This window comes from Nocardioides sp. TF02-7 (assembly GCF_022437945.1).
Lineage (GTDB): Bacteria > Actinomycetota > Actinomycetes > Propionibacteriales > Nocardioidaceae > Nocardioides.
This window is the reverse complement of the sequence record NZ_CP092535.1, coordinates 3,531,524-3,587,823: the sequence shown is the minus strand read 5'-3', so window position 1 is coordinate 3,587,823 and position 56,300 is coordinate 3,531,524. Positions and strand designations below refer to the sequence as shown.

Annotated in this window: 49 protein-coding genes, 1 tRNA gene and 12 pseudogenes (2 of these 62 running past the window's edge); 28 read left to right on the top strand and 34 right to left on the bottom strand. The window is 73.6% G+C overall.

Annotation, left to right across the window (positions count from 1 at the left end):
- From prfA to MF408_RS18445, 10 genes and pseudogenes are all read right to left on the bottom strand, one after another.
- Positions 1-205, bottom strand: the start of a protein-coding gene (gene prfA / locus MF408_RS18495) for a peptide chain release factor 1 (protein WP_240248915.1). Its footprint begins 872 nt before the window's first position; only the first 205 of its 1,077 coding nucleotides appear in the window; the start codon lies at positions 203-205; its stop codon lies beyond the left edge, outside the window.
- Between the two features lie 109 nt (positions 206-314).
- Positions 315-530, bottom strand: a complete 216-nt coding sequence (gene rpmE, locus MF408_RS18490) for a 50S ribosomal protein L31 (protein ID WP_240248914.1) — start codon at positions 528-530, stop codon at positions 315-317.
- Between the two features lie 124 nt (positions 531-654).
- Entirely contained in the window at positions 655-1,590 is a 936-nt protein-coding gene (rho, locus tag MF408_RS18485) for a transcription termination factor Rho (RefSeq protein WP_240252029.1), read from the bottom strand.
- A gap of 82 nt (positions 1,591-1,672) precedes the next feature.
- Positions 1,673-1,738 (bottom strand): annotated as a pseudogene (locus MF408_RS18480) (hypothetical protein); the annotation flags it as partial.
- A gap of 1,061 nt (positions 1,739-2,799) precedes the next feature.
- Positions 2,800-3,690 carry a homoserine kinase gene (thrB, locus tag MF408_RS18470; protein WP_240248913.1) on the bottom strand — a complete coding sequence of 297 codons (891 nt, stop codon included), beginning with the start codon at positions 3,688-3,690 and terminating at the stop codon, positions 2,800-2,802.
- Positions 3,691-3,706: 16 nt separating this feature from the next.
- A pseudogene (thrC, locus tag MF408_RS18465) lies at positions 3,707-4,800 on the bottom strand (threonine synthase).
- 5 nt (positions 4,801-4,805) lie between these two features.
- Positions 4,806-6,087, bottom strand: a pseudogene (locus MF408_RS18460) (homoserine dehydrogenase).
- Between the two features lie 162 nt (positions 6,088-6,249).
- Positions 6,250-7,446, bottom strand: coding sequence for a hypothetical protein (locus MF408_RS18455; protein WP_240248912.1), 1,197 nt, complete (start codon positions 7,444-7,446; stop codon positions 6,250-6,252).
- 482 nt (positions 7,447-7,928) lie between these two features.
- On the bottom strand, positions 7,929-8,255 hold the full coding sequence (locus MF408_RS18450) for a hypothetical protein (RefSeq protein ID WP_240248911.1): 327 nt from the start codon (positions 8,253-8,255) through the stop codon (positions 7,929-7,931).
- Positions 8,252-9,946, bottom strand: coding sequence for an Hsp70 family protein (locus MF408_RS18445; RefSeq protein WP_240248910.1), 1,695 nt, complete (start codon positions 9,944-9,946; stop codon positions 8,252-8,254). Before MF408_RS18445 ends, MF408_RS18450 begins: the two co-directional genes overlap by 4 nt.
- Positions 9,947-10,018: 72 nt before the next feature.
- On the opposite strand from MF408_RS18445, the gene grpE reads away from it, so the two are divergent.
- Positions 10,019-10,486: a nucleotide exchange factor GrpE gene (grpE, locus tag MF408_RS18440; RefSeq protein WP_240248908.1), complete on the top strand. Its 468-nt coding sequence runs from the start codon at positions 10,019-10,021 to the stop codon at positions 10,484-10,486.
- A gap of 30 nt (positions 10,487-10,516) precedes the next feature.
- On the opposite strand, the pseudogene lysA reads toward grpE, so the two are convergent.
- Positions 10,517-11,912 (bottom strand): annotated as a pseudogene (gene lysA, locus MF408_RS18435) (diaminopimelate decarboxylase).
- 10 nt (positions 11,913-11,922) lie between these two features.
- Positions 11,923-13,593, bottom strand: a complete 1,671-nt coding sequence (gene argS / locus MF408_RS18430) for an arginine--tRNA ligase (protein WP_240248907.1) — start codon at positions 13,591-13,593, stop codon at positions 11,923-11,925.
- An 82-nt stretch (positions 13,594-13,675) separates the two neighbouring features.
- Here argS and MF408_RS18425 point away from each other — a divergent pair.
- Positions 13,676-13,748 (top strand) — tRNA-Arg (locus tag MF408_RS18425).
- Positions 13,749-14,156: 408 nt separating this feature from the next.
- Here MF408_RS18425 and MF408_RS18420 read toward each other — a convergent pair.
- Positions 14,157-15,095 (bottom strand): LCP family protein, encoded by a 939-nt coding sequence (locus MF408_RS18420; protein ID WP_240248905.1) that lies wholly within the window; start codon positions 15,093-15,095, stop codon positions 14,157-14,159.
- Entirely contained in the window at positions 15,092-15,733 is a 642-nt protein-coding gene (locus MF408_RS18415) for a hypothetical protein (RefSeq protein ID WP_240248904.1), read from the bottom strand. The genes MF408_RS18420 and MF408_RS18415 overlap by 4 nt, the downstream gene beginning before the upstream one ends.
- A gap of 249 nt (positions 15,734-15,982) precedes the next feature.
- Here MF408_RS18415 and MF408_RS18410 point away from each other — a divergent pair.
- Both MF408_RS18410 and MF408_RS18405 read left to right on the top strand, forming a co-directional pair.
- Positions 15,983-19,728, top strand: a pseudogene (locus MF408_RS18410) (multifunctional oxoglutarate decarboxylase/oxoglutarate dehydrogenase thiamine pyrophosphate-binding subunit/dihydrolipoyllysine-residue succinyltransferase subunit).
- Positions 19,729-19,739: 11 nt separating this feature from the next.
- Positions 19,740-19,916 carry a DUF6104 family protein gene (locus tag MF408_RS18405; protein ID WP_240248903.1) on the top strand — a complete coding sequence of 59 codons (177 nt, stop codon included), beginning with the start codon at positions 19,740-19,742 and terminating at the stop codon, positions 19,914-19,916.
- A gap of 6 nt (positions 19,917-19,922) precedes the next feature.
- Here the strand turns inward: MF408_RS18405 and MF408_RS18400 are convergent, their stop codons facing one another.
- Together MF408_RS18400 and MF408_RS18395 are read right to left on the bottom strand one after the other, a co-directional pair.
- Entirely contained in the window at positions 19,923-20,693 is a 771-nt protein-coding gene (locus MF408_RS18400; protein ID WP_240248902.1) for an MMPL family transporter, read from the bottom strand.
- Positions 20,678-22,066, bottom strand: coding sequence for an MMPL family transporter (locus tag MF408_RS18395; RefSeq protein WP_240248901.1), 1,389 nt, complete (start codon positions 22,064-22,066; stop codon positions 20,678-20,680). The genes MF408_RS18400 and MF408_RS18395 overlap by 16 nt, the downstream gene beginning before the upstream one ends.
- Before the next feature lie 86 nt (positions 22,067-22,152).
- Between MF408_RS18395 and MF408_RS18390 the strand changes: the two genes are divergently transcribed.
- Positions 22,153-22,806, top strand: a complete 654-nt coding sequence (locus MF408_RS18390) for a TetR/AcrR family transcriptional regulator (RefSeq protein ID WP_240248900.1) — start codon at positions 22,153-22,155, stop codon at positions 22,804-22,806.
- 192 nt (positions 22,807-22,998) lie between these two features.
- Positions 22,999-23,409: pseudogene (locus MF408_RS18385) on the top strand (hypothetical protein); the annotation flags it as partial.
- Positions 23,410-23,725: 316 nt separating this feature from the next.
- On the opposite strand, the gene MF408_RS18380 reads toward MF408_RS18385, so the two are convergent.
- Positions 23,726-24,331, bottom strand: a complete 606-nt coding sequence (locus MF408_RS18380) for a fatty acid desaturase (protein ID WP_240252027.1) — start codon at positions 24,329-24,331, stop codon at positions 23,726-23,728.
- A 503-nt stretch (positions 24,332-24,834) separates the two neighbouring features.
- On the opposite strand from MF408_RS18380, the gene MF408_RS18375 reads away from it, so the two are divergent.
- On the top strand, positions 24,835-25,095 hold the full coding sequence (locus tag MF408_RS18375; protein ID WP_240248898.1) for a hypothetical protein: 261 nt from the start codon (positions 24,835-24,837) through the stop codon (positions 25,093-25,095).
- Positions 25,096-25,097: 2 nt separating this feature from the next.
- Here the strand turns inward: MF408_RS18375 and MF408_RS18370 are convergent, their stop codons facing one another.
- Entirely contained in the window at positions 25,098-25,700 is a 603-nt protein-coding gene (locus MF408_RS18370) for an iron-sulfur cluster-binding domain-containing protein (RefSeq protein WP_240248897.1), read from the bottom strand.
- On the opposite strand from MF408_RS18370, the gene MF408_RS18365 reads away from it, so the two are divergent.
- Both MF408_RS18365 and MF408_RS18360 read left to right on the top strand, forming a co-directional pair.
- The gene (locus MF408_RS18365) at positions 25,684-26,304 is read left to right on the top strand and encodes a hypothetical protein (protein ID WP_240248896.1); all 621 of its coding nucleotides are present in this window, start codon (positions 25,684-25,686) and stop codon (positions 26,302-26,304) included. The genes MF408_RS18370 and MF408_RS18365 overlap by 17 nt on opposite strands.
- A gap of 36 nt (positions 26,305-26,340) precedes the next feature.
- Positions 26,341-26,976 (top strand): TetR family transcriptional regulator, encoded by a 636-nt coding sequence (locus tag MF408_RS18360; protein WP_240248895.1) that lies wholly within the window; start codon positions 26,341-26,343, stop codon positions 26,974-26,976.
- Here MF408_RS18360 and MF408_RS18355 read toward each other — a convergent pair.
- From MF408_RS18355 to MF408_RS18335, 5 genes and pseudogenes are all read right to left on the bottom strand, one after another.
- A complete protein-coding gene (locus tag MF408_RS18355) occupies positions 26,973-28,460 on the bottom strand; it encodes an MDR family MFS transporter (RefSeq protein ID WP_240248894.1) in 1,488 nt (495 codons plus the stop codon). The genes MF408_RS18360 and MF408_RS18355 overlap by 4 nt on opposite strands.
- Positions 28,461-28,664: 204 nt before the next feature.
- Positions 28,665-29,633, bottom strand: a complete 969-nt coding sequence (locus tag MF408_RS18350) for a zinc-binding dehydrogenase (RefSeq protein ID WP_240248893.1) — start codon at positions 29,631-29,633, stop codon at positions 28,665-28,667.
- A gap of 10 nt (positions 29,634-29,643) precedes the next feature.
- Positions 29,644-30,606: pseudogene (locus MF408_RS18345) on the bottom strand (serine hydrolase domain-containing protein); the annotation flags it as partial.
- A gap of 74 nt (positions 30,607-30,680) precedes the next feature.
- Positions 30,681-31,752: pseudogene (locus MF408_RS18340) on the bottom strand (NADP-dependent malic enzyme); the annotation flags it as partial.
- Between the two features lie 165 nt (positions 31,753-31,917).
- Positions 31,918-32,136: a S26 family signal peptidase gene (locus MF408_RS18335; protein ID WP_240248891.1), complete on the bottom strand. Its 219-nt coding sequence runs from the start codon at positions 32,134-32,136 to the stop codon at positions 31,918-31,920.
- A gap of 231 nt (positions 32,137-32,367) precedes the next feature.
- Here MF408_RS18335 and sodN point away from each other — a divergent pair, with 231 nt between their 5' ends.
- The 3 genes from sodN to MF408_RS18320 all read left to right on the top strand — a co-directional run bounded on the left by sodN (position 32,368) and on the right by MF408_RS18320 (position 34,339).
- Positions 32,368-32,772 carry a superoxide dismutase, Ni gene (sodN, locus tag MF408_RS18330; RefSeq protein WP_240248890.1) on the top strand — a complete coding sequence of 135 codons (405 nt, stop codon included), beginning with the start codon at positions 32,368-32,370 and terminating at the stop codon, positions 32,770-32,772.
- Between the two features lie 291 nt (positions 32,773-33,063).
- Complete coding sequence (locus tag MF408_RS18325; RefSeq protein ID WP_240248889.1) at positions 33,064-33,498, top strand: anti-sigma factor; 435 nt, start codon at positions 33,064-33,066, stop codon at positions 33,496-33,498.
- Position 33,499: 1 nt separating this feature from the next.
- A complete protein-coding gene (locus tag MF408_RS18320) occupies positions 33,500-34,339 on the top strand; it encodes an RNA polymerase sigma factor SigF (protein ID WP_240248888.1) in 840 nt (279 codons plus the stop codon).
- Between the two features lie 44 nt (positions 34,340-34,383).
- Here the strand turns inward: MF408_RS18320 and MF408_RS18315 are convergent, their stop codons facing one another.
- Positions 34,384-34,788: a hypothetical protein gene (locus tag MF408_RS18315; RefSeq protein WP_240248887.1), complete on the bottom strand. Its 405-nt coding sequence runs from the start codon at positions 34,786-34,788 to the stop codon at positions 34,384-34,386.
- Between the two features lie 224 nt (positions 34,789-35,012).
- Here MF408_RS18315 and MF408_RS18310 point away from each other — a divergent pair, with 224 nt between their 5' ends.
- On the top strand, positions 35,013-35,267 hold the full coding sequence (locus MF408_RS18310) for a WhiB family transcriptional regulator (RefSeq protein WP_240248885.1): 255 nt from the start codon (positions 35,013-35,015) through the stop codon (positions 35,265-35,267).
- 65 nt (positions 35,268-35,332) lie between these two features.
- On the opposite strand, the gene MF408_RS18305 is transcribed toward MF408_RS18310, so the two are convergent.
- Positions 35,333-36,805 carry a PAS domain-containing sensor histidine kinase gene (locus tag MF408_RS18305; RefSeq protein WP_240248883.1) on the bottom strand — a complete coding sequence of 491 codons (1,473 nt, stop codon included), beginning with the start codon at positions 36,803-36,805 and terminating at the stop codon, positions 35,333-35,335.
- 44 nt (positions 36,806-36,849) lie between these two features.
- Between MF408_RS18305 and MF408_RS18300 the strand changes: the two genes are divergently transcribed.
- From MF408_RS18300 to MF408_RS18285, 3 genes are all read left to right on the top strand, one after another.
- Positions 36,850-37,731, top strand: coding sequence for a DUF2785 domain-containing protein (locus tag MF408_RS18300; protein ID WP_275693221.1), 882 nt, complete (start codon positions 36,850-36,852; stop codon positions 37,729-37,731).
- A 173-nt stretch (positions 37,732-37,904) separates the two neighbouring features.
- The gene (locus MF408_RS18290) at positions 37,905-39,398 is read left to right on the top strand and encodes an acetolactate synthase (RefSeq protein ID WP_240248882.1); all 1,494 of its coding nucleotides are present in this window, start codon (positions 37,905-37,907) and stop codon (positions 39,396-39,398) included.
- Between the two features lie 59 nt (positions 39,399-39,457).
- Positions 39,458-39,868, top strand: coding sequence for a hotdog domain-containing protein (locus MF408_RS18285; RefSeq protein WP_240248881.1), 411 nt, complete (start codon positions 39,458-39,460; stop codon positions 39,866-39,868).
- A gap of 195 nt (positions 39,869-40,063) precedes the next feature.
- Here MF408_RS18285 and rsrA read toward each other — a convergent pair whose 3' ends face one another.
- From rsrA to MF408_RS18265, 5 genes and pseudogenes are all read right to left on the bottom strand, one after another.
- Positions 40,064-40,345, bottom strand: coding sequence for a mycothiol system anti-sigma-R factor (gene rsrA / locus MF408_RS18280; protein ID WP_240248880.1), 282 nt, complete (start codon positions 40,343-40,345; stop codon positions 40,064-40,066).
- On the bottom strand, positions 40,345-40,992 hold the full coding sequence (locus MF408_RS18275) for a sigma-70 family RNA polymerase sigma factor (protein ID WP_240252025.1): 648 nt from the start codon (positions 40,990-40,992) through the stop codon (positions 40,345-40,347). The genes rsrA and MF408_RS18275 overlap by 1 nt, the downstream gene beginning before the upstream one ends.
- Positions 40,993-41,111: 119 nt before the next feature.
- Positions 41,112-41,423 (bottom strand): alpha/beta family hydrolase, encoded by a 312-nt coding sequence (locus tag MF408_RS18270; protein WP_345893956.1) that lies wholly within the window; start codon positions 41,421-41,423, stop codon positions 41,112-41,114.
- Positions 41,424-41,460: 37 nt separating this feature from the next.
- A pseudogene (locus tag MF408_RS27085) lies at positions 41,461-41,622 on the bottom strand (hydrolase); the annotation flags it as partial.
- Positions 41,623-41,750: 128 nt separating this feature from the next.
- Complete coding sequence (locus MF408_RS18265) at positions 41,751-42,545, bottom strand: SOS response-associated peptidase (RefSeq protein WP_240248878.1); 795 nt, start codon at positions 42,543-42,545, stop codon at positions 41,751-41,753.
- 64 nt (positions 42,546-42,609) lie between these two features.
- Here MF408_RS18265 and MF408_RS18260 point away from each other — a divergent pair, with 64 nt between their 5' ends.
- The 4 genes and pseudogenes from MF408_RS18260 to MF408_RS18245 all read left to right on the top strand — a co-directional run bounded on the left by MF408_RS18260 (position 42,610) and on the right by MF408_RS18245 (position 46,875).
- Positions 42,610-43,152: a DoxX family protein gene (locus MF408_RS18260; RefSeq protein WP_240248877.1), complete on the top strand. Its 543-nt coding sequence runs from the start codon at positions 42,610-42,612 to the stop codon at positions 43,150-43,152.
- Positions 43,153-43,213: 61 nt separating this feature from the next.
- Positions 43,214-44,533: pseudogene (aroA, locus tag MF408_RS18255) on the top strand (3-phosphoshikimate 1-carboxyvinyltransferase).
- 13 nt (positions 44,534-44,546) lie between these two features.
- Complete coding sequence (locus MF408_RS18250; RefSeq protein WP_240248876.1) at positions 44,547-45,614, top strand: ribosome small subunit-dependent GTPase A; 1,068 nt, start codon at positions 44,547-44,549, stop codon at positions 45,612-45,614.
- Between the two features lie 298 nt (positions 45,615-45,912).
- Positions 45,913-46,875, top strand: coding sequence for a type IV toxin-antitoxin system AbiEi family antitoxin domain-containing protein (locus MF408_RS18245; RefSeq protein WP_240248875.1), 963 nt, complete (start codon positions 45,913-45,915; stop codon positions 46,873-46,875).
- Positions 46,876-47,056: 181 nt separating this feature from the next.
- Here MF408_RS18245 and MF408_RS18240 read toward each other — a convergent pair whose 3' ends face one another.
- Positions 47,057-47,506, bottom strand: a complete 450-nt coding sequence (locus tag MF408_RS18240; protein ID WP_240248874.1) for a DUF2231 domain-containing protein — start codon at positions 47,504-47,506, stop codon at positions 47,057-47,059.
- Between the two features lie 78 nt (positions 47,507-47,584).
- Here MF408_RS18240 and MF408_RS18235 point away from each other — a divergent pair, with 78 nt between their 5' ends.
- The 7 genes and pseudogenes from MF408_RS18235 (at position 47,585) to MF408_RS18210 (ending at position 52,735) form a co-directional block, all read left to right on the top strand.
- Positions 47,585-48,505 (top strand): inositol monophosphatase family protein, encoded by a 921-nt coding sequence (locus MF408_RS18235; protein ID WP_240248873.1) that lies wholly within the window; start codon positions 47,585-47,587, stop codon positions 48,503-48,505.
- A 33-nt stretch (positions 48,506-48,538) separates the two neighbouring features.
- Positions 48,539-48,664, top strand: a pseudogene (locus tag MF408_RS27080) (histidine kinase); the annotation flags it as partial.
- A 157-nt stretch (positions 48,665-48,821) separates the two neighbouring features.
- Positions 48,822-48,977, top strand: a complete 156-nt coding sequence (locus tag MF408_RS27075) for a CBS domain-containing protein (protein WP_345893764.1) — start codon at positions 48,822-48,824, stop codon at positions 48,975-48,977.
- Between the two features lie 90 nt (positions 48,978-49,067).
- A complete protein-coding gene (locus tag MF408_RS18225) occupies positions 49,068-50,540 on the top strand; it encodes a response regulator (protein WP_240248872.1) in 1,473 nt (490 codons plus the stop codon).
- Positions 50,425-50,685, top strand: a pseudogene (locus MF408_RS18220) (sensor histidine kinase); the annotation flags it as partial. The gene MF408_RS18225 and the pseudogene MF408_RS18220, both read left to right, overlap by 116 nt.
- Positions 50,686-50,989: 304 nt before the next feature.
- Complete coding sequence (locus tag MF408_RS18215) at positions 50,990-52,342, top strand: DUF4173 domain-containing protein (protein ID WP_240248871.1); 1,353 nt, start codon at positions 50,990-50,992, stop codon at positions 52,340-52,342.
- A gap of 39 nt (positions 52,343-52,381) precedes the next feature.
- Positions 52,382-52,735, top strand: coding sequence for an FKBP-type peptidyl-prolyl cis-trans isomerase (locus tag MF408_RS18210; RefSeq protein WP_240252023.1), 354 nt, complete (start codon positions 52,382-52,384; stop codon positions 52,733-52,735).
- 33 nt (positions 52,736-52,768) lie between these two features.
- On the opposite strand, the gene MF408_RS18205 is transcribed toward MF408_RS18210, so the two are convergent.
- Positions 52,769-53,014: an RNA-binding S4 domain-containing protein gene (locus MF408_RS18205; protein ID WP_240248870.1), complete on the bottom strand. Its 246-nt coding sequence runs from the start codon at positions 53,012-53,014 to the stop codon at positions 52,769-52,771.
- A 303-nt stretch (positions 53,015-53,317) separates the two neighbouring features.
- Entirely contained in the window at positions 53,318-54,586 is a 1,269-nt protein-coding gene (locus MF408_RS18200) for a DUF445 domain-containing protein (RefSeq protein ID WP_240248869.1), read from the bottom strand.
- A gap of 105 nt (positions 54,587-54,691) precedes the next feature.
- Here MF408_RS18200 and MF408_RS18195 point away from each other — a divergent pair, with 105 nt between their 5' ends.
- A complete protein-coding gene (locus MF408_RS18195) occupies positions 54,692-56,218 on the top strand; it encodes an MXAN_6640 family putative metalloprotease (protein ID WP_240248868.1) in 1,527 nt (508 codons plus the stop codon).
- A gap of 24 nt (positions 56,219-56,242) precedes the next feature.
- Here the strand turns inward: MF408_RS18195 and MF408_RS18190 are convergent, their stop codons facing one another.
- Positions 56,243-56,300, bottom strand: the 3' end of a protein-coding gene (locus tag MF408_RS18190) for an FAD-binding protein (protein ID WP_275693220.1). It continues 986 nt past the right edge of the window; only the last 58 of its 1,044 coding nucleotides appear in the window; its start codon lies beyond the right edge, outside the window; its stop codon occupies positions 56,243-56,245.

The window sequence follows — 56,300 nt, the reverse complement described above, 5'->3', positions numbered from 1 at the left end:
GATCGTCGGCGGCCAGCTCCTCGGCGGCGCCGGCGTCGTCGCCGTGCTGCTGCCACTCCCGCCAGGCGCCGATGATCGCGCCGAGCTCGGAGTAGCGCCGGTTGAGGGTGCGCGCGAGCCTCGCGTCGGCGTGGGTCTCGGGCAGGGCCAGCCGCTTCTCGAGCTCGGCGTGCTCCTCGAGCATGCCCTCGACCGCTTCGAACACCACGACCCTCCTCCGACCTCGGCGACCCCGCCAGGTCGCGCCGACCCGCGGTGGGGAAATGACGAACGCCGGTCGACCACACGGGGTGGGCGACCGGCGCGTCGGGTGGCTACTTCTTGGCAGCCTTGGCGTAGCGGGCCTCGAAGCGGGCCACGCGGCCGCCGGTGTCGAGGATCTTCTGCTTGCCGGTGTAGAACGGGTGGCACTGCGAGCAGACATCGGCGTGGATCGTGCCGCTCGTCGCGGTGCTGCGGGTCGTGAAGGTGCTGCCACAGGTGCAGGTGACCTCGGTCACGACGTACTCGGGGTGGATGTCCTTCTTCATGGTGTCCTCTCTCAGGGGCCGCCGGGTCGCCACGCGGTCGCGGGCGTGAACCGGAGCCGATCGAACAGTCTACGGACTCGGGCCGGACCTACTCCAATCCGCGAGCAGGTCCGGTTATTCCCTCTCAGTCGTCGCCCGGTGCGGGGGTCGTCTTCTGCACCTGCATCAGGAACTCGACGTTGCTCTGCGACTTCTTGAGCTTGTCGAGCAGCACCTCGTGCGCCTGCTGGCTGTCGAGCGCCGAGAGCACCCGCCGCAGCTTCCAGACGATCGCCATCTCCTCCTTGGTCATGAGGAGCTCCTCGCGGCGGGTGCCGGACTGGATGGCGTCGATGGCCGGGAACAGGCGCTTGTCGGCGAAGTCGCGCCGCAGCCGCAGCTCCATGTTGCCGGTGCCCTTGAACTCCTCGAAGATCACCTCGTCCATCTTCGAGCCGGACTCGATGAGCGCGGTCGCGAGGATCGTCAGCGAGCCGCCGTTCTCGATGTTGCGGGCGGCGCCGAAGAACCGCTTCGGCGGGTAGAGCGCCGCGGAGTCGACGCCACCGGAGAGGATCCGGCCCGACGCCGGCGCCGCCAGGTTGTAGGCACGGCCGAGCCGGGTGATGCCGTCGAGGAGCACGACGACGTCGTGACCGAGCTCGACCAGCCGCTTCGCCCGCTCGATCGCGAGCTCCGCCACCGTGGTGTGGTCGCCGGCGGGACGGTCGAACGTCGAGGAGATCACCTCGCCCTTGACCGAGCGCTCGAAGTCGGTGACCTCCTCCGGGCGCTCGTCGACCAGCACGACCATCAGGTGGCACTCGGGGTTGTTGGTGGTGATCGAGTTGGCGATCGACTGCAGGATCATCGTCTTGCCGGCCTTCGCCGGCGACACGATGAGACCCCGCTGGCCCTTGCCGATCGGGGCGACGATGTCGACGACCCGGCCGATCAGGTTGTGGGCGTCGGTCTCGAGGCGGAGCCGCTCGCTCGGGTAGAGCGGGGTCAGCTTCGAGAACTCCACCCGGTGCCGCGACTGCTCGGGGTCGACGCCATTGACGCTGTCGATCCGCACCATCGGGTTGAACTTCTCGCGCCGCTCGCCCCTCGCGCGGCTGCCGGACCTGGCCGACGATGGCGTCGCCCCGGCGCAGGCCGTACTTGCGGACCATCGACAGCGAGAGGTAGACGTCGTCCGCGCCGGGCAGGTAGCCGCTCGTGCGCACGAACGCGTAGTTGTCGAGGACGTCGAGGATGCCGGCGGCGGGCACCAGGACGTCGTCCTCGAGGATGGTGGTGTCGGGCTCGTTGCGGCCGCCGGTGGTCGTCCGGGTGCGGTCGCGACCCCGGCGCCGGCGGTTGCGCCGGCTGCCGCCCTCGCCGTCGTCCCCGTCGTCGTTGCGCTGCTGCGCGCCCCTGCTGCTGGGGCTGCTGCTCCTGCTGCTGGGACTGCTGCCTCTGCTGACGGCCCTGCTGGCCCGCCTGCTTGTCGGTCCGGTCCTGCTTCTCGGTCCGGTCCTGCTTCTCGGCCCGCTCCTGCCTCTCGGCCCGCTCCTGCTTCTCGGCGCGCTCCTGCTTCTCGGGCCGCTCCTGCTTCTCGGGCCGGTCGCTGGCGCGACGGTCCTGCCGCTCGCGGGGCTGCTCCGCTGCCTCCTGCTCCCCCGGTCGTCCCCGGGAGGGTCGGCTGGTCGGCACCACCCGCCGCGGCGTTGCGCGACCGGCCCCGCGTCCGGCGGCCGCCGATGTCGCCCGGGTCGCCCGTGGCGGCCGGCTCCGCGGGCTGGTCGCCCGCCGGGCCGCTCGACTGGCCGCTCGACTGGCCACCCGACTGGCCACTCGACTGGGCGGCCTTGATCGCCTCCACGAGCTGCGCCTTCTTCATGCTGCCGGCGCCGGTGATGCCCATGCCGCTCGCCATCGCCTTGAGGTCGGCCAGCAGCATGGAGTTGAGCCCACCGCCGCGCTTCCGCGGTGCGGACGCCTTGGGGGCGTCGGTGCCGGGTCCGGCGGTAGATTCGACGGTCTCTGTCACGTGAGGTCCTTCCCACGTATCACGGCCCTGCGGCTCCGGCGCTGCGGAGGAGGGCGATCGGTCGGGTCTTCCTCGGCCGGGGTGCTCTCGCGGACGATCGCGCCGACCGTGGGCCGGTCCGGCATGGGCGAGGAAGGGGGTGCGCGCTGATCGCGCGGCGCCGAGGATCAGGGCTGAACGGCTGCGACGCGCGGCCAATGTACCACCGCCCCCGCTCGTGGTCCCCCGCACACGCGCGCCCAGCACCGGAACCGGTCACCAGGCGACGGCGCCCCGGGTGTCGATGGGCAGCGGCAGCGCCGTCCAGCCGTCGGGGCAACGGGCGCTGAGGCCGTCGGTGGTGTCGGTGAAGGCCAGCACGGTGGGGCCCGCGCCGGAGACGACGGCCGGCACCCGGTCGGCCCGCAACGCGGCGACCAGGTCGAGGGTGGCCGGCATCGCCGGGCGCCGGTGGTCCTGGTGGAGCCGGTCCTCGGTCGCCCGCCACAGCTCCTCCGGGCGACCGGCGAGCGCGGCCACCAGCAGGGCGGCGCGGCCGGCGTTGCAGGCGGCGTCGGCGTGCGGGACCTCGGCGGGGAGCAGCGCCCGGGCGGCCTCGGTCGAGACCGGCTCCGGCGGGACGAACACGACCGCCCCGATCCGCGGGTCGACCTCGGACGGGACGGCCCAGAACCCGTCGTCGTCGCAGCCCGCGATCACGAACCCGCCGAGCAGCGCCGGGGCGACGTTGTCGGGGTGCCCCTCGATCCGGGCGGCCAGGTCGAGCAGCCCGGCGTCGTCGACCAGGAGGCGTCCGCCCGCCACCAGCTCGCGCGCCAGCCAGACGCCGCCGACGATCGCCGCCGAGGAGGAGCCGAGGCCGCGGGCGTGCGGGATGACGTTGCGACACCGCAGGCGCAGGCCCGGCGGCTGCACCCCCAGCAGGCCGAACGCCTCGCGCATCGCCCGGACGACGAGGTGGCGCTCGTCGAGCGGCACCTCACCGCTGCCGACCCCGTCGACCTCGACCACCAGTCCGGTGCCGACGACCTCGGCCTCCAGGCGGTCACGCAGGTCGAGCGCCAGCCCGAGGGTGTCGAACCCGGGCCCCAGGTTCGCGGAGGTGGCCGGCACGGAGACGCGCACCGGCCCCTCGACGAACGTCATCCCCGGCTTCCTGCCCTCACGCACCGACGGGCGCGCTCAGGCCCGCGGCCTCGGCGACGTCCTGCACCTCGGGCGCCACGACTTCGTCGACCACGACGCCGCCGCTCTCGTAGAAGCCCTCGAGCGCCGTGGCGGTGTCCCTTGAGGCCGTGGCCGGTCACGGTGATGACGACGGTGCTGCCGGCATAGGTCTCCCCCCTGCTCCAGCTCCTGCAGCAGCCCGGCGACCCCGGCGGCGCTGGCCGGCTCGACGAAGACGCCGTCGGTGCGGGCGAGCTCACGCTGGGCGGCGAGGATCCGCTCGTCGCTGACGGCGGCGAACCGGCCGCCGGACTCAGCGGCGGCCGCCTCGGCGAGCTTCCACGACGCCGGGTTGCCGATCCGGATCGCGGTCGCCCGGGTCTCCGGCTCGGGGAACGGCTCGCCGGTCACCAGCGGGCTGGCGCCGGCCGCCTGGAACCCGCGGATCACCGGCTTCCGGGACGCGCGCCCGGCGTCGGCGTACTGCCGGAACCCCAGCCAGTACGCCGAGATGTTGCCGGCGTTGCCGACGGGCAGCAGGTGGAAGTCGGGAGCGTCGCCGAGGAAGTCGACGATCTCGAAGGCCGCGGTCTTCTGGCCCTCGAGCCGCACCGGGTTGACCGAGTTGACGAGCGCGACCGGGTAGGCCTCCGCCAGCTCGCGGGCCAGCCGCAGGCAATCGTCAAGTTCCCCTTGACCATGATCACCTGCGCGCCGTGCAGGATGGCCTGCGCCATCTTGCCGGCGGCGATCTTGCCGTCCGGGACGAGCACGAGCGGGTTGAGCCCGGCCTTCGCGGCGTAGGCCGCCATCGAGGCCGACGTGTTGCCGGTGGAGGCGCAGACGACCGCCTCGGCACCCTCGTGCTTGGCCACCGAGATCGCAGCGGTCATCCCGCGGTCCTTGAAGGAGCCGGTGGGGTTGTCGCCCTCGACCTTCAAGTGCACGTCGGCGCCGGTGAGCGCCGACAGCCACCCGGAGTGGACGAGCGGCGTGCCGCCCTCGCGCAGGGGTGACGGCCGCGGTGCCGGCCGGGATGTCGAGCAGCTCGCGGTACTCCTCGATGACCCCGCGCCACTGGTGCGCCATGCCGCTCACTCCTCGGCCCCCTCGACCCGCATCACGGAGGTGACGTCGCGGACGATCTCCATCCCGCGCAGCTCCTCGACCGTCGCCGACAGCGCGGCGTCGGTCGCCTCGTGGGAGACGACGACCAGCTGGGCGTCGTCGCCCCGGCCCTCCTGGTGGACGGTCTGGATCGACACACCGTGGGCGGCGAACGCCTGCGCCACCGCGGCGAGCACGCCCGCCCGGTCGTCGACGTCGATCGCCACGTGGTAGCGGGTGCGGGTCTCCCCCATCGGCAGCACCGCGCGGTCGGCGTACGCCGACTCGCCGACGCCGCGGGCGCCCTGGCGGTGGTTGCGGGCCACGGTGACCAGGTCGCCGAGCACGGCGCTGGCCGTCGGGGCCCCGCCGGCGCCCGGGCCGTAGAACATCAGCTGGCCGGCGGCCTCGGACTCGACGAACACCGCGTTGTAGGCCTCGCGGACGCTGGCCAGCGGGTGCGACCTCGGGATCATCGCCGGGTGGACCCGGACGCTGACGGCCTCGTCGCCACCGTCACCGGTGCGCAGCTCGGCGATGGCCAGCAGCTTGACCACGCTGCCCATGTCGCGCGCGGAGCGCACGTCGCCGGCGGTCACGTCGCTGATGCCCTCGCGGTGCACGTCGGAGGCGGTCACCCGGGAGTGGAACGCCAGGCTGGCGAGGATCGCGGCCTTCGCCGCGGCGTCGAAGCCCTCGACGTCGGCGGTCGGGTCGGCCTCGGCGTAGCCGAGCGCCTGCGCCTCCTCCAGCGCCTCGTCGAAGCCGGCGCCGGAGCTGTCCATCCGGTCGAGGATGAAGTTCGTGGTGCCGTTGACGATGCCGAGCACCCGGGTCACCTTGTCGCCGGCCAGTGACTCGCGCAGCGGGCGGAGGATCGGGATCGCGCCGGCGACGGCCGCCTCGTAGTAGAGGTCGCGGCCGGCCTTCTCGGCCGCCTCGTAGAGCGTGGGGCCGTCCTCGGCGAGCAGCGCCTTGTTGGCGGTCACGACCGAGGCGCCGTTCTCGAGGGCGGCGAGCACCAGGGTCCGGGCGGGCTCGATGCCGCCGATCACCTCCACCACGACGTCGATGTCGTCGCGGGTCACCAGTCCGAGGGCGTCGGTGGTGAGCAGGCCGTCGGGGCACGTCGACGTCGCGGGGGGCGTCGAGGCGTCGCACGGCGACGCCGGCGAGCTCGACCGGCGCCCCCACCCGGGCGGCGAGGTCGCCGGACTGCTCGTCGAGCAGCCGCACGACCTGCGAGCCGACGACGCCGCAGCCGAGCACCGCGACCTTGAGGGGGACTGTCCACCGGGCAAGGGTATCGGCGCACCGCGGGTGGCCGTGGGGGGACCGTCGAACCCTGGACACCCCGGCCGTCAGCCCGACAGCGTCTCGGTCGACGCGGTGCCGTCGCGGAGCGCGGACACGCCGTAGACCGGCAGCGCCTCACCGGGGGCGCCACCGTCCTCGATCGAGGACTCCCGGGTGCGGCCGACCACCTGCCAGCCGCCGTCGGGTCGCTGCCGGCGGACCTTGAACTCCGCTCCGGCGGGCCCCCGCCAGGTGACCACGACCGAGCCGCGCTCGCCGCGGCGGGCGACGACCTCGGCCGGCGCCTCCGGACCAGCCGCGGGCGCCGCAGCGGTCGGTACGGCGGCCGGTGCCGGTCGGTGCCGCCGGCGTAGCGGCCGATGCAGGCACGGGGGCGGGACCGCTGCTGCGGGCCTCCTCCGACCTCCGCCCGGGCTGGACCGCGACGACGGCGTAGCCGGGCAGGTCCGGGCCCGCGGGCGCGCCGCCGTCCTCGATCCGCGGCTCTCCCGTGCGGCCGACGACCCGGGTGGTGCCGTCCGGCTCGATCCGGCTGACCCGGTAGGTGACGCCGGGCGTCGCCGACGGCTGCCACGCGACCACCACGACGCCTCCGCTCCGCGTGGCGCGGACCTCCGTCGGCGGGTGGAGCGGGTGCTCGGCCAGCGCGCCGACGGCAGTCGGGTGCTGCGGCCAGCGGTCGAGCACCGCCAGCAGCGCCGCCACGGGATCCGGCTCCGCGCGAGCGCCGGCCACCCGGGCGTCGGCCTCGGCGACCTCCCGCCGGGCGCGGTCGAGCTCGGCACCGGCCGGGCCCAGCCCTGCGGGAGGCGGCAGGTCGGTCGCCGTGCGGCTCAGGTGCTCCAGGTGGTCGGCGGCCTCGGCGAACCGTCGCGCCGCGAGCGCGGTCGCCGCCGCCCGCCACCGGAGCTCGGCCTCGCGCACCAGCTGCTCGACCTCGTCGGCGACGGCGCGCACCGGCGTCGCCGCGACCGGGTCGGTCGCGGCGGCAGCCGTCGCCACCAACCGGCGCGCCTCGAGCAGGGCACCGCGTCGCAGGGCACCGCGGGCGGCGCGGAGCGCGTCCTCCCAGGGCCGGCCCGGGGGCTGCGGGGGTGGGTGGTGCTGCGTGCCACCGGCGGTCGGCGCCGGCTCCACCGGCACGTCCAGCTCGGCCGCCATCTCCGCCACCGCCCGGCCGGCACGTCCGCGGTCGAGGCCGAGCGCCCGCGCCTCCTCGACGAGGTGCGCGTGGTCGTCGGCGACCAGCCGGTCCTCGACGAGCACCGCGGCGCGCAACCGGGGCCGGAGCCGGACCTTGACGTCGTCCACGACGACGTCGAGGTAGGCGTCGCGGACGGTCGGGCCCCGCCTCGAGCAGGTCGGCGACGTGGACCATCAGCTCGTCGGCGACCGCCCGGATCCGCAGCGGCGGCAGCTCGCGGCAGCGGGCGCGCCAGGCCTCGGCGCGGAACGAGACCTCCGCGTCGTCGGCCTCCGGCTCCAGCCCGAGCAGCGCCAGCAGCGTCGGCGGCGGCGGCTGCTCCTGCAGCCGGCCGAACTCGTCGAGGAGGTCGCGCACCTGCTGCCGGCGGTGGTCGCTCACGAGCGGCGGCCGCGGCGGCGCGGCGGCAGGTGGGGCGGTGGCCGCGTCGACGAGCCGGTGCCGTCGGAGCCGGGTGTGGACCTCGGCGGCGGTCAGGCCGCCGAGCGCCCCGACCTCGACCAGCCCGTCGACCTTGTCGCGCGGGACGCCGCCGTGCCGCTCGACGAGGCGGCCGATCGCCTGGTCGAGCATCTCGAACCGGGCGGCGTCACGGGCCTGCCGGGCCGCGCGCACCCGGGCGGCCAGCGTGGACCGGCGACTCCGGTCGAGCAGCTGCGCGCAGTTGTCGTCGTGGGCCGCGACGAGCAGACCGACGAGGGTGCCGTACTTCGGGTGGTCGCGCTGGCGCTGCCAGAAGCCCCAGACCTCCGCCATCCGTGCGGCGACCTCGGCGTCGCTCCAGCGGTCGGCCTCCTCGACCGGCAGGTCGTAGAGCTCGAAGGGGGTCGGACGCGTCCGGCCCGCCCCGCTCGAGGACCGCGGCGAGCACCCGCTTGCGGTAGCCGTTGCCGTCGAACGGCGCCGCGCCGCTCACGCCTCCCGCCGCCGGGTGCGCTGGAGCTGGTCCCGCTCCCGTGCGACCTCCGCCTGCGACAGCGTCGCCCCGGTCTGGGCGGTGAGGGTGAGCGGGAGCCCGGCCTGCACATGGTAGGCGAGCACCTTGAGCAAGCCGTCGAAGCCCATCGTGAAGCTCACCCGCACCTCGCTGCCGGCGTCGTAGCCGGGCGGGATGCCGTCGATGGCGCCGGCCACGAGCAGCTTGACGTCCTGGATCCGGCTCGAGGCGACCTGGCTCTGCTGCTCGACGACCTGGAGCTCGATCGCGTCCTGGTCGGGGCGCACGGTGCCGAACGACCGCTGGACGTCGATCGGCAGGTGGTCGTTGCGGTGCACCAGCCAGACCGGCTCCAGCTCGCCGGTCATCGCGTTGCGGGCCAGCACGCCGAACCCGCGGGACACGACGGTGTCGACCCGGATGTCGACCTGGCGGCGAACCTGGGCGAGCGGCAGGGCGAGGGCGTCGGCGGCGCGGCGGCAGGCGGCGTCGAGCTCGTCGGGAGGCGCCTCGTCGAGCGGCTGGTCGGGACGCAGCCGGCCCCGCGTCACGAGGTCGGAGCCCACGATCCGCTCCAGCTCCTTCTTGGCACCATAGAGCGCCGCCCCCTTGGCCACGGCCAGGTCGGGGTCGTGCAGCTCCGGCACCAGGCCGAGCTCGGTGCGCAACGCCCGCTCGACCATCGGCATCCGCGACGACCCGCCGACCATCAGCACGCGGTCGACGCGGGCGACGCCGCGCTGGGCGGCGGCCTCGAGGCAGGAACGCGTCAGGTCGATCGTCCGGCGGAGCAGGGCCGACGTCATGTCCTCGAGCTCGGCGCGGGTGAGGGTGATCGTCGAGCGGTGGCCGTCGTGGGCGACCACCACCTCGGTGGAGTCGCGGTCGCTCAGCTCCCGCTTGGCCCGCTCGGCGGCGATGACCAGCTCCTGCGATCCGGCCGAGTCGTCGAGAGGGTCCTCGGCGTCGGGGTTCTCCGCGCAGAACCGGCGGGAGAGGTGCAGGCAGATCCGCTCGTCCCAGTCGGCACCGCCGAGCTGGTGGTCGCCGTCGACGGCGAGGACGGAGATCCGCCGGTCGGCCAGCTCGATGACCGTGGCGTCGAAGGTCCCGCCGCCGAGGTCGTAGACCAGCACCGTCTCGTAGTCGCCGTCGTCGCGGCCCTTCCGGAGGTCCGGCGCACCGTCGAGCCGGCCGAACCCGTAGGAGAGCGCGGCCGCGATCGGCTCCGACAGGACGTCGACCACGTCGAGCCCGGCGTACGTGCCGGCCAGCCGGGTGGCCCGCCGCTCCTCGTCGCCGAAGTACGCCGGCACGGTGATCACCGCCGAGGTCACCTGCTCCCCCGACCCGAACGCCGCGTCCTCGCACAGCGACCGGAGGATCAACGAGGACACGGCGGCCGCCGACCAGCTGCGGCCGTGGGCGACGAACCGCCACTCCGAGTCGCCCATCCGCCGCTTGACCAGCGCGCAGACGTGGTCGGGGTCGAGCCGGGCCTGCCGCCGCGCCCCCTCGCCCACGACGTGCTCGCGGTCGGTGGCGAAGAGGACGACGGACGGGACCGTCGGCTCACCGGTCAGCCCCACGAGCACCTCGGGGCGGCCGTCCCGGTCACAGCGGGCGACGGCGGAGCAGGTGGTGCCGAGATCGATACCGTGGACGGGCACGGCGCGAGAGTACCCGGCCGTGCCGGCGCCGGGGGCGCGATCGCGCCCGACCACCTAGCTAGCATTCGCGAGGTGCCCGACCCGAACCTGCAGGACCTCCACGACGCCGTCACCGACGTCGGCCGGATCGTCGCCCGCCAGGGCGCGGCGATCGACCGGCTCGTCGACGACTCCCGGGCCGCGGCGGCCCGGGCCCGGGCCGGCGCCGACGTACCGCTCCTCGTCGACCTGCTCGCGCTCCACCGCGACGCCACGGCGTGCGCCGCCACCGCCCGGTCGAGGCGCGAGCGCGACGCGTTCACCGCGGTCGCCCGCGGGCTCGAACGGCTCGTGACCGGCCGGGGCGGCACGCTCGTCGCCCCCGCCCCGGGTGAGCCGTTCGACGCGACCCGGATGGAGGCGGCCGAGGTGGTCGCGACCGACGACCCGGCCGCCGACCGGACGGTCGCGTCCGTGCTCGAGGCGGGCCTGTGGCTCACCGAGGCCGGCAGGTCGGTCCGGCCGGCGCGGGTGGCGGTCCACCGCCACAGCGGCGGCTGACCTCAGCGACCTCGGCGGCAGCAGCCGGCGTCAGCCGACGTCGGTGGCGAGCAGGTCGTCCTCGGTCTCCCGCCGCACCACCACGGTCGCCTTCCCGTCGCGCACGGCGATCACCGGCGGCCGCAGCAGGTGGTTGTAGTTCGAGGCCATCGACCGGCAGTAGGCGCCGGTGCCCGGCACCGCGAGCAGGTCCCCCGGGCGTACGTCGCCCGGCAGGAACTCGTCGCGCACGACGATGTCGCCGGCCTCGCAGTGGCTCCCGACCACCCCGCGCCAGCGCCGGCGGCGCGTCGGAGCGGCGGCCGGCCAGCGTGCAGGAGTAGTCGGCGTCGTAGAGGGCGGTGCGGATGTTGTCGCTCATCCCGCCGTCGACGCTCACGTAGGTGCGCACGGCACCGGCGTCGAGCGTCACCGGCTTGACCGTGCCGACGGTGTAGACCGTGCACATCGCCGGGCCGACGATCGCCCGCCCCGGCTCGATCGAGAGCCGCGGGCGGTCGACGCCGAGCGCCCGGCACTCGTGGTCGACGATCTTGCCCATCTCGGTCGCCAGCTGCGCCGGGTCGGACGGGTCGTCCTGGGTCGTGTAGGCGATGCCGAAGCCGCCGCCGAGGTCCATCTCCGGCATCGTGACGCCCAGCTCCTCCGACACCCGCGCGTGCAGCGCGAGCACCCGGCGGGCGGCCACCTCGAAGCCGGAGGAGTCGAAGATCTGGCTACCGATATGGGAGTGCAGCCCGAGCAGCTCGACGCCCGGGGCGGCCGTGAGCCGGCGTACCGCCTCGAGCGCGTCGCCGGTGCTGATCGAGAAGCCGAACTTCTGGTCCTCGTGGGCGGTCGCGATGTACTCGTGGGTGTGGGCCTCGACCCCGGCGGTCACCCGCACCATCACCCGCGCGGTCAGGCCGGTGTCCGCGGTGACCATGACCAGCCGCTCGACCTCCTGGAAGGAGTCGACGATGATCCGGCCCACGCCGACGGAGACCGCGCGCCGCAGCTCCGCGACGGTCTTGTTGTTGCCGTGGTAGCCGATCCGGGCCGGGTCGAAGCCGGCTCGCAGCGCCACCGTGAGCTCCCCGGAGGAGCACACGTCGAGGAACAGCCCCTCCTCGTGCACCCAGCGGGCGACCGCCGTGCAGAGGAACGCCTTGCCGGCGTAGAAGACGTCGAAGTCGGCGAACGCGTCGCGGAACGCCCGGGCCCGCGCCCGGAAGTCGTCCTCGTCGAGCACGAAGGCCGGCGTGTTGTGGTCGGCCACCAGGTCGGCGACGGGGATCCCGCCGACCACCAGGTCGCCGGCCTCGGTCTTGTGGGCCGTGCTCGACCACAGCTGCGGCACCAGCGCGTTGGGGTCGCGCGGCTCGCGCAGCCACGCCGGCCCGCGCAGCTCTCCCGGGGCGTGCGCCCACCCTGCCTCGTGCGTCATCGGGCGCCGCTCACATCCGCTCGGGCGCCGTGACGCCGAGCAGGCCGAGGCCGTTGGCGAAGACCGTCCGGGTGGCCACCACGAGGACCAGCCGGGCCAGGTTGGTCGCCGTCACCGGCTCGTCACCCTGCGGCAGCATCCGGCACTCCTTGGTGTCGTACCACTTGTTGAAGACCGACGCAGTGTCCTCGAGGTACCGCGCGATCCGGTGCGGCTCCCGCAGCTCCGCCGCGCTCGCGACGACCCGCGGGAACTCCGCGAGCGCCCGGAGCAGCTGGCCGTCGCGCTCGTGGACGAGCAGCGACGGGTCGAAGTCGTCACCCGGCAGCGCCATGCCGAGGTCGGTGGCGTTCTCGACCATCCGGCAGGTGCGGGCGTGGGCGTACTGCACGTAGTAGACGGGGTTGTCGTTGGACGCCTTGGTGATCTCGGCGACGTCGAGCACCAACGGGCTGTCGGCCGGGTAGCGCGCCAGCGAGTAGCGCAGGGCGTCGACGCCGATCTCCTCCGCCAGCTCCTGCAGCGTCACGATCGTGCCCGCCCGCTTGGAGAGCTTGAGCTCCTGGCCGTCGCGCATGATCTTGACCAGCTGGCCGATCATCACGTCGAGCGTCCGGTCGGGGTCGTCGCCCACGCACGCCGCCATCGCCCGCAACCGGCCGACGTACCCGTGGTGGTCGGCGCCGAGCAGGTAGATGCAGTGGTCGAACCCGCGGCCGCGCTTGTCGAGGTAGTAGGCCGTGTCGGACGCGAAGTAGGTCAGCTCGCCGTCGGACTTGATGAGCACCCGGTCCTTGTCGTCGCCGAAGTCGGTCGTGCGCATCCACAGCGCGCCGTCCTGCTCGTAGACGTGGCCGAGGTCCTTCAGCCGCTGCAGCGTCTGCGGCACGCGGCCACCGTCGTGGAGCGACCGCTCGGAGAACCAGACGTCGAAGTGGGTGTGGAAGGACTCCAGCTGGTCCTGCTGGTCCTTCAGCTGCAGCCGGTAGCCGACCTCGCGGACCGCGGCGACCCGCTCCTCGGCCGGCAGGTCGAAGATGCCGGGCTGCGCCTCGCCGACCGCCCGGGCCAGGTCCTCGACGTAGCCGCCGGCGTACCCGTCCTCCGGTGTCGGCTCGCCGAGCGCCGCGGCGACGATCGACTCCGCGAACCGCGTCATCTGCACGCCGCGGTCGTTGATGTAGAACTCGCGGGTCACGTCCGCGCCCGCGGCGCTGAGCACCCGCCCGATCGCGTCGCCGAGCACCGCCCACCGGGTGTGGCCGAGGTGGAGCGGGCCGGTCGGGTTGGCCGAGATGAACTCGACGTTGATCCGCTGCCCGGCGAGCGTGTCGGTGTGGCCGTACGCCGTGCCCGCGGCCACGACCTCCGCCGCCACCCGGCCCTGGGCGCCGGCCTCGACGGTGACGTTGAGGAAGCCCGGCCCGGCGACCTCGACGTCGCCGACGCCGTCGGCCTCCCGCAGCCGCTCCGCGAGCAGCTCCCCGAGCGCCCGGGGGTTGGTGCCGGCCTTCTTCGCCAGCTGCAGCGCCACGTTGGTGGCGTAGTCGCCGTGCCCCTTCTGCCGGGGTCGCTCCACCGTCACCTCGGCCGGGACGCCGTCGGGCAGGGTGAGCGCACCCTGGTCGACGAGCGTCGAGAGGGCGTCGACGATCGTGGCGGAGAGCTGGGCGGGAGTCACCGGTCAAGCCTATCGGCGCCCTCCGGTTTCTCTCGCGCGGATAGGGCCCGGTATGGTTCACCGAGCGTCGGCGACGGCGCAGGCCTTCGTAGCTCAGGGGATAGAGCACTGGTTTCCGGTACCAGGTGTCGCAGGTTCGAATCCTGCCGAAGGCGCCCTCTGATGTCTCAGGACGTCGGTGACAGCCCGAGCCCCCCGTGGGTTCGGGCTCTTTGCTTGGTGGGATCGGGCGCCACTGCGGGCAGAGCACTCGGGGAGCCCGCTACCTCGGAGTTGCGGTGACTCCCTCGGTGCTGGGACCGGTCACAGCACCGAGGGAGTCACCCGAACGCCGAGGGGTGTGGTTCGGCCACTGCGCGTGTGCGCACGGGCCCGCCGGGCGGGTCTGGGCTCAGCAGGCGCAGGTTCATCAAGGGATGTCGACGAACCCGCGCTCCCCACGGCGTGCCCACCAGGGGAGGCGCAGGTTCACCTGCATCCCTTGATGAACCTGCGCCACCCGTGACGCCTGGGACCGGCCCCGCCGCCACCCCGACCAGTCCTGCTAGAACCAATCCGGGCGCTCAGCAGCGCTTGATCGTGGCGTCCTTGCGCGCGTCGTCGCCGTACCTCTGGGCGGTGGCGGTGTCGGGGAGCACCACGCTGGCGCCGCCGACGTTGCCGATGCCGCCGGGGAGGACGCAGGTGGTGATCTTCCGCGGGTCGACCTGCGCGACCGCCTGGGCGAGCCGGAACAGCTCGGCCGGGCCGAGGTCGGTGTGGAGGTGCTGCATCACGCTCAGCACGCCGCGCTCGATGCCGCCGGGGCGGTCGGCCAGCTCGAGGGCGCGGGCGTGGAAGCCTCGCAGCACCCGCTGCTGGTTGGCGGAACGGTCGAAGTCGCCGCCGGGCAGCGACTTGCGGATCCGCGAGAACGACACGGCGTCGTAGCCGCGGAGCTTGATCTTTCCGGACTCGTAGCCGCGGGGCTTGAGGTACTCGTCGGAGAAGGGCCGCGGGTTGCGCACGGTGATCGGCCCGATGTCCTTGTTGACCTCCTCGACGCCGCGGAAGCTCGCGACGAAGACGTAGTCGGGCTCGATCCCGATGAGCCCGGCGACCGCCTCCCCCATCAGCTGGGGACCGCCGAAGAAGAGCGCCGCGTTGACCCGGTTGGAGCCGTGTCCGGGGATCGGCACCCAGGAGTCGCGGGGGATGCCGATCGCGGTGGCCGCGCCGGTGCGGGTGTCCATGCCGATCAGCTGCAGCGTGTCGCCGCGCTGCCGCAGCGGGTCCTGCCCGGGGCGGGCGTCGGAGCCGACGGCGAGCACCCAGACCACCTCGGGGTCGCTGTCCACGCCCTGCGCGTGCTCGAACTTCACCAGCGACAGGTGGGTCGGGGCGACGTCGCCGTCGGGGATCGCCACCGCCACGGCGGCCAGGAGCGCACCGAGGACGGAGGTGCGCACCACCCGGCGCCACCCGCGGGTCCAGCGCGCCCGGTCCTGCTTCCGCTCGCTCATCGACCCCTCACCTCTCCGCGCTCGACGTCGAACCCGAACACCCGCCAGCCGTCGCCCTTCGGCGTGAGCAGCAGCCGGCCGCGCACCTGCTCGGTGCGCTCCACCTCACCCGCCACCTCGAAGACCAGGTCGACGTGGGCGGTGGCCCCGGCCGGCTCGCCCTTCGGAGCCAGCAGGTCGACCCGCACCACCCGCCGCGTCGGGGTGACGCTCTCGACCCGGTCGCCGACCGCGGCGTTGCTCATCAGGCCGCGCTGCTTCCCGGCCAGCCGGGCCGCGCCCTTGGTGAAGCCGGGGAAGGCGTCGGCGAAGTCGTCGCGGGGGTAGTCGCCGGCGACGTAGGCGCCGTCGAGCCAGCCGTCGACGACGTCCGCGACGGCCTCGGCCGTACGCCGCGCGCGGTCCTTGCCGAGCCGGCCGGTCACCTCGCCCACACGCACCGTCGTGGCCAGCGTCTCAATGGCGGTGGCCTCCTGGCTGGGGGCGCTCTCGCCCGCCGGCTGGTCGTCGCCGCTGCAGCCGGAGAGCACCAGCCCCAGCGGCACCAGCACGGCCAGCGCCGCGCCGGCGGGTCGTCGCCATCTGCGCACGTCGCGCCCTCCTCCCGGTCCGTCGACCGCCTCCGCGGCCACGGTCATCGAGGGTCGCACACCCGCCTGCCGGGTGCCGCTTCGGCACGCGGGTACCGGTTCCTGTGACGGGGTGTCGAAGAGCACCCGGGCCTGCACCCCGAATTCTTTCCGGTGGGACTAGCCTTGACCCCGGCGCCCGCCCAGGTCGGACAGGTCCATCAGCTCACGGAAGAGGCGAAGCACGTCGTGTCGCAGTCGACAGGCCAGCAGTCCAGCACTCCCGACTTCGGAGCCAACGAGTGGCTCGTCGAGGAGATGAAGGAGCGGTTCGACGCCGACCCCGACAGCGTCGACCCCGCGTGGGCGGCCTACTTCGGCGGCAAGGGCGGCGCCGCGACGGGCAACGGGCAGGCGACATCCTCCACCGCGACCTCCTCGACGTCCGCGACCTCCTCGTCCTCCTCCCCCACGAAGCCGGCGCCCGCCCGTACGTCGGAGCCCGCGGCCGGGACCAGCAAGCCGGCCGCCAAGTCCGACCAGCCCAGCCAGTCCGCCGGCCAGCCCGGCCAGCCCGCCAGGCCCGCCCCCGGGCGACGCCGGCGCCGCAGGTGAGCCCGGCCTCGAAGACCACCCCCCAACCCGCCGGCCAAGGACGGCTCGGCGCCGAAGCCGACGCCCAAGGACGCGCCCCGCCCGACGCCGACGGCGGCGAAGGACGAGCCGACGTACACCGTGCTCCGTGGCGCGCCGGCGCGCACGGCCCAGAACATGGACGCCTCGCTGACCGTCCCGACCGCGACGTCGGTCCGCTCGGTGCCGGTCAAGCTGCTGTGGGACAACCGGATCGTCATCAACAGCCACCTCGCCCGCGCCCGCGGCGGCAAGGTGTCGTTCACCCACCTGATCGGCTACGCGCTCGTCCAGGCGCTCAAGTCGATGCCCGAGATGAACGTCGGCTACGACGTCGTCGACGGCAAGCCGAACCTGATCCAGCCCGCACACGTCAACCTCGGCCTGGCGATCGACCTGCAGAAGCCCGACGGCACCCGCCAGCTGCTGGTGCCGTCGATCAAGGCCGCGGAGTCGATGGACTTCGCCGCGTTCTGGACCGCCTACGAGGAGGTCGTGCGCAAGGCCCGCGACAACAAGCTGACGATCGAGGACTTCCAGGGCACCACGATCAGCCTCACCAACCCCGGCGGCATCGGCACCGTGCACTCCGTGCCGCGACTGATGAAGGGGCAGGGCGCCATCATCGGCGTCGGCGCGATGGAGTACCCCGCCGAGTGGCAGGGCGCCTCGGAGGAGGCGATCGCCCGCAACGGCATCAGCAAGGTGATGACGCTGACGTCGACCTACGACCACCGCGTCATCCAGGGCGCGCAGTCGGGCGAGTTCCTCAAGCGGATCCACCAGCTGCTCCTGGGCGGCGACGACTTCTACGACGAGATCTTCCGCTCGCTGCGGATCCCCTACGAGCCGATCCGCTGGAACACCGACGTCGCCACCTCGCACGACGACGAGATCGACAAGCAGGCGCGGATCCTCGAGCTGATCCACGCCTACCGCGTGCGCGGCCACCTGATGGCCGACACCGACCCGCTGGAGTACCGCCAGCGCAGCCACCCCGACCTGCGGGTGGAGTCGCACGGCCTCACCCTGTGGGACCTCGACCGCGAGTTCCCCACCGGCGAGTTCGGCGGCTCGGGCCGGCGGTTCATGAAGCTGCGGCAGATCCTCGGCATCCTGCGCGACTCCTACTGCCGCACCACCGGCATCGAGTACATGCACATCATGGACCCCGAGCAGCGCCGGTGGATCCAGGAGCGGGTCGAGCAGCCGCACACCAAGCTGCCCCGCGAGGAGCAGCTGCGGATCCTGCAGAAGCTCAACCAGGCGGAGGCGTTCGAGACCTTCCTCCAGACCAAGTTCGTCGGCCAGAAGCGGTTCAGCCTCGAGGGCGGCGAGACGACGATCCCGGTGATCGACGAGATCTGCGAGGCGGCCGCGGAGGCCGAGCTCGACGAGGTCACGATCGGCATGGCCCACCGCGGCCGGCTCAACGTGCTCGCCAACATCGTCGGCAAGAAGTACTCCCAGATCTTCCGCGAGTTCGAGGGCAACATCGACCCCCGCACCGTCCAGGGGTCCGGCGACGTGAAGTACCACCTCGGCGCCGAGGGCGAGTTCGTGGCCGGGTCCGGCGCCACCGTGAAGGTGTCGGTCGCCGCCAACCCCCTCGCACCTCGAGGCGGTCGACCCGGTGCTCGAGGGCATCGCCCGCGCGAAGCAGGACGTGCTCGACCGCGGCACCGCGTTCCCGGTGATGCCGCTGCTCGTCCACGGCGACGCGGCGTTCGCCGGCCAGGGCGTGGTGGCCGAGACCCTCAACCTCTCCCAGCTGCGCGGCTACCGCACCGGCGGCACCATCCACCTCGTCGTCAACAACCAGGTCGGGTTCACCACCTCCCCCGGCGCGTCCCGGTCCTCGCTCTACGCCACCGACGTCGCCCGGATGGTGCAGGCGCCGATCTTCCACGTCAACGGCGACGACCCCGAGGCGTGCATCCGGGTCGCCCGGCTGGCGTTCGAGTACCGCCAGGCGTTCCACAGCGACGTCGTCATCGACCTGGTCTGCTACCGCCGCCGCGGTCACAACGAGGGTGACGACCCGTCGTACACCCAGCCGCTGATGTACGACCTGATCGAGCAGAAGCGCTCGGTGCGCAAGCTCTACACCGAGTCCCTCATCGGCCGCGGCGACATCACCATCGAGGAGGCCGAGCAGGTCATCCGCGACTACCAGCAGCAGCTGGAGCGGGTGTTCACCGAGGTGCGCGAGGCGACCAGCCAGCCCGACGAGTGGACCACCGTCCCCGACTACCCCCGAGAAGCCGACCGGCGACACCCAGACCTCGGTGGCGCCGGAGGTGCTGAAGACGATCGCCGACGCCTACGTCACGCCGCCGGACGGCTTCACCGTCCACCCCAAGGTGATGCCGCAGCTGCAGCGCCGGGCGACCGCCATCACCGAGGGCCCGATCGACTGGGGCACCGGCGAGATCCTCGCCTTCGGCTCGCTGCTGATGGAGGGCCGCCCCGTCCGGCTCGCCGGCCAGGACTCCCGCCGCGGGACGTTCGTCCAGCGGTTCGCGACGATCATCGACCGGATCAACGCGAGCGAGTGGACGCCGCTGGCCAACCTCAGCGAGGACCAGGCGAAGTTCCACGTCTACGACTCGCTGCTCTCGGAGTACGCCGCGCTCGGGTTCGAGTACGGCTACTCCGTGGCCCGTCCCGAGGCGCTGGTCCTGTGGGAGGCCCAGTTCGGCGACTTCGTCAACGGCGCCCAGATCGTGATCGACGAGTACATCAGCGCCGGCAAGACCAAGTGGGGCCAGGACTCCGGCGTGGTGCTGCTGCTCCCCACGGCTACGAGGGCCAGGGCCCGGACCACTCCTCGGCGCGGATCGAGCGGTTCATGCAGCTGTGCGCCGACGACGCGATGGTCGTGGCGCAGCCGTCGACCCCCGCGTCGCACTTCCACCTCCTGCGGCGACACGCCCTCGGCGACGAGCACAAGCCGCTCATCGTCTTCACCCCGAAGTCGATGCTGAAGCGCAAGGAGGCCGCGTCGCAGCCGGGCGACTTCACCTCGGGCACCTTCCAGCCGCTCGTCGGCGACGCGAACGCCGACCCCGCCGCGGTGCGCACCCTCTTGCTCTGCTCCGGGCGGATCACCTGGGACCTGATGGTCGAGCGCGGCAAGCGCGACGACGGCGACCGGTTCGCGATCGCCCGGGTCGAGCAGCTCTACCCGTCGCCGGACGAGCTGATCTCCGCCGAGATCGCGAAGTACCCCGATCTCGACCGGGTGCGCTGGGTGCAGGACGAGCCGGCCAACATGGGCCCGTGGCCGCACTACGGCCTCGACGTCTTCCCCGCGGCTCGGGCAGTCCGTCGAGCTGGTCTCGCGGCCGGCCTCGTCCTCGCCGTCGGTGGGCGTCGCCAAGCGCCACCTCGAGGAGCAGAAGGCGCTCGTCGCGCAGGCGTTCGCCTAGGACTGCCGCCGATGTACTTCACCGACCGCGGGATCGAGGAGCTCGAGCAACGCCGGGGTGACGAGGAGGTCACCCTGGCGTGGCTCGCGGAGCGGCTCCAGGAGTTCACCGACGTCCACCCGGAGTTCGAGACCGCCGTCGAGCGGTTCGCCACCTGGCTGGCGCGGCTGGACGACCCCGAGGACTGAGCGCGCCTACCCGACCGTGACCGGCGGCACCGGCAGCTCCTCCTCGGTGCCCTCACGCAGCCGGAACCGGTCGGCCACCGCCCGCAGCGGCCGCGGCGCCCACCAGGCGGCCTCGCCGAGCAGCCGGATGCCGGCCGGCAGCAGCACCCCGCGGATCAGGGTGGCGTCGACCAGGATCGCCAGCCCGGTGCCCAGGCCGAAGAACTGGATGAAGCTGACCCGGCTCACCAGGAACGCGAAGAAGCTGATCGCGATCAACGCCGCCGCGGTCGAGACGATGCGGCCGGTGTGCGCCAGGCCCCGGACCACTGCCTCCTCCGACGACCAGCCCTGCTCGCGCATCTCGGTGATCCGTCCCATCACGAACACCTCGTAGTCCATCGACAGGCCGAACGCGACGCAGAACAGCAGCACCATCATGCTGGTGTCGAGCGGCATCGGCGTGAACCCGAGCACGCCGGACAGGTGCCCGTCCTGGAACACCCAGACCATCGCGCCGAGGGTGGCGGCCAGGCCGACCCCGTTGAGCACCAGCGCCCGCAGCGGCTGCACGACGCTCCCCGTGAAGAGGAAGAGGATCACGACGGTCGTCGCCACCAGCCACCCGGCGGCGAGCGGCAGGCTCCCCGTGATCGCAGCCATGCTGTCGACCAGCTCGGCGGTGCGGCCACCGACGAGGGCGTCGACACCGGCCGGGTCGGGCAGGTCGCGGACCTCCGCCACCAGGTCGCGCGCCGCGGCGGAGCGGCGGTCGAGGTCGGTCACCACCTGGAGCACCGCGCCGTCCTCCCCGGCCGCTGCTCGACCCGCACGACGTCGGGCAGCGCCGCGACCCGCTCGGCGTACGCGGCGAGCTCCTCCGGGGACACCGGGCCGCTGGTGACGACGGTGATCGGGCTGGTGCGGTCGCCGGTGAACTCCGCCCGCAGGACGTCGCCGACCTGGCGGCTGCCGGCGCTGGTGGGCAGCACGCGGTCGTCCGGGGTGCCGAACGAGACGCCGAGCAGCGGGAGCGCCATCAGGGCGAGCACGCCGAGCACCGGCACGGCGGTCAGCACCGGCCGCCGTACCACCGCAGCCGCGAGGCGGCCCCAGAACGGTGCGGCACCACCGCGGATCCCGCGCACACCGGGCACCTTCCACGCGTCGACGCGGTCGCCGAGCAGGGTGAGCGCGGCGGGGAGCAGCACGACGGCGCTGAGCGCCGTGATCACCATGACGCCGATCCCCGCGTAGGCGAACGAGCGGAGGAAGTAGAGCGGGAAGACGAGCATCGCCGCGAGCGCGACGGCGACCGTGGTCGCGCTGAACAGGATCGTCCGGCCGGCCGTCTCGACAGCGCGTACGACGGCCGCCCGGTGCTCGCGTCCGGCCGCGCGCTCCTCGCGCACCCGGGCCACCATGAGCAGCCCGTAGTCGACCGCGAGCCCCAGCCCCAGTCCGGTCGTGAGGTTGACGGCGTAGATCGAGACGTCGGTGAGGGAGCCGAGGACCGACAGCTCCGCGAACGTGCCGACGATCGAGAAGGTGCCGACGGCCAGGGTGACCAGTGCGGCCACCCCGTTGCCGAACGCGAGGACGAGCAGCGCGAGGATCAGCGGCATCGCGATCGCCTCGGCGAGCCCGAGGTCGGAGCCGATCTGGCCGCCGATCTCCTCGCCGACGACCTCGCCACCGCCGACGCGCACCGTCACGCCGCCGCTGCTGCCGGGGTCGACCGTGTAGTCGTCGATGACGCCGCCGGGCTCGGGCGCGCCGGTCGCCGCGGCGCCGGCCGTCACCAGCGCGTGCTCGCCGTCGGCGGACCGCAGCGCCGGGTTGCCGGCGTCGAAGTAGGACACCACGTCGGTGAGGCCGGGCTCGGCCTGCAGCCGCCGGGTCAGCTCGCGACCCGCCTCCGCCGCCGCCCCGTCGTCCACCGTGCCCTCCTCGGCGGTGACGACGAAGAGGTAGTCGGCGTCGCCGCCCGCGACCTCCTCGAGGCGTTCGGCGGCGCGGGTGCTCTCCGACGAGGGGTCGTCGAACCCTTCCGACTGCAGCTTTCCGAAGGCCCCGACCGCGAGCCAGCCGGCGACGCCGATCAGCACGACAGCGAGGGCGAGGACGGCGCGGGCGCGGGTGGTCACGAGGGTGCCGAGAAGACGCAACATGAGACTCTCCTATGTGCACGGCGTTAACTTTACGCCTGTCAACTTGGCACACATGTGGGCGCGTGTCAACATTCATTCCGTGACCCGTGAGCAGCCGTCCCGGCCCTACCACCACGGCGACCTCCGCAACGCGCTGGTGCGCGCGGCCGCGGAGCTCGCCGAGCAGGGGCGGCCCGGAGGCCGTCACGATCCGGGCGGCCGCCCGTGCCGTCGGTGTCACCCCGACCGCCACCTACCGCCACTTCGAGAACCAGGCCGACCTCCTCGCCGCGGCCAAGGACGAGGCGATGCAGCGGATGGCCGCGACGACGCTCGCGCTGCTGCCCGCGCCGGCCGCCGGTCCGGTCGATCCCGTGGCGGCCGCCCTCGAGCGGCTGCAGGCCGCCGGGCGCGGCTACGTCCAGTTCGCGCTCGACCAGCCGGGCCTGTTCCGGATGGCGTTCTGCCCCGTGCCCGACACCGACGACCAGCCGCTCCAGTCGCGGCTCGCCGCGTCGCCGCCGTACGCCTTCCTCGCCTCGGTGCTCGACGAGCTGGTGGAGGTCGGGTGGCTGCCTGCCGAGCTGCGCCCGGGTGCCGAGGCCGGCCCGTGGGCCGCGGTGCACGGGTTGAGCCTGCTGCTCCTCGACGGCCCCTACCGCCACCTGGACGCCGCGGGCCGCGACCAGGTCGTCACCAGCACACTGGACCTCGTCGTCCGCGGCCTCGCGGGCACCGAACGGACCAGAGGAGACCGGTGACCGACTACCCACCGCCGCCCTGGCGGATGCACGGCAGCCTCTGGCTGTCGCTGTTCCGGCTCCGCCACGGCGCCGACGACCGGCACCCCGCCGGGGTCTACGGCGTCGCCTTCGTCAGCTACGTCGACCCGAGCCCGCTCCGCTACGGCGAGCTCCTCGTCGCCCGGCCGACGCGCGCTCCCCGACGGCGAGCGGGCGGTGACGATCACCGACATCTGGGTCGACTCGCCGGCCTCGATGGCCGGGGGCCGTGCGCTGTGGGCGATCCCCAAGGACCTCTGCGACTTCGAGCTCGAGAGCACCTTCAAGGGACCGCTCACCTCGACGCACTGGTCCGCGTCCGTCGACCGGCGGGTGGTCGCCGAGGCGGCGTTCACCGACGTCTCGAGGGCCGCGCCGCGCGCGCCGTTCAAGGGACTGGTCGACCAGCCGCCCCTCGCGGAGCACGACGGCCGCGGCCGGGCCGTGATGAGCGGCACGGCGAAGGCGCTCCCCTGCCGCGCCCGGTGGAGCTTCGCCGCCGACGGCCCGCTGGCCTTCCTGCGCCCGGCCCGCCGGCTCGGCTCGTTCCGGATGGCCGACTTCCGGCTCCGGTTCGAGTGACTGCCCCCATGGTCGAGTAGGGACTTTCTCACCGCCGAGAAGTGCCTGCTCGACGTGGAGGAAGTACCTACTCGACAGCGGGCTCGTCGGCGTGCTCGGCGAGGGGCGCGGCGCGAGGCGTCACGGATCTCGAACACCTCGGTGGCGAAGCCGCCGACCGCACCGGCGACCTCCTTCACCGCGCCGGCGAGGATGGTGACGACCTCCCCCACCGTGGTCGCCGCGGCCTCGGCGGTCGCCTGGACCGCGTCCTTGCCGATCTCGGCCCGGCTGATGTGGTCGCGTCCGGTCATGGCACCAGTGTGACGGCTCCCGGTCAGGCCGCCAACGGCGTCTGCGTCACATCGCCGGCCGGGCCACGCCCCTGCTTCGGCCGGTCCGGCAGGGCCAGCCGGCAGATCTTCTTCGCCACGCTGAACAGCTGCTTGCGCAGCGGCCCGGTGTTGTACTGCAGGCCGTAGCGCTCGCAGATCTCGCGGATCTCCGCGGCGACCTCGGGGTAGCGCCGGGCCGGCAGGTCCGGGAACAGGTGGTGCTCGATCTGGTGCGACAGGTTGCCGCTCATCACGTGGAAGAGCGGGCCGCCGGTGATGTTGGCCGAGCCGAGCAGCTGGCGCAGGTACCACTTGCCCCGCGACTCGACGCCGTCCTCGTCGAGGATCTCGTCCTCGGCGAACGACTCGACGCCCGCCGGGAAGTGACCGCAGAAGATGATGTTGAACGCCCAGATGTTGCGCACCAGGTTGGCGGTCGCGTTGCCGACGAAGGTCAACGGGAACAGCGGGCCGGTCAGCGCCGGGAACAGCAGGTAGTCCTTGAGCGCCTGCCGCTTCACCTTGCGCATGATCCCGGCGTGGAGCTTCTTGTTCTCCGAGATCTTCCGCTTCCCCGCCACGATGTTCTCGACCTCGAGGTCGTGCATCGCCACGCCCCCACTCGAAGAAGATCATCAGCAGGAACGCGTAGACCGGGTTGCCCAGGTAGTACGGGTGCCACGGCTGGTCCTCGTCCATCCGGAGGATGCCGTAGCCGATGTCGCGGTCCTTGCCGAGGACGTTGGTGAACGTGTGGTGGATGTAGTTGTGGGAGTACTTCCACTGCTCGCTCGGGCAGACGTTGTCCCACTCGAACATCCGCGAGTTGTACGCCGGGTCGCCCAGCCAGTCGTACTGGCCGTGCATCACGTTGTGCCCGATCTCCATGTTGTCGAGGATCTTGGAGATGCTCAGCGCCGTCACCGCGAGCGGCCAGGCCGGCGGCAGGTAGAACAGCGCCCGGCCCACCACCTCGAAGGTCCGCTGCGCCTTCACCACCTTGCGCAGGTACTCGGCGTCGGCGTCGCCGAGGTCGTTGATGATCCGCTGCCGGATCGCGTCGAGCTCGGCGCCGAACGCCTCGAGCTGCTCGGGGGTGAGGCCGTGGTAGGTGTCGTTCGTGGTCATCGGGATTCCTCTCGCTCTCGGGCGGGTGGTGTTCGCATCAGCCCTGGTGCTCGGCGGCTGTACGCCGACCCGGCGCAAGCTGCGGGGGCGGCTCGCTTCGCTCGCGGAGCGCACCGTGCGCCGGGTCGGCTGGTGCTCGGGCGCCTGCCTCGCTTCGCTCGCGGAGCGCACCGTGCGCCGGGTCGGCTGGTGCTCGGCGGCTGCCTCGCTTCGCTCGCAGCCGGCACATGAGGGCAGGTACTGAAGTCACAGGTCGACGTGGCAGTCGCCGACGGGGGTGCTGACGCAGATGCGGATCTCCTCGTCGGGCAGGGCGGACTCCTCGCCGGTGAGGACGTTGCGGACGGTGCCGCTCCGCTTGGTGCTGGTGCAGGAGAAGCAGATGCCCATCCGGCAGCCGTGCTCCGGCCGCAGGCCGAGCGCCTCCGCCTGCTCCAGGAGGCTGGTGCCGGTGTTGGCCGCGGTGACGCCGGACCGCTCGAACGCGACCTCGCCGGTCACGTCCGCGTCGCCGGAGGCGGCCCGCGCGACCGACGGCTTGAAGAACTCCATCCGCAGCCGCGGCGAGTCGCCGTACGCCTCCGTGACGAGCTCGACCAGGCCGGCCGGCCCGCACAGCCAGGTGTCGGTGTCGCGGTACGACGGCACCAGCCGCCGCAGCTCGAACTCGCTGAAGGTGCGGTCGCCGTGCCGCAGGTGGACGTCGACGCCGTTGTCGGCCTCGGCGATCGCGCGCAGCTCGTCGGCGAAGATCTGGTCCTCCGGGCCGCGGGCGTAGTGGAGGAAGGTGACCCTGCGGCCGGCGTGGCCGTCGTAGCCGTCGCGCAGCAGCGTGCGCAGCATCGACATCGCCGGCGTGATGCCGGACCCGCCGGTGATGAAGAGCAGGTGGTTGTTGGTCGGCGTGGCGGGGCTCTCGGTCAGCGTGAAGTCGCCCTGCGCCTGGCTGAGGTGCAGGACGTCGCCGGGCCGCGCCTCGTGGACGAGGTGCCGTGAGACCTGCCCCTCCTGGTGCGCCCGGACGGTCAGGGTGATCCGCTCCCCCCGCCCCCGACGCCGCCGACGAGATCGAGAACGCGCGCGTCAGGCGACGGGCGGAGCCGGGGAGGTCGACCCCGACGAGGACGTGCTGGCCGGCGCGGTGGCCGCGCCAGGTCGTGGTGGGCTGGAGGGTCAGGGTGGCGACCGGGGCGGTGCCGACCCCGGCGGTCTCCCGCCGGACGTCGACGACGCGCGCCCGCACCTCGTGCGCCGCCCACATCGGGTTGACGTGCTCGAGGTAGCGGTCGACGCCGTGCGGGCTGGCGAGCGCGGCGACGACGCGGGACCGGAGGACGCCGCCGGCGACGTCCGCGAGGATGGTGCCCATCGGTACTCCCGCAATTCGGTGAACATCCGTACACCAAAACTCTCGCGGCTCCCCCCGCCACCGGTCAAGCAGATCGCCGCGTGACAGTGAACACGTGTGCACTCTCGTAGGATGCTGGGTATGCCGCCGACGACCGAGACCCGCGCGGAGCGCAAGAGCCGCACCCGCCGCGCGATCCTCGACGCGACGCTCGACCTCTGCGAGGAGCAGCCGCTCGCCTCGCTGTCGCTGCGCCAGGTGGCCAAGCAGGTCGGCATCGTGCCGACGGCGTTCTACCGGCACTTCGGGTCGATCGAGGAGCTCGGGCTCGCGCTCGTGGAGGAGTCGATGGCGTCGCTGCGGGCGATGCTGCGCGACGTCCGCCGGGGGCGGCCGGAGTACCGCGACATCATCGACGCCTCGGTGGCCGTGCTCGTCGAGCACGTCCGCGCCGAGCGCCGGCAGTTCTCCTTCATCGCCCGCGAACGCTTCGCCGGCCCTGCCTCGGTGCGGGTCGAGATCGCGCGCGAGATCGGGCTCTTCGAACGCGAGCTCGCCGTCGACCTCGGTCACCTGCCCGGCACGGAGACCTGGTCCGACACCGACCTGCGCGTGGTGTCCAACCTGATCGTCAACGCGATGGTCGCGACCATCGAGGCGCTGCTGGCCGGCGGCCCCGCCGACCAGCAGCGCGTCGTCGACACCGTGCGCACCCAGCTCCGGATGCTGATGGTGGGCGTCGTGAACTGGAAGTCGGTGGACCAGGCCGGATCCTAGTGCCCGGCCGGCGCTCCCTCCGGGGCGTCGACCTTCGACGGCAGCAGGAACGCGCAGACCACGACCACCACGCCGATCATCGCGCCGGCGGCGAAGGCCCACTGCAGACCGCCCACGAACGCCTCGTCGGGCGCCGCGCCGCCGCGGGCCAGCGCGTCGGACCGGTTGTCCAGGATCACGATCAGCAGCGCGGTGCCGATCGCGCCGGCCACCTGCTGCAGCGTCCCGAGCAGGGAGCTGCCGTGGGAGTACAGCTGGGGTGGCAGGTCGCCGAGGCCGATCGTGAACGCCGGGGTGAACACGGTCGCGAGCGAGGCCATCAGCGCCACGTGCAGCGCGAGCAGCATCGGGTACGGCGTGTCGGTGCCCACCCGGCTGAGCAGGCCGAGCAGCGCGACCATCGCGAACGCGCCCGGGATGACCAGGGGCCGGGACCCGAACCGGTCGTAGAGCTTGCCGACCTGGGGGCCGAGCACGCCCATCGCGAGGCCGCCGGGCATCACCATCAGGCCCGCCTCGAGCTCGGACAGCCCCCGCAGGTTCTGGAGGTAGAGCGGCAGCAGGATCATCGAGCCGAGGAACGCCATGAAGCCCGCCGACAGCAGCACCAGCGAGATCGCGTAGGAGCGGTGCCGCAGCGTGCGCAGGTCGAGCAGCGGCGAGTCGGAGCGCTGCAGCCGCAGCTGGTAGCCCACGAAGGCGACGACCAGGGCCGCACCGACGCCGATGAGGAACGGCGTCGAGCCGCTGTCGGTGCCGATCTTGCTGAGCCCGTAGACCAGCGTGCCGAACCCGGAGCCGGCGAGCACGACGCTGAGCCAGCTGACGGCGCTCCGTCGCGGCTCGCCGACGTTCTGGAGCAGGCGCAGCCCGCCGACGGTCACGAGCACGGCGATCGGCAGCACGACCGCGAAGATCAGCCGCCACGACCCGAGGTGCAGGATCACGCCGGAGACGGCGGGCCCCAGGGCGGGGGCGCACGACATCGCGAGCGTCACGTTGCCCATCACCCGGCCGCGGTCGTGGGCCGGGACGACGGTCATCAGCGTCGTCATCAGCAACGGCATCATCACCGCGGTGCCCGCGGCCTGGATCGCCCGGGCCACGATCAGCACCTCGAACGCCGGCGCGACGACGGCCAAGGACGTCCCGACGATGAACGTCGACATCGCGGTGGCGTACGCCGCCCGGGTGCTGACCCGCTGCAGGAACCAGCCGGTCACCGGGATGACCGCGGCCATCGTGAGCATGAACACCGTGGACAGCCACTGGGCGGTGCGCTCGGTGACCCCGAAGTCGACCATCATCCGCGGCAGCGCGTTGACGAGGATCGTCTCGTTGAGGATCACGACGAAGGTCGCGGCGACCAGCAGGGTGATCACCAGCGGCGTGCGGCGGGAGCCCGGGGCGAGCTCGTCCTCCAGCTCCGCGATCGTCTCGGTCGCTCGGTCCGGGGTGCTCTCCCCGGTCGTGGGCGCAGTCATCTCGAGTCCTCGGGTCGGGTCGGTCGGGCGTCGCCCTGACGGCGGTGCCGCTCTTCGTGAACACCACGAACGGGCGCTGCCGGATACGACAGTGCGCGGAGGCCGAACTCATCGCGGCCGCCGGACGCAACGTCGGACGGCCCCCGATGCTTCCCGACCGGACGACCTCGCGCGACCGATTTTTCGCGGGGTCTGCCGACCTCGTCAGCGGGTGAGCACGACCTTGCCGAACACCTCGCCGGCCGCCATCGCCGCGAAGCCCTCGCGGGCCTCGGTCATCGGCACCACGCGGTCGATCACCGGCCGCAGCCCGGTCGCGTCCAGCATGGTCACCAACGAGGCCAGCTCGTCGCGGGTGCCCATCGTGGAGCCGATGACGCTCAGCTGGAGGAAGAAGATCCGGGTGAGCTCGGCGTCGTCGAGCCGCGGACCGGACGTCGTGCCGCTGATGACGATCCGCCCGCCGGGGCGCAGCGACCGCACCGAGTGCGACCAGGTGGCACGGCCGACCGTCTCCATCACGGCGTCGACCTTGACCGGGAGCCGGGCGCCGGACTCGTAGACCTCGTGCGCCCCGAGCTCCAGTGCCTTGGCGCGCTTGCCCTCGTCGCGGCTCGTCGCGAGCACCCGCAGCCCGGCGGCGCGGCCGAGGGCGATCAGCGCGGTCGCCACGCCCCCGCCGGCACCCTGCACCAGGATGGTGTCGCCCGCCTTCAGCCCGCCCTGCGTGAACAGCATCCGGTAGGCGGTCAGCCACGCGGTCGGCAGGCAGGCGGCCTCCTCGAACGACAGCGAGGCCGGCTTGGGCACCACGTTGCCGCGGGGCACGACGACCCGGTCGGCGAAGGTGCCCTGGTGGCGCTCGGAGAGCAGCGAGCGGCGGGGGTCGAGGGTCTCGTCGCCCCGCCAGCCGGGATCGGAGACGACCGCGTGGACGACGACCTCGTTGCCGTCCTCGTCGAGGCCGGCCGCGTCGCAACCGAGGATCATCGGCAGCGCGTCCTCCTTCAAGCCCACCCCGCGCAGCGACCACAGGTCGTGGTGGTTGAGCGAGGCCGCCTTGACGGTGACGGTGGTCCACCCGTCCGGGGCCACCGGATCGGGCCGCTCCCCGACCACCAGGCCGGACAGCGGGTCGTCGGTGCTGAAGGACTCGGCGTAGACGGCGAACATGGGAGCCAACCTAGCGAGCCGGCCGCGACGCGCGGGAGAGCCCGGCGAGCAGGCGCATCCCGACCAGGTCGAGGCCGCGGGCGTGGTTGGCCAGCACCGCGACGGCGTCGCCGGTCTCGGGGACGATCGCGACGTACGACCGGAACCCACCGGTGCCGCCGTTGTGCCACTGCAGGCCGCCGTGGAGCATCCAGCCCAGGCCGGTGTCGCGGTGGTGCTCCTGCTGGGTGAGCCGGATCGCGTCGCCGAGGTCGCCGGTGGGCGGGTCGGCCTGGGCGCGCAGCCACAGCAGCTGGTCGTGCACCGTGGACCGGAGCGCACCCGCGCCGGGGAGCCCGACGAGCGGCCACGGCGCGGCCGGCGACCGGCGCCGGTGGTGGCCGGTCGCCAGGCGCGCTCGCTGGTCGGCGGTCAGCTGCTCGTCGGTCGCGGTGTCGGCCATGCCCAGCGGTCCGGCGATCCGGGTCCGCACCAGCTCGCCGTACGACGTCCCCGCGAGGCGCGCGAGCGCGAGGCCGAGCAGGCCCATCCCTGTGTTGGAGTAGCGGCTGCGGCCGGTGCCGGGGGTGCGCTTCAGCCGCGAGCCGCGCACGCCCGCCACGAGCGCCGCCTCGTCGACGCCGGCGTAGGGGTCGCGGCCGCGCAGCATCTCCACGGAGCCGCGCACCACCGGCACGAAGATCCGGGTCAGGCCGGAGGTGTGGGTCGCCAGGTGCTTCAGGGTGACGGGCACGCCGTCCCGCTCCAGCGGGGCGACCTCGGGCACCAGCTCGGCCACCGGCGTGTCCAGGTCCACCTCGCCGGCGACCACCGCGCAGGCCAGCAGCGTCGCCGTGAACGTCTTGGTCACCGACCCGATCTCGAAGAGCGTGCGCTGGTCGGGTGCGGGCCCGTCCGGCAGCCGGGTGTGACCGGCGCCGTGGACGAGGATCCGGCCCTGGCGGTCGACGTACCCGGCGGCGACTCCGGCCCGGCGCCGCGCCGCGCGGGAGACCGCCGCAGCGAGCCGGTCGGCCGTCGGGTCGCCGCCCGGCTCCTCGGTCATGCGCGGGCCACGCCGTCCTGACGGGCGGCCGTGGCGACCGCCGCGGCGACGGCCGGGCCGACGCGCGGGTCGAACGGAGAGGGGATCACCAGGTCCTCCCGCAGGTCCTCGCCGACCAGGCCGGCGAGGGCCTCGGCGGCCGCCACCTTCATCCGCTCGGTGATCGCGGTGGCGTGGACGTCGAAGGCACCGCGGAAGATGCCGGGGAAGGCCAGCACGTTGTTGATCTGGTTGGGGAAGTCGGAGCGGCCGGTGGCCACCACACGGGCGTGCCGGTGGGCGACGTCGGGGTGCACCTCGGGGTGGGGGTTGGCCATCGCGAAGATCACCGCGTCGTCGGCCATCGTCGCGACGACCTCCTCCGCGACGGTGCCGCCGGAGACACCGACGTAGACGTCCGCGCCGGCGAACGCGTCGGCGAGGCTGCCGGTGCGGCCGGTGCGGTCGGCCGTGAGCTCGGCGAGGGCCTTCTTGGCGGGGGGTCAGGTCGTGGCGCGTGGAGCTGACGACACCCTTGCGGTCGGTGACCACGAGGTCCTTCACGCCCGCCTCGAGCAGGATCTTGGCGATGGCGACGCCGGCCGCGCCGGCGCCGGAGACGACCACCCGCGTCGACTCGGCGGACCGGCCTGTGAGCCGGAGCGCGTTGACCAGCGCCGCCAGCGTCACCACGGCGGTGCCGTGCTGGTCGTCGTGGAAGACCGGGATGTCGAGGCGTTCCTTGAGCCGGTCCTCGATCTCGAAGCAGCGGGGCGCGGAGATGTCCTCGAGGTTGATGCCGCCGAAGCTCGGGGCGAGCCGCACCACGGTCTCGACGATCTCGTCGACGTCGGTGGTCGCGAGGCAGATCGGCACGCCGTCGACACCGCCGAACTGCTTGAACAGCACGGCCTTGCCCTCCATCACCGGCATCGCCGCGGCGGGCCCGATGTCGCCCAGCCCGAGCACCGCCGTCCCGTCGGTGACGATCGCGACGGTGTTGGGCACCCAGGTGTAGTGGCGGCTCAGCGTCGGGTCGGCGGCGATCGCCTCGCACACCTCGGCGACGCCTGGGGTGTAGGCGAGCGAGAGGTCGTCCGGGCCGGTCAGTGGCGCGGTCGGCCGGGTCTCCATCTTGCCGGCCAGGTGCAGGTCGAAGACCTGCTCACCAGCGCGGGGGTGCGGTCGGGGCTGGCCTGCCATGCCGGGCGATTCTTCCACAGCGGGCTCGCGTGCCGCCGCCTTCCGGGGTGGCGCTGGTCACACCGTCCGGCGACGCCGGACCGGTCGGATCCGCCGCCGCGGGCGCGGCCACAGCCGGGCGACGACCACCGCGAGGACGTCGCTCTCCGGCACGGCGCCGCGGTGCCGTGAGTCGGTGCTGGCCGCGGGCCGGTCGCCGAGCAGCCACCACCCCTCCGGCCGCCGTTCGTGGGCCCGCTTGACCGCGACGGTGCCGTCGGCGAACCGGGCCACCACGACCTCCCCGGCCGGGGCGGCCGGCCGTAGCGCACGAGCAGGCGGTCGCCGGGGTCCAGCGTCGGGCGCATCGACTCGCCGCGGACGACGGCCATGCCGAGCGGCAGCAACGGGCGGCGGACGGCCGTGACCGACCCGCGACCCTCGTTCCTCGGTGCACCCACGACGAGTAGTGTCGCAGTCAGGAGGAACCAGCTTCCTCGTCCGTCACGCGACTCAGAGAGGACCCGCATGTTCTCGCGTCTCTTCGCCCCCACCATCGAGGTCTCCGCGCACTGCGACCTGCCCTGCGGCGTCTACGACCCCGCGCAGGCCCGGATCGAGGCCGAGTCGGTCAAGGCCATCTGCCAGAAGGTGGCCGACAACGACGACCCCGACTTCCGCATCCGTGCGGCGATCATCAAGGAGCAGCGCTCCGACCTGGTCAAGCACCACCTCTGGGTGCTGTGGACCGACTACTTCAAGCCGCCGCACTTCGAGAAGTACCCGCAGCTCCACCAGCTGGTCAACGAGGCCACCAAGCTCGCCGGCGGCGGTGGCGGCACCAAGGCCGTCTTCGACGTCGAGGTCGCCGACCAGCTCCTGGCGAAGATCGACGAGATCGCGAAGATCTTCTGGGAGACGAAGCAGGGCTGAGCGGAGCGGCTGCGGGCCGACGGCCGTGAAGCAGCCGCGACCGCTGCGCCGCGGAGCTCGGCCCTGCCATCAGGACTGCAGGGCTGAGCGGAGCGGCTGCGGGCCGACGGCCGTGAAGCAGCCGCGACCTCTGCGCCGCGGAGCTCGGCCCTGCAATCCAGCACAGCAGGGCTGAGAAGCTCGGCGCTCCCGTCGGTGGCCGTGTCCCTCGTGGGGCACGGCCACTGCCGTCTGTGGGAGCCGGTGCTTCGTCTAGGCTGGCGACCGTCAGCGACCAGCAGGAGGATCTGCATGTCCGAGAGCAGCGCCACGGTCCGCACTCTGCGCGCCCGGTCCGACGTCGAGCTGCGGCTGCCGGCCGACGGGGCGTTCGCGTCGGTGCTGCGCACCCTGACCGCGAGCCTCGCCGCCCGCCTCGACTTCACGATGGACGACATCGAGGACCTGCGGATCGCGGTCAGCGAGGCGGTCGCGATGGTGCTGGCCGAGGCCGACCAGGGTGTCGACCTGGTCTGCGAGTTCCGGATGAACCCGGGTGAGCTCACCCTCCGCGTCGCCACCACCTCCTCCTCGCCGACCCCGCCCGACTACGAGAGCTTCGGCTGGCAGGTGCTCACGACCCTCACCAGCGACGCCCGGGTCGAGGCCGTCCCCGGCCGCTACGCCGTGTCGCTCACGCTGACCTCGTCGATCGACCCCGTCGCCGCCGACGGAGCCGGTCTCTGACATGACCTCGGTCAACTCCCGCGGTGGCGGGGCGCCACTCGATGCCGAGCTGCTCGAGCTGCTGGCCGACCCGCCCACCACCGAGGACGCCCGCAACCGCAACGCGGTGCTGTTCGCGATCCTCGACCGGCCGAGCATCTCCGAGGAGGAGCGCCGGACCGCGCGGGAGGAGCTGGTCGCCAACAACCTCCCGCTGGTGGAGCACTGCGCGCGCCGGTTCCGCAACCGGGGCGAGCCGTTCGAGGACCTGGTCCAGGTCGGCACGATCGGGCTGATCAAGGCGGTCGACCGGTTCGACATCGCGCGCGGCGTGGAGTTCTCGACCTATGCGACGCCGACGATCATCGGCGAGATCAAGCGGCACTTCCGGGACAAGGGCTGGGCGATCCGGGTGCCCCGCCGGCTCCAGGAGCTGCGGATGCAGATCGCGTCGGCGACCGCGGAGCTCACGCAGACGCTGGGCCGGTCCCCGACGCCGCGCGAGATCGCCGAGGCGGTCGGGTGCTCGGTCGAGGAGATCGTCGAGGGCATCGAGTCGAGCAACGCCTACGCGACGCTGTCGCTCGACGCGGGCGACGACTCCGAGGACGGCGGCCAGAGCATGCTCGACGCGATCGGGGTCGACGACGCCGGATTGGCGCACGTGGAGATCCGCGAGTCGGTGAAGCCGCTGCTCGAGAGCCTGCCGCCACGGGAGAAGAAGATCCTGCTGCTGCGGTTCTTCAAGAACATGACCCAGTCGCAGATCGCCGCCGAGATCGGCGTGTCGCAGATGCACGTCTCGCGCCTGCTCAGCCGCACGCTGGAGCAGCTCCGCACGTCGCTCGAGACCGACGCCTGACGCCTGCCTGGCCGACCGGCGCGTGCCGGACCGGCCGGTGCCGCTCAGGTCGGGTCGGGCTCGTCCGGCGGTCCCGGTGACAGGGCCGCGATCGAGTCGCGGTGCAGCAGCCCGACCAGCACCACCACGGCGGTCGCCGCGAGCAGCACGGCGACCAGCGTGTGCTCGCGGAGGTTCCAGGCGAGCCCCAGCCAGACCAGCTGGGTGAAGAGCGTCGGGCCGCGCGACCAGCCCGCCCGGCGGAACAGCCCGACGGCCGCGGCGAGCAGCACGACGCCGTACGCCGTGAAGAAGGCCGCCGTCGACAGCCCCAGGCCGAGCCGCTCCGTCGAGACGTTGGCGAGCTCCGCCACACCGAGCAGCGTGAGCACCGCGCCCTCGACGCCGACCAAGGAGGCGGCGACGGTCAGCGGCGGCGGGACCCGCCCGGGACTCGGTGCGTCGGACACGACCGGCAATCGTAGGTCTCGGATCGTCAGGACGGGGTACCGGCCCTGGGTTGTGACCCAACCGACCACCAGAAATCCTTGATTCGAAAGCCTTTCCTTGGAACCCTGGAGGGGCGATCGTGAAACCGTTCACTTTTGCGGTCCTTGTCGCGCCCGCAGGCCGGTGGGCGCAGCCACAGCCTGGTCACGGCCTGCACGCATCAGAAAGAGGGAATCCCCCACCCATGGATTGGCGTCACCGTTCCGCATGCCTCGACGAGGATCCGGAGCTGTTCTTCCCGATCGGCAACACCGGTCCGGCCATCCTCCAGATCGAGGAGGCCAAGCAGGTGTGCCGTCGCTGCGAGGTGCGCGAGCAGTGTCTCGCGTGGGCTCTCGAGGCGGGGCAGGACCACGGCGTCTGGGGAGGCCTGAGCGAGGACGAGCGGCGCGCGCTGAAGCGGCGCAACGCCCGGGCCCGCGTCCGCACCAACGTCTGAGAGCGCACTCGCAGCGTCCGTTCGAGCGGTCGTGACCCGTCCGGCCACCTCCCGTCACTCCGGTCTCAGTCCGGCCCGTCCAGCGGCAGCGAGACGTCGGCCCGGGTGCCGCCCAGCGGCGACCGGCCGAGCTGCAGGTGGCCACCGAGCTCGGACTCGACGAGGGTCTTGACGATGGACAGCCCCAGGCTGGGTGAGCTGTCGAGCTCGAACCCCTCGGGCAGCCCCGAGCCGTCGTCGTCGACCACCACGGCCAACCGGCCGCCGTGCCGCTCGACCCGCAGCACGATCTCCCCCTCCCGGCCGCCGTCGCCGGGGTAGCCGTGCTCGACCGCGTTCTGCAGCAGCTCGGTGACCACCATCGCCAGCGCGGTGGCCTGGTCGGACTGCAGGAGCCCGAACCGTCCCTCGCGGCGCACCCGCACCGGCGCCAGCCCGACGTCGGTCACCAGCCGCGCGAGCCGGTCGGCGATGTCGTCGAAGTCGACCGTCTCCTCGACCGCCTGGCTGAGGGTCTCGTGGACGATCGCGATCGATCCGACCCGGCGAACCGCCTCCTCCAGCGCGGTCGTCGCCTCCGGCGAGTCGATCCGGCGCGCCTGCAGCCGGAGCAGGGCCGCGACCGTCTGCAGGTTGTTCTTCACCCGGTGGTGGATCTCGCGGATCGTCGCGTCCTTGGTGACCAGCTCCCGGTCGCGACGCCGCAGCTCGGTGACGTCGCGGAGCAGGATCAGGCCGCCGATGTGGTGGCCCTCGGGCCGGAGCGGGATCGAGCGCACGATGAGGGCCACGTCGCCCGAGCCGATCTCGGTGTCGCGGTGGGCGCGGGCGCCCAGCACCGCGCTCAGCGTCTCCTCGTCGGGCCGCTTGCGCGGCGGCACCAGCTCGCGGGTCAGGTCGGCGACGACGTGGCCGGCGAGGTCGCCGGTGAGGCCGAGCTTGCGGTAGACCGACAGCGCGTTGGGGCTGGCGTAGACCACCCGGCCGGCGGCGTCGACGCGCAGGAAGCCGTCGCCGACCCGCGGGGAGTCGGCGTGGTCGCTGCGCTGCCCGGGCTCCGGGAAGTGGCCCGAGGCGATCATCTTGGTCAGGTCCCCGGCGGTCTGCAGGTAGGAGATCTCGAGCCGGCTCGGCGTCCGCACCCCGAGCAGGTTGGTGTTGCGGGCGACCACCGCGATCACCCGGTCGCCGCGGCGGACCGGGATCGCCTCGACCCGCACCGGCACCTCGTCGCGCCACTCCGGGTCTCCCTCGCGCGCGATCCGGCCCTGCGCGAACGCGGCGTCGACGAGGGGCCGCTTGCCCGTGGGCACGAACGTGCCGACCACGTCGTCGACGTACGCCGTCGGTCCGGTGGTCGGCCGCATCTGGCCGCCGGCCCAGAACCCGGCGCCCTCCCGGTCGGGCAGCCACAGCACGAGGTCGGCGAAGGAGAGGTCGGCGATGATCTGCCAGTCGGCCAGCAGCAGCTGGAGCCAGACGACGTCGTCCGCGTCGAGATCGGTGTGGCGCCGGACGACGGTGGACAGGGACGGCACGGGTTCACGGTAGTGGGCGGCGCCAGGTTTGGCAGGATGAGCCCATGCGCCCTCCGGTCGACTGGCACCACGTGTCCGCCGCCGGCTTCGAGGTGCCCCGGGACCGGCCGCTGTCCGACCTCACCGCCGAGCTCACCGAGCTCCTCGGCAGCCCCGACCCCAAGCTGCGCGACGAGGTCGCGCTCGAGGTCATCTGCACCTGGGTCGAGCGCGGCGTCTACGACGACCTGCTGCCGGGCCTCGGCGACGGCATCGCGACCGGGCTGCTCACCGGCATCGGCGAGTCGGGCACCGACACCGTGTTCCGCCGCAGCTTCTCCGCGCTGGTGCTGGCCGACATCATCGCCCGCGACGCCCGGCGGCCGCTGGTGCCCCGGGGCAAGGTCCTGGAGTGGGGCGACCGGCTCGCCACCTGGTTCCTCGCCGAGCGCGACGAGCGGGGGTTCGTGCCCGGGAAGGGCTGGGCGCACGCCATCGCCCACGGCGCCGACGCGCTCGGTGCGCTGGCCCGGTCGCAGCACTGCGGGGCGGGCGAGCTGCTCGTCGTCCTCGACGTGATCGGTGAGCGGGTGCTCCGCGTGCCCGACCGGGTCTGGACCGCCGGCGAGCCGGACCGGCTCGCCCTGACCGCGCTGCAGGTGCTGCGCCGCGGGCTGGTGCCGCAGGACCTGGTCGAGCCGTGGCTGGAGCGCATCGGCGACGCGGCCCGCCGGCGGCCGACGCCGCCCGGGGAGCGCGACGTCTACGTGCACACCGGCAACCCGGCGGCGTTCCTCCGCTCGCTCTACCTCCAGGTCGCGCTCGGCCCCGAGCAGCCGCCGGACCGGTCCGACCTGCTGCTGACCCTGGTCACCCACCTGCGCCGCGCCCACCCGGCGTACCTCGGCCCGTCCCACCACCGCGCCGACCCACCGCCCCAGCACTGACCGATCTCGGTACGGTGCCCTCATGACCTCGACCGACGAGTCCCCCGCCGGCACCGCGACCGAGCTCTCCGGCCACGCCGGCGAGCTCGCGGTGGCCGTCGCCCGTGCCCACGGCGTGGAGACGATGTTCACGCTCTCGGGGGCGCACGTGTTCCCCGATGTACGACGGCGCGGTGAAGGCCGACCCGCCGATGCGGCTGCTCGACGTCCGGCACGAGCAGACCGCGGCGTTCGCGGCGGAGGCGACCGGCAAGCTCACCCGCGTCCCCGGCCTCGCGGTGCTCACCGCCGGTCCCGGCGTGACCAACGGCGCGAGCGCCCTGGCCCAGGCGAGGTTCGCCGGCTCCCCGATGGTGGTCGTCGGCGGCCGCGCTCCCAACAACCGCTGGGGCGCCGGCGCGTTGCAGGAGATCGACCACCTGCCGATCGTCGAGACCATCACCAAGCTCGCCCGGACGCTGCCGACCGCCGGCGACGTCGCCGCCGGGTTCGACGAGGCGTTCCTCGCCGCCCGGTCGTCGCACCGTGGCCCGGCGTACGTCGACGTCCCGATGGACGAGTTCTTCAACCAGGGCACCGGCCGGGTGCCGACGGTCGGCGCCGCTGCGGGACGCGGCGCGGAGCCCGACTCCGATGCGCTCGAGCGGATCGCCGGCCTGCTCGCCGCCGCCCGGCAGCCGGTGATGATCCTCGGCACCGACGTCTGGGCCGACCGCGCCGAGGAGGCCGCGCTGCGCTTCGTCGAGACCGCCGGCGTGCCCGCGATCACCAACGGCATGGGCCGCGGCGTCGTGCCCGGCGGCCATCCGCTGCTGGTCACCAAGGCCCGCAGCGCCGCGCTCGGCGGGGCCGACCTGGTGGTCGTGGTCGGCACGCCCCTGGACTTCCGGCTCGGCTACGGGGTGTTCGGCGGCAAGGACGGTGCGGAGCCGGCGAAGGTCGTCCACGTCGCCGACGCCGCCGACCAGGTCTCGACCCACGCCGCCCTCGCGGGCGCCGTCTCCGGCGACCTGACGTCGGTGTTCGACGGCCTGCTCGCCGCCCTGGACCGCGGCAGCCGACCCGACTGGTCGGCCTGGGTCTCCGGGCTGCAGGACACGGTCGCCGCCGCCACCGCCCGCGACCGCGAGCTGCTCGGCGCCGAGGCCGACCCCGTCCACCCCGCCCGGATCTACGGCGAGCTGGTCCCCCGTCTGGCCGACGACGCGGTCGTCATCGGCGACGGCGGCGACTTCGTCTCCTTCGCCGGCAAGTACGTCGAGCCGCGGCGCCCCGGCTGCTGGCTCGACCCCGGTCCCTACGGCTGCCTGGGCGCCGGCCTGGGCGCCGCGATCGCCGCCCGGATCGCGCGTCCGTCCTCACAGGTGGTGCTGCTGCTCGGCGACGGCGCCGCCGGGTTCTCGCTGATGGACGTCGACACCCTCGTGCGGCACCGGCTGCCGGTCGTGATGGTCATGGGCAACAACTCCGCGTGGGGCCTGGAGAAGGGTCCGATGCAGATGCTCTACGGCTACGACGTCGCGGCCGACCTCGCGCCCCCGCACCGCCTACGACGAGGTCGTCAAGGCGCTCGGCGGCGCCGGCGAGACCGTGACCGACCCCCCGCCAGATCGGGCCGGCGCTCGACCGGGCGTTCGCCGCGGGGACGCCGTACCTCGTCAACGTGATCACCGACGTCGACGCGGCCTACCCGCGCAACACGTTCGGCATCTGAGGCGCGGCGCCGATGACCCAGACCCCCTCGACCGAGGCGGCCCTCGAGTTCACCGTCACCGACGCCGACACCGCGGTCGCGGTCGGCTCCGGCAGCCTCCCGGTGCTGGGCACGCCGCGGCTGCTGGCGTGGTGCGAGGCGGCCACCTGCGCGGCGATCGACCCGGTCCTCGCCGACGGCGAGACCAGCGTCGGCACCCGGGTGCAGCTCGAGCACCTCGCGCCGAGCGCGGTCGGGCAGCGGGTCGAGGTGACCGCACGACTGGCGTACGCCGACGGCCGGCTGCGCCGGTTCTCCGTCGCCGCCCGCAACCTCGGCCCCGACGGGCCCGGCGCGCTCGTCGGCAGCGGGGGAGGTCACCCGGGTCGTCGTCGACGCCGCTCGCTTCCTGGGCCGGATTTCGGGTTGACCCGGCCGACCTGAGAGACTGTCCTGTCTCTCGACTTCCAGGAGGAACCATGGGCAAGACCGGCCGCAAGCGCCGCGCGCGCCGCAAGAAGGGCGCCAACCACGGCAAGCGCCCCAACAGCTGAGCACGGCTGTGACCGAGCCCCCGGACCACTGGTCGCGGGGGCTCGCTCGTCTCCTGAGGACTCCGCCCTCGGCGGGCGCCGGGGCTCAGCCCTCGGTGATCCGGACCTGCACCGCCTGGATCTGCACCCGGACCTTCTCCCGCAGGTCGGCCGGCGCCTTCTCCGAGCAGGAGCGGGCGACGAGCGCCTTCACGGTGCGCTGCAGGTCGTAGCGCTCCAGGCAGGGGTTGCAGCCCTCGAGGTGGGCGCGGACGACCGCACACTCCCCCTCCTCGAGCTCGTTGTCGATCAGCCGGACGATGCGCTCGAGGAAGTCGACGCACTCCTCGTCGGTGTGCTGGCCGGGACGGCCGTGCTCGTGGCTCATCAGCGGCCTCCCTCGACGGGCGCGTCGCCGCCGGAGCGGACGTAGTCGGAGAGCATGTCGCGCAGCTGGCGCCGGCCGCGGTGGAGCCGGGACATCACCGTCCCGATCGGCGTTTCCATGATCTCGGCGATCTCCTTGTAGGCGAATCCCTCGACGTCGGCGAGGTAGACCGCCAGCCGGAACTCCTCCGGGAGCCGCTGGAGGGCGTCCTTGACCTGGCTGTCGGGAAGGTGCTCGAGCGCCTCCATCTCCGCCGACTTCAGCCCGCTCGACGTGTGCGACTCCGCGCGGGCGAGCTGCCAGTCCTCCACGTCCCCGGAGTCGGTGCTCAGGGACTGCTGCGGCTGGCGCTGCTTCTTCCGGTAGGTGTTGATGAAGGTGTTGGTGAGGATCCGGTAGAGCCAGGCCTTGAGGTTGGTGCCCGGCTTGAACTGGTGGAAGGCCGAGTAGGCCTTCGCGAAGGTCTCCTGCACCAGGTCCTCCGCGTCCGCGGGGTTGCGGGTCATCCGCATCGCCGCGGAGTAGAGCTGGTCGAGGAACGGCAGCGCGTCGCGCTCGAACCGCGCCGCCCGCTCCTCGGGCGTCTCGGTCGCGAGGTCGACGGGCTCGTCGGCAGCTGCCAGGTCGAGGTCGGAGGTCTCTGTCATCGCCTCCCAGCCTACGTCGACCCGCTCGGGGCGTTCGAGGACGGCGTTCATGTCCTCCACAACCGCGCGCCCGGCGTCCTCATTCCCGGGCCGGCGGGATCGGCGGGCACCGGTCGCGGTCAGCCCGCGACCTCGCGGACGACCCACTCGAGCGTGCACTCGACGACGATCTCCATCGCCTCGTCCTGGCTGATCGAGGCCCGCTTCGGCACCGCCAGGCCGTGGTCGGCGTCCGGCACCACGGCGAGGTCGACGTGGGACAGGTCGGGGAGCTCCTCCGGTCGCCCCATCGGGTCGTTCGCACCCTGCACGACCAGCGTCGGCACCCGGGTCTCCTCGAGCTCGGCGAGCCGCGACCTCTCCGGCCTCCCCGGCGGGTGCAGCGGGAACGAGAGGGGCCAGGCAGCCGGTCGCGCCCAGCGCCTTGGCACACCGGGCGCCCGAGCGGGCACCCGCCGAGCGGCCGCCCACCACCAGGGGCGTGCGCACCCGGATCGTGTCGGCCGCCGCGCGGAGCCCGGCGTCGAGCGTCGGCGGCGGTGTGGCGATCCGCCGTCCGGCCCGCCGCCACGGCTGCTCGAAGAGCATGACGGTGACCCCCTGCCGGGGCAGGGTCTGCGCCAGCGCCACCAGGTCCCGCGCCTCGATCCCACCGCCGGCCCCGTGGCTGAGCAGCAGGGTTGCGATCGGGCGCCGGGCCCGGTGGGTGACCAGCCGCCCCTCGCCGACGGGCGTGGGGACGAGCCGCTCCTCGGACGTCACCGGACGTGCCCCTCCGCCGCCAGGAGCGTCTCCTCGAACGGCACGGGCTCGACCAGCTCGGGGCCGTTGTTCCGCACGTTGCCGACGGCGCGGGCGACGGGAAAGGCCTCGAGCCCGGTCTCCTGCGCCGGCACCAGCAGGTCGAGCAGCCGGTCCTTCGGGGTCTGCGGGTCGAGCCACGCCGAGCGGCGCTCGGGCGTCACCAGGAGCGGCATCCGGTCGTGGATCCGGCCCAGGTGGTCGGGAGCGTCGGTCGTCAGCACCGTGCACGTCCAGCGCCACCGCTCCGGGTCGTCGTCGGACCGGGTGGGGTCCTTCCACAGCTCGTAGAGCCCCGCCATCGCCAGGACCGACCCGTCCTTGGGCCGGATGAAGAACGGCTGTTTGGCCGGCTTGCCCTTCTCCTTCTGCTGCGTGGGATACCACTCGTAGTAGCCGTCGGCCGGGAGCAGGCAGCGCCGCGCGGCGAACGCGCGGCGGAACGCCGGCTTCTCCGCGACCGTCTCCATCCGCGCGTTGATCATCCGGCTGCCGATCGAGGGGTCCTTGGCCCAGAACGGCACCAGCCCCCACCGCAGCACGCGGAGCTGGCGCACCGGCTCCGGCTCGCCCGTCCCCTCACCGGGCTCCCCCTCCCGGTCCGCCGGGGGCCGCTCGAGGACGGCGTACACCTCCTTGGTGGGCGCCACGTTGTAGTCGGGGTCGAGCACCTTGTCGAGGCGCGGGTCGATGACCTCGAACTCCTCCGCCAGGTCGTCCGGGCTCCTGCTCGAGGCATAGCGACCGCACATGGCGACAGCGTATCCGCGGCGACGGGCGCTGGTTGGCCGCGACGCTTTGGGGTAGCAAGGAGGTATGTCCCTCACCAGACTGATCGCCCGCCCCCTCCTGGCCTCGGCCTTCGTGGTGACCGGGGTCCACGCGCTCCGCAACGCGGCCGCGCTCGCGCCGCAGGCACAGCCCGTCACCGACCGCATCGCGCCGCTCGCCGAGAAGGCCGTGCACCAGGCGGCACCGGACGCGTCGGTCCCCAAGGACCCGACGACGTGGGTGCGGGTCATCGGCGGCGTGCAGGTCGCCGCCGGTGCCGCGCTCGGCCTCGGGAAGTTCCCGCGACTCTCCGCGGTCGCGCTCGCCGCGACGCTGGTGCCGAGCACCGCCGCGACGCACCGGTTCTGGGAGGAGACCGACAAGGAGCGGCGGGAGCAGCAGATGCAGCAGTTCTTCAAGGACGCCTCGCTGCTCGGCGCCCTGGTGATCGCCGCCGGCGACACCGAGGGCCGGCCCGGGCTGGCGTGGCGCGCCCGCCGCGCGGCGAAGGACGCCCGCCGCGAGGCCGGGCACCTCGCCTCCTCCGCGCGCCGCGAGGCCAAGCTCGTCAAGGCGGAGCTCACCTGACGGCTCACCTGAGGGTCGAGCCGGGAGCGGACCGGCCGCGGTCTCCTAGACTGCGGCCGTCATGAACAGCGCTCCCGCCTCCGTCGCCCCCACCCCGCTCCCCGACCCCTGGCCGGCGCCGGTGGCGAGCGGACCGGTCGACGCGGTCGTCACGCTGCCGGGCAGCAAGTCCCCTGACCAACCGCGCGCTCGTGCTCGCCGCGCTGGCCGACGGGCCGTCAGTCGTACGACGCGCGCTGCGCTCGCGCGACACCCTGCTGATGGCGCAGGCGCTCACGGCGCTCGGGGCGCCAGTCGACACCTCCGGTCCCGACTGGGCGGTGACGCCGCTCGACCGGGACGCCGCAGCGGTCACCGCAGCCGTGGACTGCGGGCTGGCGGGCACGGTGATGCGGTTCGTGCCGCCGGTGGCCGGCCTGGTGCGCGGCTCGGTCGCGTTCGACGGCGACCCGCACATGCGCAACCGACCCGTCGGCGAGGTGCTGGGCGCGCTGCGCACGCTCGGCGTACGGGTCGACGACGGTGCTCGGGGCTCGCTGCCGTTCGTCGTCGCGGGTGACGGCCGGGTGCCGGGCGGCCGGGTGGTGGTCGACGCCTCCGCCTCGTCGCAGTTCGTGTCCGCACTCCTGCTCGCCGGCGCCCGGTTCGACCAGGGCGTCGACGTGCGCCACGACGGCAAGCCGATCCCCTCGCTCCCCACGTGGAGATGACGGTGGCGATGCTGCGCGACCGGGGGGTGACGGTCGACGACGCCGACGCGAACCGGTGGGCGGTCGCCCCCGGCCCGGTCGCGGCGTACGACGAGGCGATCGAGCCCGACCTCTCCAACGCGGCGCCGTTCCTCGCCCTGGCCGCGGTCAGTGGCGGCTCCGTGACGGTGCGCGACTGGCCCGAGGCGACCACCCAGGCCGGCGACGCGCTCCGCGACCTGCTCGCGCAGATGGGCTGCTCGGTCGAGCGGGTGGCCGACGGACTTCGGGTGACCGGCCCCGACGGCGGGTGGCGGGGGTTGCAGGGCCTCGACGCCGACCTGCACGACGTCGGTGAGCTCGCGCCGGCCGTCGCCGCGCTCTGCGCGCTCGCCCAGACCCCCACCTACCTGCGGGGGATCGCCCACATCCGCGGCCACGAGACCGACCGGCTGGCGGCCCTCGCCACCGAGCTCGGCCGGCTCGGCGCCGACGTGACCGAGCACCCCGACGGGCTCTCGATCCGTCCCTCATCGCTGCGCGGCGGCGTGTTCCGCACCTACGCCGACCACCGGATGGCGCACGCCGGCGTGGTCGTCGGCGCCGCCGTGCCCGGCGTGCTCGTCGAGGACGTCGCCACCACCGGCAAGACGTTCCCCGACTTCGCCGGCTTCTGGTCGCGCCTGATGTGACGGACGCGCGGCGATGACGGGGCGGTACACCGAGCACGACGTCGAGCACTACGAGCGACCGCGCCGGCGCACCCGTCCCCGCACGAAGGAGCGCCCGACCTACGACGACGCCGTCGACGGTGTCGTCGTCACGGTCGACCGCGGCCGCTACACCCTCCTCGTCGGCGACCGGACCGTCACCGCGGTGAAGGCCCGGCCGCTCGGGCGCAAGGGGGTCGTGGTGGGCGACCGGGTGCGGGTCGTGGGCGACGTCACCGGCGACCCCGGCTCACTCGCCCGCATCGTCGAGGTCGAGGAGCGCAGCACCGTGCTGCGTCGTACGGCCGACGACGACGACCCCGTCGAGCGGGTGGTGGTCGCGAACGCCACCCAGCTGGTCGTCGTGACGGCGCTGGCCGACCCCGAGCCGCGGCCGCGGCTGATCGACCGGGCGCTCGTGGCGGCGTTCGACGCCGGGCTGGCGCCCCTGCTGTGCCTCACCAAGGCCGACCTGCGCGACCCGGAGACGCTGCTGTCGACGTACTCCTCGCTCGGCGTGCCCTGGGTCGTCACCCACCGCGACGCCGACCACCGGATCGTCGGCCTCGACGACCTCCGCGACCGGCTCCGCGGCCACGTCAGCGTGCTCCTCGGCCACAGCGGCGTCGGCAAGTCCACGCTCGTCAACGCGCTCGTCCCCGACGCCGGCCGCGAGACCGGTGTGGTCAACGCCGTCACCGGCCGTGGCCGGCACACGTCGACGTCGGCGGTGATGCTGCCGATGCCCGGTGGGGGCGGTGAGAGCGGGGTCGGTCGGAGTGAGGCCGGTGCGGGCGGGGCCGGTGCGGCGGCGCCGCGCTCGTGGATCGTCGACACCCCCGGGATCCGCTCCTTCGGCCTCGCCCACGTGCAGCCCGAGCACCTGATCGAGGCCTTCCCCGACCTCGACGAGATGACCGAGGACTGCCCCCGCGGCTGCACCCACGCCGACGACGAGCCGGAGTGCGGGCTCGACGAGGCCCTCGCCGCCGGCACCGCCGACCCCGACCGGGTCGCGTCCTTCCGGCGGCTGCTCGCCGCCCGGTCGGTGACGGAGTACTGAGGGGCGGTCGGCGCCACCGCTCCGACTGCGGCGCGGCCCCCGGCTGGTGCCGCGCGTCTCGGCTGCCGCGCGTCCCGGCTGCCGCGCGTCCCGGCTGCCGCAGATTCATCAAGGTATGTCGACGAACCTGCGCCTCCCACGGTGGGTACGCCATGGGAAGCGCGGACTGGCCGACATACCGTGATGAATCTGCGGCGCGTGGTGCGTGGGCTTCGACCGGCCCGGCAACCGTCCACAGGCCCCTTGCCGCGGGCCGGCTGTCCACAGCGCACGACCCGACCGTGTGCGGTTGCGGCCGGTGCGCGCGAGCGTCGTCGGCATGGACGTGATGCGAGCACTGACCCGCGAGTGCGGGTTCTTCACCCGGGCCGAGGCACGAGCGGCCGGCTACGACGACCGCGACATCGCGCGGAAGGTCCGGCAGGGCGAGTGGACCAGGTTCCGCCGGGGGTTCTACGCCCTGACGGCGGAGTGGACAGCGCTCACCCCGGTGGGCCAGCACAAGGTGCGGAGCCGCGCCGTGCTCCGGTCGCTGGGTGACTCGGTGGCGCTGAGCCACGTCTCCGGGGTGATCTGCCACGGCATCGACGTCTGGGGGATCCCGCTCGACCGGGTGCACGTCACCCGGCTCGACGGAGGTGCCGGCCGGGTCGAGGGTGACGTCGTCCACCACGAGGGGGTGGTGGTGGACGACGACCTGCTCGAGGTCGACGGCCAGCTCGTGCTCAGGCCGGAGCGGTGCGTGCTCGAGGCCGGGTCGCGGGCGACGAACGAGGTGGCGCTGTGCCTCCTCGACGGCGGCCTCCGCATCGGCGCGTTCGACCAGGACCGGCTGGAGGCGTGCTTCAGCGTGCTCCAGGCCTGGCCGTTCATGCGGCACCTGTGGATCCCCGTGCGGATGGCCGACGGCCGGTCCGGGTCGATCGGCGAGTCGCGCGGCAGGTGGGGCTTCAAGGGCATCGGGATCCCCTGCCCGGAGCTACAGCACGAGGTGCGCGACGCCGACGGCACGCTGATCGGCATCAGCGACTGGTGGTGGGAGCGGTTCGGGCTGCTCGGCGAGTTCGACGGCCGGGTGAAGTACGGTCGGCTCCTCCAGCCGGGCCAGGACCCCGGCGACGCGGTGTTCCAGGAGAAGGTCCGCGAGGACGCCATGCGCGAGGCCAGGGGAGCCCGGATGATCCGGTTCGTGTGGAGCGACTACGACGACCCTGCCCTGATGCGGCAGCGGTTCGACCGGCTGATCCGCCGGGCGGGCTGAGCCACGGGGCGGCTCGGCCTCGGGGCGGCTCGGCCTCGGCAGCCGCAGGTTCATCAAGGTATGTAGGCGAGTCCTCGCCTCCCACGGCGTACCCACCGTGGGAGGCGCAGGTTCACCGACATACCTTGATGAATCTGCGCCTCCTGTGCCGCCGCGAGTCCACCACCCCCGGCGACCCGCCTCACCCGCTGATCCCGTACCACGCGATCTGCGCCCCCGCGTCCCCGGTCAGCACGGCGTAGACCAGCGTCAGCACCGCCAGTGCGGCGAGTGCGATCGCGAGCACGACCTGTGCGACGCCGCGCCGGCGGTGCAGTGCGGCGGCGAGCACGGCGACCGCTCCGAACGCGGTGGTCGCCCACCGGAGGATGTTCGCCCGGCTCTCGTGGGTCTCCAGCAGCTCGGCGAGGGGACCGCCGTACTGGTTGGCCTCCTCGAGCTGTTCGCCGGAGAGGTACGCCGTCCACACCGCCAGCACCACGACCACCGCGGCCACGGCGACCGGCCAGCGCAACCCGTCGCGCCACCGCCCCGGAACGGCGTAGACCACGGCGGCCACGGCGGTCAGCGGCGTCAGCACGACCGCGGCGTGGACGACGAGGGCGTGGAGGGGCAGCCCGTTGATCTCCATGGTTGAATCCTGCACGACCTCGGTCCGCGGCAACAGTCCCTCCACGTCCTCGCGGGCGGGGCGCCGTAGGGTGCCCTTGTGGCGACCGACTACACCGACGACCTCCGGCTGGCGCACCTGCTGGCCGACGACGCGGACTCGCTCACCCAGGCCCGGTTCCGCGCGCTCGACCTGCACGTGATGAGCAAGCCGGACCTGACGCCGGTGACCGACGCCGACCAGGCGGTCGAGGAGTCGATCCGGCGCACGCTCTCCCGGGTCCGCAGCAGGGACGCGATCACCGGCGAGGAGCAGGGCACGTCGGGGCACTCGCAGCGCCGGTGGATCGTCGACCCGATCGACGGCACCAAGAACTTCGTGCGCGGCGTCCCCGTCTGGGCGACGCTCATCGCGCTCGCCGTCGACGACGAGGTGGTGCTCGGGGTCGTGTCGGCGCCGCAGCTGCAGCGCCGCTGGTGGGCGTCCGCCGGCTCCGGCGCGTGGACCGGCAAGTCGCTGATGAAGGCGACCCGCTGCGAAGTCTCCGACATCCGCCGCCTCGAGGACGCGTCGCTCTCCTACTCCTCGCTGCACGGCTGGGAGGAGCGGGGCCTCGGCGACGACTTCCTGGCGCTGATGCGGCGGGTGTGGCGAACCCGCGCCTACGGCGACTTCTGGTCTTACATGCTGCTCGCCGAGGGGGCCGTCGACGTCGCGGCGGAGCCGGAGCTCCACGTCTACGACATGGCCGCGCTCGACATCATCGTGCGCGAGGCCGGCGGGCGGTTCACCTCGCTCGACGGCAGCGACGGTCCGTGGGGAGGCAACGCGCTGGCGAGCAACGGCCACCTGCACGAGGCCGCCCTGTCGTTCCTCGGCACCCTTCCCGGCGGGGAGGACGACCCCGACTGGCCCACGAGCGGCCCCGGCACGGTCTCCGACCTGCGGCAGCGCCGCCGCGGCACGGACCTCGCCGACGGCGACACCGGCACGGAGTCCACAGACGGCTCGGACGCCTAGTCGGCGCGGCTGCGACTGAGTAGCCTCCGTCCCATGCGCATCGCAGAGGTCCTCCAGGCCAAGCAGATCCGGGACGTCGTCACGATCTCCCCTGACGCCGGCGTGCGCGAGCTGATCGCGACCCTGGCCGAGCACGAGATCGGCGCCCTCGTCGTGAGTGCCGACGGCAGCTCGCTCGACGGCATCGTGAGCGAGCGCGACGTGGTGCGCCACCTCCACCACGACGGCACCGTCGTCAACAACACGGTGGGCGCGATCATGACGCCGGTCTCGGAGATCACCACCTGCTCCCCCCACCGACGGGCTCGACGAGGTCATGCACCAGATGACGACGGGTCGCTTCCGCCACATCCCGGTCTGCGACGAGGACCGGCTGGTCGGCCTGGTGAGCATCGGCGACCTGGTCAAGCACAAGATCGACCAGCTGCAGTTCGAGCGCGACCAGCTCGACGAGTACGTCCACCAGGGCTGACGGCGTACGGCGGCCGCCGGACCGCGATCTGCACAGAACCTCCACGAGTCGTCCCCGGTCCCGCCCGGTCGCCACTCCTACGCTGCCTGCATGAGCACGCAGCGCCGGGTCCTCGTGGTGGAGGACGAGCCCGTCATCCACCAGACAGTGGCCGACCGCCTCGCCGCGGAGGGCTACGACGTGGTCAGCGCGTACGACGGCCCCGCCGCGGTGGAGGCCTTCGCACGGCACGCGCCCGACCTGGTGCTGCTCGACGTCATGCTGCCCGGCTTCGACGGCTACGAGGTGTGCCGCCGGATCCAGGCCGAGCGGCCGGTGCCGGTGCTGATGCTCACCGCGCGGGACGAGGAGACCGACGTCCTCGTCGGCCTCGGCGTCGGTGCGGACGACTACCTCACCAAGCCGTTCCGGATGCGCGAGCTGACCGCTCGCGTGGCGGCGCTGCTGCGCCGCGTCGAGCGGGCCGCCGAGCTGGCCGGGCGGCGCCCGATCGAGGTCGGCGGGTTGCGGATCGACAACGCCGCGCGGCGGGTGTGGCGCGACGGCGAGGAGGTGCGGCTCACGCCCACCGAGTTCGACCTGCTCGCCTGCCTCGCCGCCGACCCGGGAGCCGTCGTCACCCGCGAGCGGCTGCTCGCCGACGTGTGGGGATGGCCGGGTGCGTCGGGCACGCGCACGGTCGACAGCCATGTCAAGGGCCTGCGGGCCAAGATCGGCGCCGACCGGGTGCGCACCGTCCACGGTGTCGGCTACGCCCTCGAGCCGGACGGGGGCGGCATGACGCCGCTCGCGCGGGTCCGCTCCCTCAAGGTCAAGCTCGGGCTGCTGGTCGCCGCCAGCGTCGCCGTCGCCGCGGTGGTCGCCAGCGTCGGCCGCGCCGGCGGCGTGCCTGCCCTGCTCAGCATCCCGGTCACCATCGTGGTGGCCCTCGCGGTGACGCAGCTGCTGGCGGTGGGGATGGTGGCCCCGCTGCGCGAGATGACCGCCGCCGCGCGGCGGATGGCGCGCGGCGACTACGCGGTCCGGGTCACCGACACCTCGACCGACGAGGTCGGCGAGCTGGCCCGCGCCTTCAACCGGATGGCGCGCGACCTCGCCACCGTCGACCAGCAGCGCCGCGACCTGGTCGCCAACGTCAGCCACGAGCTGCGCACACCGCTGGCCGGCCTGCGGGCGGTGCTCGAGAACCTCGCCGACGGCGTCGGGCCCCGCGACCCGGCCGCGCTCGAGGCCGCGCTGGGCCAGGCCGAGCGGCTGAGCGACCTGGTCGAGGACCTGCTCGACCTGGCGCGCGTCGACGCCGGCCGCGCCGCCCTGGTCCCGCGGGACGTCGACCTCGCGTCCCCTCCTCGAGGCGGCGGTCGAGGAGGCCCGGGTCTCGGTCCGCCCGGTGACCTACGACGTCCAGGTGCCCGCCGGCCTCGTGGTGCGCGCCGACCCGGCGCGGCTGCGGCAGCTGGTCGCCAACCTGCTCGACAACGCCGCTCGGCACAGCCCGGCCGGCGGCACGGTCGCGGTCTCCGCGACCGCCGACGAGCACCGCTACCGGCTCGAGGTCCGTGACCAGGGCACGGGCGTCGCGCCGCAGGACCGCGAGCGGGTGTTCGAGCCCTTCGGCACGCTCAACGCGACCGACGGCGGTGGCGGCACCGGTCTCGGCCTGGCGATCGCCCGCTGGGTCACCGACCTGCACGGCGGCATCATCCGGTTCGTCGACCCGGAGCCCGGCACGACCGGCGCCCGGGTGTGGGTCGACCTCCCACTGCGTCCACCCGACCGGCCGGCGCCGGCGGCACCGGTGACGACGCCGACCGTCGCTCCCCCGACCGCCGCTCCCCCGTCAGCTCCACCACCGACGACCGCGGTGCCCTCCGGCGCGCCGCGAGCGGTCGCCGTACCAGCGCGGCCGCTGCTCGACGACCTGTTCGGCGGCTTCTGGCCCGACGCGGCCACCCCCGGCCCGGCTGTCGGCGCTCCTCGGCGCGCTCGGCACCGGCCTGCTCGCCGCCGTCGTGCTGCCGTTCCGCGACGCCGGCACGGGGTCGCTCCTCGTGCTGCTCGCGGCCGGCGCGGTGGTCCTCGGCGCGGCACGCGACCGGCGCGACCCGTTCACGCTCACCTGCGCCGCGCTGTGCGTGCTGCTCGCGGCGACCACGGTGGTGCGCGACGCCGACTGGCTGCTCGTCCTCTGCGTGCTCGCGGGCGGTGTGCTGTGCGTCTGCGGGGTCACCCGGGGACGCACGCTGCCGGGGTTCGTGCTGGCGGCGGCGGCGCTGCCGCTGGCCGGGCTGCGTGGCCTGCCGTGGCTGGGCCGCACGCTCGCCCGCCTCCCCGGCCTCGGCCGGGGCGCGGCGCTGGTCCGCACCGTGCTGCTGTCGGCGCTCGGGCTGGTCGTGTTCGGCCTGCTCTTCGCCTCCGCCGACGCACTCTTCGCCGAGTGGGCCGGCGCTCTCGTGCCCGACCTCACCGTCGACACGTTGGTGCTCCGCACGTTCGTGACCGTCGCCGTCGGCGGCGTCGTGCTGGCCGCGGCCTACCTCGCGCTCAACCCCCCGAACGTCGACCGCGACGAGCGACCGCAACGCCCCGCCTCTCACCGGTTCGAGTGGCTGGCGCCGGTGCTGGTCGTCGACGCCGTCTTCGCGGCCTTCCTCGCCGCCCAGGCGACGGTGGTCTTCGGCGGCCACGACCACCTGCGCCGGACCACGGGCCTGACCTATGCCGAGTACGTCCACCAGGGCTTCGGCCAGCTCACCGTCGCCACCGCGCTCACGCTGCTCGTGGTGTGGGCGGCCGCGCGCAAGGCGTCGCGGGTCGGTCCGGCCGACCGCGCCTGGCTACGTGGGTCGCTCGGACTGCTGTGCGCGCAGACGCTGGTCGTCGTCGCCTCCGCGCTCCACCGGATGCACGTCTACCAGGAGGCCTACGGGTTCACCGGCCTGCGGCTCGTGGTCGACGTCTTCGAGGGCTGGCTCGGGCTGCTCGTCATCGCGGTTCTCGTCGCGGGCGTCCGGCTGCGGGCGCGGTGGCTGCCGCGGTTCGCGCTGCTCAGCGGCGCCGTCGCGCTGCTCGGGGTCGCCGCCATCAACCCCGACGCGTGGATCGCCGAGCGCAACCTCGAGCGGTACGACGAGACCGGGCGGATCGACGTCCACTACCTCAGCCGGCTGTCCGACGACGCCGTGCCGACCCTCATCCGGCTGCCCGACGACCTCGAGCAGTGCGCGCTCGCCGGCCGGGAGCGGGCCGACGACGACTGGCTGGAGTGGAACCTCGGCCGCGCCCGTGCCGCCGAGCACCTCCCGGACGACGTACCGCTCAGCACCGCCACCGGCCCCACCCTCGACTGCCCGCCGGCGTCGTGACCCGGGTCAGTAGGGTCGAGGGATGAGCGAAAGCCTGAGATCGAGTTCTTCGACCCCGAGCCGCCGGCCGACCTGGTGGTCACCGACATCACCGTCGGCGACGGGCCCGTGGCCAGCGCCGGCAACACGGTGTCGGTGCACTACGTCGGCGTCGCCCACTCGACCGGCGAGGAGTTCGACGCCTCCTACAACCGCGGCGCCCCGCTGAAGTTCCAGCTCGGTGTCGGCCAGGTCATCCAGGGCTGGGACCAGGGCGTGCAGGGCATGAAGGTCGGCGGCCGCCGCCAGCTCGTGATCCCGCCGCACCTCGGCTACGGCGACCGCGGCGCCGGCGGCGTGATCAAGGGCGGCGAGACGCTCGTCTTCGTCGTGGACCTGCTCGGCGTCTCCTGACCCTCCGCGCTCCCCTCGACGGCGGCGTCGGCCTCACCAGGGCAGGTCGTCGGTGACCGGCCCGGTCGCGACCCGCGCCGACTGAGCCGCCACGGCCACCACGTCGCCCTCCTGCAGCTGACGACCGCGCCGGGTCTCGACCTCGCCGTTGACGCGCACCATCCCCGCTGCCAGCAGCGGCTTGGCCTCCGACCCGGAGTCGATCAGGTTGGCCAGCTTGAGGAACTGCCCGAGCCTGATCGACGCGTCGGAGATCGGGACGTCGACGGGATCGGTCACGACCTCATCCTAGGCCCCGTCGAACTCGCCGACCCGGCCCATCTCCGCACCTGAATCGCGCCGACCCGGCCGATCTCCGCACCTGATTCGCGCCGACCCGGCCCATCTCCGCACCCTGTTCGTGCCGGAACGAGCCGGGTCGGCCCGATTCACGTGCCGGAATGAGCCGGGTCGGCGCAATTCAGCTGCCGGAACGAGCCGGGTCGGCCCGATTCACGTGCCGGAATGAGCCGGGTCGGCGCAATTCAGGTGCCGGAACGAGCCGGGTCGGCGCAATTCAGCTGCCGAGACGAGCCGGGTAGGTCAGGGCAGCAGCACGGCGACGGTGTGGATCAGCACGCCGACCAGGCCGCCGACGATGGTGCCGTTGATCCGGATGAACTGCAGGTCCCGGCCGACGTGGAGCTCGATCCGGCGGGCGGCCTCCTTGCCGTCCCACCGCTCGATGGTGTGGGTGATGACGGCGGTGACCTCGGTGCCGTAGCGGTCGACGGCGAACACCGCGAGGTCGGCCGCCATCCCGTCCAGCCGCTCGCGCAGCGCCGCGTCCGCGGAGAGGCGGCGGGCGAACGCGTCGACCTCGGTCAGCAGCCGGCGGTGCACGGCGCCGTCGGGGTCGTCGAGGGAGTGCACGAGCGCGGTGCGCAACGAGTTCCACAGCGCCACCGCCGTGTCGAGGACGGCCGGGTGGTCGAGCACGCGCTCCTTCAGCCGCTCGGTGCGGGCCTGGGTGTCGGGGTTGCCGAGGAGGTCGTCGGCGAGCCGGCGCAGCATCGAGTCGAGTGCGCGCCGGGCGCGGTGGTCGGGGTCGTCCCGGATCTCGCCCACCCAACGCACGACCTCCAGGTGGAGCCGGTTGATGACGTAGTTGTTGACGCTCTCCGGCGCCCACCAGGGGGCCCGCTCGCCCAGGACCTCGTGCACCGTGTCGGGGTTGGAGACCAGCCAGCCGTGCAGCTCGTCGAGCGTGAGGTCGACCAGCCCGTGGTGGAGGTCGTCGGCGAGCGCCTCCGACAGCAGCCCGCCGAGCAGCGGCGCGATCGGCTCCTCCCGGAAGCGCGGCACCAGCGCGTCCTTGACCAGTGACTCGATGTGGTCGGTGCGGACCTTGCTGAGCGCGATCACGGCGAGGTCGGCCGCCTCCTCGACCACCCGCTGGCCGTTGGCCGGCACGGCGAGCCAGCGCGCCACCCGGGCGGAGATCCCGACCGCGAGGATCCGCTCCCGGATGATGTCCTCCTGCAGGAAGTTCTCCCCCACGAACTCCTCGAGCCCCTTGCCCAGGTCGTCCTTCCGCTTGGGCACGAGCGCCGTGTGCGGGATCGGCAGCCCCAGCGGGTGCTTGAACAGCGCGGCCACCGCGAACCAGTCGGCGATCGCGCCGACCATCGACGCCTCGGCGCCGGCGTTGACGAAGCCCCAGAACCCGTCGCGGTGCAGGGTGACGACGTAGACGGCGGCCGCCAGCAGCAGCAGCGACACCGCCACGGTGCGCATCCGTCGCAGCGCGCGCCGTCGTACGGCGTCCGCGGCGCTCCCGAGGGCGTCGGTCGGCAGCATGGGTCCGCTCACACGCCTCATCCTCCCGTACGACGCACACCCGGCCGCGCGGCGGATCCGCCGGCCCCCGGCGCGTCCTCCCGCCGTGGTGACCGGTCGTCACGGATGGTGGAGCCCGTGTCCTTCCCCGCACGCGTCGCTGTCGCCTGCCTGCTCGCCGGCCTGGTGGCCGGAGCCGGCCTCCTCTCCGTCCCGGCTGCCGCCGATCCCGGGGCCGACCCGGGGAGCGGCGAACCCGACCCGGCCCGGACGGTCGCCCGCGCCGACCGGATCCTCGACGGCGATGCCGGTGCGACCGGCGACGGGCGGGTCGACGCCACACTGGCGCTGCGGGACGTGTTCGTGGCGCGGCCGACGATGGGCTTCGTCGCCTCGTTGTGGGCCGACGTGCTGCTCGCGCGGCCGACCGACGGCCGCGCCGACCCCGGCGGTGACGGCTACACCCGTCCCGCCGTCCGCCGCTGCAGCCAGCGGTTCTGCGTCCACTTCGTCAAGCGCGGTGCGGACGCCCCGGCGAGCACCGCGTGGGTACGTCGCACGCTGCGGGTGCTCGAGGAGGTGTGGCGCCTCGAGGTGCGCGAGCTGGGCTACCGGCGGCCGCCGGCCGACGGCCGCCGTGGCGGCGACCGCCGCTTCGACGTCTACCTCGCCGACCTCGGCAGCCGCGGCATCTTCGGCTACTGCACGCCCGAGCGCCGGGTGCGCGGCGAGCGGTTCGCGGCGTCGAGCTACTGCGTGCTCGACAACGACTTCGCCCGCCGACAGTACGGCGCCGGCCCGCGGCGGAGCCTGCGGGTGACGGCGGCCCACGAGTTCTTCCACGCGATCCAGTTCGGCTACGACTTCCGCGAGGACCCGTGGCTCCTGGAGTCGACGGCCACCTGGGTCGAGGAGCGGTTCGCCGACGGCGCCGACGACAACCGGCGCTACCTGCCCTACGGGACGGTCCGCCGACCCGGCATCCCGCTCGACCGCTTCTCCAACCTCAGCTACGCCCACTACGGCAACTGGGCGTTCTGGGAGTTCCTCGCCCGGCGCCACGGCGACGACGTCGTGCGCGCGGTCTGGCGGCGGGCCGACACCGTGGGCGACGCGCCGGACGAGTACTCCGTGCAGGCCCTGGCCCGCGTCCTGCAGGGCCGCGGCGGCATCCGCCGCGCGCTCGCGGCGTACGCCGTCGCCAACCTCGACCCGGCCCGCAGCTATCCCGAGGGCGCGCACTGGCCGGCGGCCCGGGTGCGGCGGCCGGCCGACTTCGACCGCGGCCGGCCGAGGGCCCGGCGGTCGAGCCGCACGGTGTCGGTCGACCACCTCGCGGCCCAGCACCTCGCCTACCACCCGAGCGGCCGAGGGCCGGCGCGGCTCCGCATCGCCGTCGACGGGCCCGGCCGCCGGTCCACCGTCCGGGTCGTCGTCGAGCGGACCGATGGCGGCAGCACGGTGCGCACCGTCCGCCGCGACGCCCGCGGCCGCGGCACCGTCAGGGTGGCGTTCTCGGCCGGGGCGGTCGACCGGGTCGTGGTGACCCTGGTCAACCACTCCAGCCGCTACCAGTGCGGGCGCCGGACCGGGTTCGCCTGCGGCGGCGTGCCGCGCGACGACGACAAGGGGTTCCGCGTCGACGTCGAGGTGCTGCCCGGCTGACCCGTCCGGTGCCGCCGCGGGGCGTCACAGGTCGTGCTTGGCCTGCATCACCCGTCGCGGGTCGACGACGTCGCGGACCCGG

What these genes read in the sequence shown, in the direction of transcription:
- MF408_RS18360 (WP_240248895.1), top strand. Translation starts at nt 26,341, where the DNA reads ATGCCGCCGACGACCGAGACCCGCGCGGAGCGCAAGAGCCGCACCCGC.
- MF408_RS18355 (WP_240248894.1), bottom strand. Translation starts at nt 28,460, where the DNA reads ATGACTGCGCCCACGACCGGGGAGAGCACCCCGGACCGAGCGACCGAG.
- MF408_RS18370 (WP_240248897.1), bottom strand. Translation starts at nt 25,700, where the DNA reads ATGTCGATGCTGCGCACGCTGCTGCGCGACGGCTACGACGGCCACGCC.
- MF408_RS18420 (WP_240248905.1), bottom strand. Translation starts at nt 15,095, where the DNA reads ATGAGCGAGCGGAAGCAGGACCGGGCGCGCTGGACCCGCGGGTGGCGC.
- MF408_RS18350 (WP_240248893.1), bottom strand. Translation starts at nt 29,633, where the DNA reads ATGTTCGCCGTCTACGCCGAGTCCTTCAGCACCGACGACCCGCTGTCC.
- MF408_RS18320 (WP_240248888.1), top strand. Translation starts at nt 33,500, where the DNA reads ATGACCTCGGTCAACTCCCGCGGTGGCGGGGCGCCACTCGATGCCGAG.
- MF408_RS18415 (WP_240248904.1), bottom strand. Translation starts at nt 15,733, where the DNA reads ATGACCGTGGCCGCGGAGGCGGTCGACGGACCGGGAGGAGGGCGCGAC.
- MF408_RS18250 (WP_240248876.1), top strand. Translation starts at nt 44,547, where the DNA reads ATGACGGGGCGGTACACCGAGCACGACGTCGAGCACTACGAGCGACCG.
- rsrA (WP_240248880.1), bottom strand. Translation starts at nt 40,345, where the DNA reads ATGAGCCACGAGCACGGCCGTCCCGGCCAGCACACCGACGAGGAGTGC.
- MF408_RS18275 (WP_240252025.1), bottom strand. Translation starts at nt 40,992, where the DNA reads ATGACAGAGACCTCCGACCTCGACCTGGCAGCTGCCGACGAGCCCGTC.
- MF408_RS18380 (WP_240252027.1), bottom strand. Translation starts at nt 24,331, where the DNA reads ATGCACGACCTCGAGGTCGAGAACATCGTGGCGGGGAAGCGGAAGATC.
- MF408_RS18260 (WP_240248877.1), top strand. Translation starts at nt 42,610, where the DNA reads ATGTCCCTCACCAGACTGATCGCCCGCCCCCTCCTGGCCTCGGCCTTC.
- rho (WP_240252029.1), bottom strand. Translation starts at nt 1,590, where the DNA reads ATGGTGCGGATCGACAGCGTCAATGGCGTCGACCCCGAGCAGTCGCGG.
- thrB (WP_240248913.1), bottom strand. Translation starts at nt 3,690, where the DNA reads ATGACGTTCGTCGAGGGGCCGGTGCGCGTCTCCGTGCCGGCCACCTCC.
- MF408_RS18405 (WP_240248903.1), top strand. Translation starts at nt 19,740, where the DNA reads ATGTACTTCACCGACCGCGGGATCGAGGAGCTCGAGCAACGCCGGGGT.
- MF408_RS18395 (WP_240248901.1), bottom strand. Translation starts at nt 22,066, where the DNA reads ATGTTGCGTCTTCTCGGCACCCTCGTGACCACCCGCGCCCGCGCCGTC.
- sodN (WP_240248890.1), top strand. Translation starts at nt 32,368, where the DNA reads ATGTTCTCGCGTCTCTTCGCCCCCACCATCGAGGTCTCCGCGCACTGC.
- MF408_RS27075 (WP_345893764.1), top strand. Translation starts at nt 48,822, where the DNA reads ATGCACCAGATGACGACGGGTCGCTTCCGCCACATCCCGGTCTGCGAC.
- MF408_RS18265 (WP_240248878.1), bottom strand. Translation starts at nt 42,545, where the DNA reads ATGTGCGGTCGCTATGCCTCGAGCAGGAGCCCGGACGACCTGGCGGAG.
- rpmE (WP_240248914.1), bottom strand. Translation starts at nt 530, where the DNA reads ATGAAGAAGGACATCCACCCCGAGTACGTCGTGACCGAGGTCACCTGC.
- MF408_RS18240 (WP_240248874.1), bottom strand. Translation starts at nt 47,506, where the DNA reads ATGGAGATCAACGGGCTGCCCCTCCACGCCCTCGTCGTCCACGCCGCG.
- MF408_RS18225 (WP_240248872.1), top strand. Translation starts at nt 49,068, where the DNA reads ATGAGCACGCAGCGCCGGGTCCTCGTGGTGGAGGACGAGCCCGTCATC.
- MF408_RS18325 (WP_240248889.1), top strand. Translation starts at nt 33,064, where the DNA reads ATGTCCGAGAGCAGCGCCACGGTCCGCACTCTGCGCGCCCGGTCCGAC.
- MF408_RS18300 (WP_275693221.1), top strand. Translation starts at nt 36,850, where the DNA reads ATGCGCCCTCCGGTCGACTGGCACCACGTGTCCGCCGCCGGCTTCGAG.
- MF408_RS18310 (WP_240248885.1), top strand. Translation starts at nt 35,013, where the DNA reads ATGGATTGGCGTCACCGTTCCGCATGCCTCGACGAGGATCCGGAGCTG.
- MF408_RS18285 (WP_240248881.1), top strand. Translation starts at nt 39,458, where the DNA reads ATGACCCAGACCCCCTCGACCGAGGCGGCCCTCGAGTTCACCGTCACC.